At 72.3% G+C, this 56,234-nt stretch carries 51 protein-coding genes, 2 pseudogenes and 1 riboswitch (2 of these 54 only partly in view); of the genes and pseudogenes, 13 read left to right on the top strand and 40 right to left on the bottom strand.

Annotation, left to right across the window (positions count from 1 at the left end; all coding sequences use genetic code 11):
- On the bottom strand, positions 1-1,577 hold the 5' portion of the coding sequence (locus tag OG867_RS06885) for a chitinase (protein ID WP_406283624.1). 247 nt of this gene lie to the left of the window's left edge; the window shows 1,577 of its 1,824 coding nt (coding positions 1-1,577); the start codon lies at positions 1,575-1,577; its stop codon lies beyond the left edge, outside the window.
- Between the two features lie 100 nt (positions 1,578-1,677).
- Positions 1,678-2,136 (bottom strand): hypothetical protein, encoded by a 459-nt coding sequence (locus OG867_RS06890; RefSeq protein WP_406283626.1) that lies wholly within the window; start codon positions 2,134-2,136, stop codon positions 1,678-1,680.
- A gap of 167 nt (positions 2,137-2,303) precedes the next feature.
- Here OG867_RS06890 and OG867_RS06895 point away from each other — a divergent pair, with 167 nt between their 5' ends.
- Positions 2,304-2,873, top strand: coding sequence for an NADAR family protein (locus OG867_RS06895; RefSeq protein ID WP_406290803.1), 570 nt, complete (start codon positions 2,304-2,306; stop codon positions 2,871-2,873).
- A gap of 62 nt (positions 2,874-2,935) precedes the next feature.
- Here the strand turns inward: OG867_RS06895 and OG867_RS06900 are convergent, their stop codons facing one another.
- Positions 2,936-3,742 (bottom strand): DUF4190 domain-containing protein, encoded by an 807-nt coding sequence (locus OG867_RS06900; protein ID WP_406290805.1) that lies wholly within the window; start codon positions 3,740-3,742, stop codon positions 2,936-2,938.
- A 261-nt stretch (positions 3,743-4,003) separates the two neighbouring features.
- Between OG867_RS06900 and OG867_RS06905 the strand changes: the two genes are divergently transcribed.
- Together OG867_RS06905 and OG867_RS06910 are read left to right on the top strand one after the other, a co-directional pair.
- Entirely contained in the window at positions 4,004-5,038 is a 1,035-nt protein-coding gene (locus OG867_RS06905; protein WP_328902660.1) for an adenosine deaminase, read from the top strand.
- A gap of 24 nt (positions 5,039-5,062) precedes the next feature.
- The gene (locus tag OG867_RS06910) at positions 5,063-5,764 is read left to right on the top strand and encodes a glycerophosphodiester phosphodiesterase (RefSeq protein ID WP_328902659.1); all 702 of its coding nucleotides are present in this window, start codon (positions 5,063-5,065) and stop codon (positions 5,762-5,764) included.
- Positions 5,765-5,782: 18 nt separating this feature from the next.
- Here the strand turns inward: OG867_RS06910 and OG867_RS06915 are convergent, their stop codons facing one another.
- Both OG867_RS06915 and OG867_RS06920 read right to left on the bottom strand, forming a co-directional pair.
- On the bottom strand, positions 5,783-6,313 hold the full coding sequence (locus OG867_RS06915) for a hypothetical protein (protein WP_406283628.1): 531 nt from the start codon (positions 6,311-6,313) through the stop codon (positions 5,783-5,785).
- Positions 6,314-6,428: 115 nt separating this feature from the next.
- Entirely contained in the window at positions 6,429-7,868 is a 1,440-nt protein-coding gene (locus tag OG867_RS06920) for a gamma-aminobutyraldehyde dehydrogenase (protein WP_406283630.1), read from the bottom strand.
- A 351-nt stretch (positions 7,869-8,219) separates the two neighbouring features.
- Here OG867_RS06920 and OG867_RS06925 point away from each other — a divergent pair.
- From OG867_RS06925 to OG867_RS06945, 5 genes and pseudogenes are all read left to right on the top strand, one after another.
- Positions 8,220-8,873 (top strand): annotated as a pseudogene (locus OG867_RS06925) (ABC transporter ATP-binding protein); the annotation flags it as partial.
- A complete protein-coding gene (locus OG867_RS06930; RefSeq protein WP_328902655.1) occupies positions 8,855-10,036 on the top strand; it encodes a hypothetical protein in 1,182 nt (393 codons plus the stop codon). The pseudogene OG867_RS06925 and the gene OG867_RS06930, both read left to right, overlap by 19 nt.
- Before the next feature lie 98 nt (positions 10,037-10,134).
- The gene (locus tag OG867_RS06935; RefSeq protein WP_406283632.1) at positions 10,135-11,265 is read left to right on the top strand and encodes a Rossmann fold nucleotide-binding protein; all 1,131 of its coding nucleotides are present in this window, start codon (positions 10,135-10,137) and stop codon (positions 11,263-11,265) included.
- Between the two features lie 65 nt (positions 11,266-11,330).
- Entirely contained in the window at positions 11,331-12,065 is a 735-nt protein-coding gene (locus OG867_RS06940) for a MerR family transcriptional regulator (RefSeq protein ID WP_328902653.1), read from the top strand.
- Positions 12,062-12,889, top strand: coding sequence for a hypothetical protein (locus tag OG867_RS06945; RefSeq protein WP_406283635.1), 828 nt, complete (start codon positions 12,062-12,064; stop codon positions 12,887-12,889). The genes OG867_RS06940 and OG867_RS06945 overlap by 4 nt, the downstream gene beginning before the upstream one ends.
- Before the next feature lie 15 nt (positions 12,890-12,904).
- Here OG867_RS06945 and OG867_RS06950 read toward each other — a convergent pair whose 3' ends face one another.
- The 4 genes from OG867_RS06950 to rlmN all read right to left on the bottom strand — a co-directional run bounded on the left by OG867_RS06950 (position 12,905) and on the right by rlmN (position 18,107).
- Positions 12,905-13,930: an ABC transporter ATP-binding protein gene (locus OG867_RS06950; protein WP_328902651.1), complete on the bottom strand. Its 1,026-nt coding sequence runs from the start codon at positions 13,928-13,930 to the stop codon at positions 12,905-12,907.
- Between the two features lie 3 nt (positions 13,931-13,933).
- Positions 13,934-15,538 (bottom strand): ABC transporter permease, encoded by a 1,605-nt coding sequence (locus OG867_RS06955; protein WP_406283637.1) that lies wholly within the window; start codon positions 15,536-15,538, stop codon positions 13,934-13,936.
- An 86-nt stretch (positions 15,539-15,624) separates the two neighbouring features.
- Positions 15,625-16,728 (bottom strand): thiamine ABC transporter substrate binding subunit, encoded by a 1,104-nt coding sequence (locus OG867_RS06960; protein ID WP_406283639.1) that lies wholly within the window; start codon positions 16,726-16,728, stop codon positions 15,625-15,627.
- Positions 16,729-16,813: 85 nt separating this feature from the next.
- Positions 16,814-16,930, bottom strand: a riboswitch (TPP riboswitch).
- Positions 16,931-17,000: 70 nt separating this feature from the next.
- On the bottom strand, positions 17,001-18,107 hold the full coding sequence (rlmN, locus tag OG867_RS06965) for a 23S rRNA (adenine(2503)-C(2))-methyltransferase RlmN (protein ID WP_328902648.1): 1,107 nt from the start codon (positions 18,105-18,107) through the stop codon (positions 17,001-17,003).
- 118 nt (positions 18,108-18,225) lie between these two features.
- Here rlmN and OG867_RS06970 point away from each other — a divergent pair, with 118 nt between their 5' ends.
- Positions 18,226-18,753: a hypothetical protein gene (locus OG867_RS06970; protein ID WP_406283643.1), complete on the top strand. Its 528-nt coding sequence runs from the start codon at positions 18,226-18,228 to the stop codon at positions 18,751-18,753.
- 65 nt (positions 18,754-18,818) lie between these two features.
- On the opposite strand, the gene OG867_RS06975 is transcribed toward OG867_RS06970, so the two are convergent.
- From OG867_RS06975 to rpsB, 5 genes are all read right to left on the bottom strand, one after another.
- Positions 18,819-19,916 (bottom strand): phosphatidate cytidylyltransferase, encoded by a 1,098-nt coding sequence (locus OG867_RS06975; protein WP_328902646.1) that lies wholly within the window; start codon positions 19,914-19,916, stop codon positions 18,819-18,821.
- Positions 19,916-20,473, bottom strand: coding sequence for a ribosome recycling factor (gene frr / locus OG867_RS06980; protein ID WP_328902645.1), 558 nt, complete (start codon positions 20,471-20,473; stop codon positions 19,916-19,918). The genes OG867_RS06975 and frr overlap by 1 nt, the downstream gene beginning before the upstream one ends.
- Before the next feature lie 159 nt (positions 20,474-20,632).
- Complete coding sequence (gene pyrH, locus OG867_RS06985) at positions 20,633-21,409, bottom strand: UMP kinase (RefSeq protein WP_403988306.1); 777 nt, start codon at positions 21,407-21,409, stop codon at positions 20,633-20,635.
- 156 nt (positions 21,410-21,565) lie between these two features.
- Entirely contained in the window at positions 21,566-22,402 is an 837-nt protein-coding gene (gene tsf, locus OG867_RS06990; RefSeq protein WP_018102373.1) for a translation elongation factor Ts, read from the bottom strand.
- A 97-nt stretch (positions 22,403-22,499) separates the two neighbouring features.
- Positions 22,500-23,438, bottom strand: a complete 939-nt coding sequence (gene rpsB, locus OG867_RS06995) for a 30S ribosomal protein S2 (RefSeq protein ID WP_406283647.1) — start codon at positions 23,436-23,438, stop codon at positions 22,500-22,502.
- Between the two features lie 276 nt (positions 23,439-23,714).
- Here rpsB and OG867_RS07000 point away from each other — a divergent pair.
- Positions 23,715-24,290: pseudogene (locus tag OG867_RS07000) on the top strand (murein hydrolase activator EnvC family protein); the annotation flags it as partial.
- A gap of 128 nt (positions 24,291-24,418) precedes the next feature.
- Here OG867_RS07000 and OG867_RS07005 read toward each other — a convergent pair.
- The 18 genes from OG867_RS07005 to OG867_RS07090 all read right to left on the bottom strand — a co-directional run bounded on the left by OG867_RS07005 (position 24,419) and on the right by OG867_RS07090 (position 38,064).
- Positions 24,419-24,991, bottom strand: coding sequence for a TetR/AcrR family transcriptional regulator (locus tag OG867_RS07005; protein WP_406290808.1), 573 nt, complete (start codon positions 24,989-24,991; stop codon positions 24,419-24,421).
- A gap of 103 nt (positions 24,992-25,094) precedes the next feature.
- Positions 25,095-25,931: an RNA polymerase sigma factor WhiG gene (gene whiG / locus OG867_RS07010; protein WP_406283649.1), complete on the bottom strand. Its 837-nt coding sequence runs from the start codon at positions 25,929-25,931 to the stop codon at positions 25,095-25,097.
- Positions 25,932-26,126: 195 nt separating this feature from the next.
- Positions 26,127-27,392: a DNA-processing protein DprA gene (gene dprA / locus OG867_RS07015; RefSeq protein WP_406283651.1), complete on the bottom strand. Its 1,266-nt coding sequence runs from the start codon at positions 27,390-27,392 to the stop codon at positions 26,127-26,129.
- Positions 27,389-29,014, bottom strand: coding sequence for a YifB family Mg chelatase-like AAA ATPase (locus OG867_RS07020; RefSeq protein ID WP_406283653.1), 1,626 nt, complete (start codon positions 29,012-29,014; stop codon positions 27,389-27,391). Before OG867_RS07020 ends, dprA begins: the two co-directional genes overlap by 4 nt.
- Before the next feature lies 1 nt (position 29,015).
- Positions 29,016-29,375 (bottom strand): YraN family protein, encoded by a 360-nt coding sequence (locus OG867_RS07025; RefSeq protein WP_328902639.1) that lies wholly within the window; start codon positions 29,373-29,375, stop codon positions 29,016-29,018.
- Positions 29,376-29,459: 84 nt separating this feature from the next.
- Positions 29,460-29,768 (bottom strand): DUF2469 domain-containing protein, encoded by a 309-nt coding sequence (locus tag OG867_RS07030; RefSeq protein WP_043444228.1) that lies wholly within the window; start codon positions 29,766-29,768, stop codon positions 29,460-29,462.
- A gap of 64 nt (positions 29,769-29,832) precedes the next feature.
- A complete protein-coding gene (locus OG867_RS07035) occupies positions 29,833-30,321 on the bottom strand; it encodes an NUDIX hydrolase (RefSeq protein ID WP_406283655.1) in 489 nt (162 codons plus the stop codon).
- Complete coding sequence (gene lepB / locus OG867_RS07040) at positions 30,311-31,060, bottom strand: signal peptidase I (protein ID WP_406283657.1); 750 nt, start codon at positions 31,058-31,060, stop codon at positions 30,311-30,313. Before lepB (OG867_RS07040) ends, OG867_RS07035 begins: the two co-directional genes overlap by 11 nt.
- 49 nt (positions 31,061-31,109) lie before the next feature.
- Positions 31,110-31,985 carry a signal peptidase I gene (gene lepB, locus OG867_RS07045; RefSeq protein WP_406283659.1) on the bottom strand — a complete coding sequence of 292 codons (876 nt, stop codon included), beginning with the start codon at positions 31,983-31,985 and terminating at the stop codon, positions 31,110-31,112.
- Positions 31,982-32,908, bottom strand: a complete 927-nt coding sequence (gene lepB, locus OG867_RS07050) for a signal peptidase I (RefSeq protein ID WP_406290811.1) — start codon at positions 32,906-32,908, stop codon at positions 31,982-31,984. The genes lepB (OG867_RS07045) and lepB (OG867_RS07050) overlap by 4 nt, the downstream gene beginning before the upstream one ends.
- Positions 32,790-33,851: a signal peptidase I gene (gene lepB / locus OG867_RS07055; protein WP_406283661.1), complete on the bottom strand. Its 1,062-nt coding sequence runs from the start codon at positions 33,849-33,851 to the stop codon at positions 32,790-32,792. The genes lepB (OG867_RS07050) and lepB (OG867_RS07055) overlap by 119 nt, the downstream gene beginning before the upstream one ends.
- Positions 33,844-34,626 carry a signal peptidase I gene (gene lepB / locus OG867_RS07060; RefSeq protein WP_406283663.1) on the bottom strand — a complete coding sequence of 261 codons (783 nt, stop codon included), beginning with the start codon at positions 34,624-34,626 and terminating at the stop codon, positions 33,844-33,846. The genes lepB (OG867_RS07055) and lepB (OG867_RS07060) overlap by 8 nt, the downstream gene beginning before the upstream one ends.
- Positions 34,627-34,671: 45 nt before the next feature.
- Positions 34,672-35,022, bottom strand: coding sequence for a 50S ribosomal protein L19 (rplS, locus tag OG867_RS07065; RefSeq protein WP_018102387.1), 351 nt, complete (start codon positions 35,020-35,022; stop codon positions 34,672-34,674).
- 128 nt (positions 35,023-35,150) lie between these two features.
- Complete coding sequence (gene trmD / locus OG867_RS07070; RefSeq protein WP_406283666.1) at positions 35,151-35,972, bottom strand: tRNA (guanosine(37)-N1)-methyltransferase TrmD; 822 nt, start codon at positions 35,970-35,972, stop codon at positions 35,151-35,153.
- Positions 35,972-36,556 (bottom strand): ribosome maturation factor RimM, encoded by a 585-nt coding sequence (gene rimM / locus OG867_RS07075; RefSeq protein WP_406283668.1) that lies wholly within the window; start codon positions 36,554-36,556, stop codon positions 35,972-35,974. Before rimM ends, trmD begins: the two co-directional genes overlap by 1 nt.
- Before the next feature lie 80 nt (positions 36,557-36,636).
- Positions 36,637-36,876, bottom strand: a complete 240-nt coding sequence (locus OG867_RS07080) for an RNA-binding protein (protein ID WP_005311361.1) — start codon at positions 36,874-36,876, stop codon at positions 36,637-36,639.
- A 2-nt stretch (positions 36,877-36,878) separates the two neighbouring features.
- Entirely contained in the window at positions 36,879-37,313 is a 435-nt protein-coding gene (gene rpsP / locus OG867_RS07085) for a 30S ribosomal protein S16 (protein WP_328902631.1), read from the bottom strand.
- A gap of 157 nt (positions 37,314-37,470) precedes the next feature.
- A complete protein-coding gene (locus OG867_RS07090) occupies positions 37,471-38,064 on the bottom strand; it encodes a hypothetical protein (RefSeq protein WP_018521397.1) in 594 nt (197 codons plus the stop codon).
- A 514-nt stretch (positions 38,065-38,578) separates the two neighbouring features.
- Between OG867_RS07090 and OG867_RS07095 the strand changes: the two genes are divergently transcribed.
- Positions 38,579-39,424 (top strand): SAM-dependent methyltransferase, encoded by an 846-nt coding sequence (locus OG867_RS07095; protein WP_406283671.1) that lies wholly within the window; start codon positions 38,579-38,581, stop codon positions 39,422-39,424.
- A 72-nt stretch (positions 39,425-39,496) separates the two neighbouring features.
- Here OG867_RS07095 and ffh read toward each other — a convergent pair whose 3' ends face one another.
- The 5 genes from ffh to OG867_RS07120 form a co-directional block, all read right to left on the bottom strand.
- Positions 39,497-41,044: a signal recognition particle protein gene (gene ffh, locus OG867_RS07100; RefSeq protein ID WP_328902629.1), complete on the bottom strand. Its 1,548-nt coding sequence runs from the start codon at positions 41,042-41,044 to the stop codon at positions 39,497-39,499.
- A 97-nt stretch (positions 41,045-41,141) separates the two neighbouring features.
- A complete protein-coding gene (locus tag OG867_RS07105) occupies positions 41,142-43,595 on the bottom strand; it encodes a [protein-PII] uridylyltransferase (protein WP_406283673.1) in 2,454 nt (817 codons plus the stop codon).
- Positions 43,596-43,647: 52 nt separating this feature from the next.
- Positions 43,648-43,986 (bottom strand): P-II family nitrogen regulator, encoded by a 339-nt coding sequence (locus OG867_RS07110; RefSeq protein WP_018102395.1) that lies wholly within the window; start codon positions 43,984-43,986, stop codon positions 43,648-43,650.
- Positions 43,983-45,329 carry an ammonium transporter gene (locus tag OG867_RS07115; RefSeq protein ID WP_406283676.1) on the bottom strand — a complete coding sequence of 449 codons (1,347 nt, stop codon included), beginning with the start codon at positions 45,327-45,329 and terminating at the stop codon, positions 43,983-43,985. The genes OG867_RS07110 and OG867_RS07115 overlap by 4 nt, the downstream gene beginning before the upstream one ends.
- 537 nt (positions 45,330-45,866) lie before the next feature.
- Complete coding sequence (locus tag OG867_RS07120) at positions 45,867-47,339, bottom strand: hypothetical protein (RefSeq protein WP_328902626.1); 1,473 nt, start codon at positions 47,337-47,339, stop codon at positions 45,867-45,869.
- Between the two features lie 361 nt (positions 47,340-47,700).
- Here OG867_RS07120 and OG867_RS07125 point away from each other — a divergent pair, with 361 nt between their 5' ends.
- Positions 47,701-48,360 carry a bifunctional DNA primase/polymerase gene (locus OG867_RS07125; protein WP_406283678.1) on the top strand — a complete coding sequence of 220 codons (660 nt, stop codon included), beginning with the start codon at positions 47,701-47,703 and terminating at the stop codon, positions 48,358-48,360.
- A 72-nt stretch (positions 48,361-48,432) separates the two neighbouring features.
- Here OG867_RS07125 and ftsY read toward each other — a convergent pair whose 3' ends face one another.
- Positions 48,433-49,623 carry a signal recognition particle-docking protein FtsY gene (gene ftsY, locus OG867_RS07130; RefSeq protein ID WP_406283680.1) on the bottom strand — a complete coding sequence of 397 codons (1,191 nt, stop codon included), beginning with the start codon at positions 49,621-49,623 and terminating at the stop codon, positions 48,433-48,435.
- 124 nt (positions 49,624-49,747) lie between these two features.
- Between ftsY and OG867_RS07135 the strand changes: the two genes are divergently transcribed.
- Positions 49,748-51,127, top strand: coding sequence for a purine-cytosine permease family protein (locus OG867_RS07135; RefSeq protein ID WP_406283682.1), 1,380 nt, complete (start codon positions 49,748-49,750; stop codon positions 51,125-51,127).
- Here the strand turns inward: OG867_RS07135 and OG867_RS07140 are convergent.
- A complete protein-coding gene (locus OG867_RS07140) occupies positions 51,124-52,548 on the bottom strand; it encodes a sugar porter family MFS transporter (RefSeq protein ID WP_406283684.1) in 1,425 nt (474 codons plus the stop codon). The genes OG867_RS07135 and OG867_RS07140 overlap by 4 nt on opposite strands.
- A 100-nt stretch (positions 52,549-52,648) precedes the next feature.
- Positions 52,649-56,234: the 3' portion of an AAA family ATPase gene (locus OG867_RS07145; protein WP_406283686.1), read on the bottom strand. The gene runs 149 nt beyond the window's last position; only the last 3,586 of its 3,735 coding nucleotides appear in the window; its start codon lies off the right edge, out of view — the gene reads right to left on this strand; the stop codon is at positions 52,649-52,651.

The following is a 56,234-nucleotide window of genomic DNA, read 5'->3' on the forward strand; positions in this document are numbered from 1 at the left end:
ACCTTCGTCTGGTCACCGGCGACGGGGAAGCCGGCCATCAGCATGTCGGTCATCGCGATGTGGAAGTCGGCGCCGCCCATGGAGTGGTACTGGTTGTCCAGCCCCATGATGGAGCCCGAGTTGTAGTCCTGGACGTGCAGCAGGGTGAGGTCGTCGCGCAGCGCGTGGATCACCGGCAGGTAGGCACCGGCGCGCGGGTCCTGGCCGCCCCAGGGGCCGGAGCCGTAGTACTGGTACCCGAGCTGCACGAAGAAGGTCTCCGGGGCCATGGTGAGGACGAACTTCTCGCCGTACTTGGCCTTGAGGGTCTTCACCGCCGAGATCAGGTTGACGATCACCGGGGTGGTGGGGTTCCGGAAGTCGGTGTCCCCGGTGTTCAGCGAGAGCGAGTGGCCCTCGAAGTCGATGTCCAGTCCGTCGAGGCCGTACTCGTCGATGATCTTGCTCACCGAGGAGACGAACATGTCCCGGGCGGCGGCGGTGGCGAGCTGCACCTGGCCGTTCTGGCCGCCGATGGAGATCAGCACCTTCTTGCCGGCGGCCTGCTTGGCCTTGATGGCCGCCTTGAACTCGGCCTCCGACTCGACGTTCGGGCACTCGGTGACCGGGCAGAGCTTGAAGCGGATGTCCCCCGAGGTGACGGAGGTCGGCTCGCCGAAGGCCAGGTCGATGACGTCCCAGGAGTCGGGCACGTCCGCCATGCGCGTGTAGCCGGAGCCGTTGGCGAAGCTGGCGTGCAGATAGCCGACGAGCGCGTGGGCGGGCAGCTGGGTACCGGTACCGCCTTCGCTGCCCTTGCCGGTGGTCGCCGGGACCGCGGCCGACTTGGCGGACTCGCCCGCCTCGTTGACGGCGCTGACCTGGAAGCTGTACGCGGTGGAGGCGCTGAGCCCCGTCACGGTCGCCGAGGTCCCGGTGACGCTCTGGACCTTGGTTCCGCCCCGGTAGACGTTGTAGCCGGTGGCCCCGGAGGAGCCGGTCCAGGACAGGGCGACCGAGGAGGAGGTGACCGTCCCGGCCTTGAGGGCCGTGGGGGCGGAGGGGAGCACGACCGGGTCGCCGCCGGGGCCGATGAGGCTGATGTCGTCGGCGTAGTAGGCCGGGGTGCCGTACCAGCCGTGCGTGTAGACGCCGACCGAGGTGGTGGACGGCCCGGTCGTGAAGGTGGTCGTGAGTTTCTGCCAGCCGGGCGCGGACTGCGTCCAGGTGGAGACGTCCGTCGTGCCGGTGCCCGAGGCGCCGAGGTAGACGTAACTGCCCTGCACCCAGGCGCTCAGCGTGTACGTGGAGCCGGGCTTGACCTTCACGGACTGGGAGCACTGCGCGTTGTCACTGCCGGCCGGGGTGGCTTTCAGCGCCGAGGTCCCGCCGTGTACGGGGGAGCTGACGGCCGCTCCGCTGCCGCCGGAGCAGTTCCAGCCGGACAGCCCGGCCTCGAAGGTGCCGTTGCTCGCCACTTCGGCGTCGGCCGCGGCGGCGGTGGGCGCCGAGGCGGCGAGACCGCCGGCGGCGAGGAGGGCGGCCGAGAAGGCGGCCACAAGTCCGGTCATGCGGGCGGGGGGTCTTGTGCGTTCCACAACGGCCTCCGTACAGGGGGGAATTGGTGCGGCGCGGGGAATTGGTGCGGCGCACACAACATGGTCCAGACCAATCGGGTTGTCAAGACCTCTGGCAATGTCAGACTCCCTCTCCACCCATGGGGCCGGCCGCCGCCTCGTGCATCGCGAGCTCCAGGAGGGCGGCGTCGGTGAGGGTTCCCGAGCCGTCGGGCGGGACGAGCCAGCGCACCTTTCCGGCCGGGCGGCCCGGGTGCGGGACGACGATCCAGGTGCCGCGCCCGGCCCCACGGATACCCGTGCCGACCCAGCGGGCGACGGTGCCCGGCGGCACGAAGAACCCCATCCGGGACTCGCCGAAGTCCGCGAGGACCGGTCCCGGCCGGTCGATGAGCCGGGTGAGCACGTCGAGCGTGGGGTAGCCCAGCTCCCCCGGCAGGATCAGTACGTCCCAGCGCCGGCCGGCGGGCAGGAGCGCGATCCCCCGCGGATCGCGCTCCCAGTCCCACCGGCAGGCGACCGGGTCGGGCGCCGCCGACGCCAGCCACTCGACCGCTGCCCTGACCTCCGAGCCCTTCATGGCTCGCCTCCGTACTCCGTGTCGCACCGGCCGGCCGGCGGGCGCGTTCACGGGAGAGAGCGGGTTGGCGGCGATCCATGACGCGGGTTCGGCTACTCATTGGTAGTGATCTGGGTCACGCCGGACCGTTGTCAGTGGCGGGTGGCAGACTCCGGAGCATGGAACACATGGGGGACGTGCGCAGTATCGAGGACCTCGTCGAGCTGGCCGGCCGCGGCGAGAAGGTGACGTACCTGCGCTTCTGGGGGCACCGGCCGCGCCCGGACGGCAGCATCGGCGCGAGCTGCCTCAGTCAGTGGTGGCCCTCGCCGTTCACGGTCGACGGCGTGACGTACGCGTCGGCGGAGCACTGGATGATGGCCGGCAAGGCCCGGCTCTTCGGCGACGCGGAGGCGGCGGAGCGGGCGGTGGCGGCGAAGAGCCCCGCCGAGGCGAAGAAGATCGGCCGGCTGGTCCGGGGCTTCGAGGACGCCGTCTGGACGCGTGAGCGGTACGGCCTGGTGGTGACGGGCAGCGTGCAGAAGTTCGGCCAGGACCCGGAGCTGGGCGCGTTCCTGCTCCGCACCGGCGACCGGGTGCTGGTGGAGGCGAGCCCCATGGACCGGATCTGGGGCATCGGGCTCGCGGCGGACGACCCGCGCGCCCAGGACCCGGCGGAGTGGCGCGGGCTCAATCTGCTGGGGTTCGCGCTGATGGCGGCCCGGGAGGAGCTGCGGGGCGCGCCCGGGTCCGTATGAGACGGCTCGCGGGGGCGACGGAGGTGTCCCCGTCGCCCCCGCGAGCCGTGGTCCCGGTGCGCTCAGGCGCGTACGGAGAAGTGGCCCAGCGACGGAAGCTCGCGCACCTCGGCGACGAGGGAGACGGGCGCGGGCTCGTCGTCGGACCCGCTGTCCTCGTCATCGAAGTCGTCGTTGGTCACGAGCCAGATGAAGAAGCCGAGGAAGGCCGCGCTGACGACGATCCCGATGGAGCCGAGGATGATTCCGGCCAGCGCCACGCCCCCGTTGTCGGCCTCGCCCCGCTGGGCGCGGCCGCGGCCGATGATGCCGAAGATCAGCGCGAGGACGCCGAGGATGATGCCCAGGCCGTACATGCAGAAGCCGGCCGTCGCGATGATGCCGAGCACCAGGGCGGCGATGCCCATCTCGTTGGCGGGTGCCGGTCCGCCCCAGGGATTCCCGTAGCCGGGGTAGCCCGGGTAGCCGTACTGCGGCGCCTGCCCGGCGGGGTAGCCGAACTGCGGGGGCTGGGCGCCGGGGTAGCCGTATCCCGGGGCCTGCGGGCCGGGGTAGCCGTACTGCGGCTGGGCGCCCGGGAAGCCGTCCTGGGGCCCCGGTCCGGCCTGACCGGGGCCGTTCGGCCCGACGGGCGGCGGGGGCACGGCGCCGGGGGTTCCGGGGGCGGCCCATCCGGCGGGCCCGGTCTGCGGGGTGCCGAATCCGGTGGGCGGGACCGGTCCCGTGCCGATGCCCGGCATGGAGGTGACCGTCTGCTGGTCGTGCACGGCGGGCGGGCGCGGGGCGCCGGATATGCCGTCGGCCGGTATGCCGTCGGCCGGGGCGTCGGGGCCGCGGGTCCCGGCGCCGGGCTTCTTGTCCAGGGGCACGCGGCTCGCCGGGGGCGCCGGGCTGTCCGAGGGCTCGGGGCTGCCCGGAGCAGCCGGGTCGTCGCGGGGCGTGCGCCGCTCCGGCGGTGCCCAGGGATCGATCGGTGCGGCCCCGTCCGCAGGCTGATCTGTGGTGTCTGACATGGGCCTCCCCCATCGTGATGCGGTCATGCTACGGGCCCGTCCTACGATGACTCCCGTCCCCCGCCCCGGTCGCCGCACGACCGGAGCCCGTCACACTCCACGCCCACGGAGGCCCCGATGACCGACCTGCACCCCTTCATCGCGGGGCTGCCCAAGGCCGAGCTCCATGTCCACCACGTCGGTTCGGCCTCCCCCCGCATCGTCGCGGAGCTGGCCGCGCACCACCCCGACTCCAAGGTCCCCACCGCCCCCGAGGCGCTGGCCGACTATTTCACCTTCACCGACTTCGCCCACTTCATCGACGTCTACCTGTCGGTCGTGGACCTGATCCGCACCCCGGAGGACGTCCGGCTGCTGACGTACGAGGTCGCCCGCGACATGGCCCGGCAGAACATCCGGTACGCGGAGCTGACGGTCACCCCGTTCTCCTCGACCCGGCGCGGCATTCCCGAGCAGGGGTTCATGGAGGCGATCGAGGACGCCCGCAAGGCGGCCGAGCGGGAGCTCGGCGTCGTACTGCGCTGGTGCTTCGACATCCCAGGCGAGGCCGGTCTGGAGGCCGCCGAGGAGACCACCCGGCTCGCGGTGGACCTGCGGCCCGAGGGGCTGGTGTCGTTCGGCCTCGGCGGCCCGGAGATCGGCGTGGACCGCCCGCAGTTCAAGCCCTACTTCGACCGCGCGATCGCCGAGGGCCTGCACTCGGTCCCGCACGCCGGGGAGACCACGGGCCCGCAGACCGTCTGGGACGCGCTGACCGAGCTGCGCGCCGAGCGCATCGGCCACGGCACCAGCTCGGTCGCCGACCCCAAGCTGCTCGACCACCTCGCCGAGCGGCGCATCGCGCTGGAGGTCTGCCCCACGTCCAACATCGCGACCCGGGCGGTGAAGGACATCGAGCAGCACCCGGTCCGCGAGATGGTCCAGGCCGGGGTGCTGGTCACGATCAACAGCGACGACCCGCCCATGTTCGGCACCGACCTCAACAACGAGTACGCGGTGGCCGCCCGCATTCTCGGTCTGGACGAACACGGTGTGGCCGCGCTCGCGAAGAACGCCGTCGAGGCGTCCTTCCTGGACCCGGCCGGCAAGCGGACGCTGTCCGACGAGATCGACACGTACACCGCCAACTGGCTGACCCGCGCCGGACGCTGACGTGCCGGCGGTGACAATGGCCCCATGCCCACGCCCACGCCTGTCACCGCCGTCGCGCATCGCGGCGATCCGTACCGCGCCCGTGAGAACACCCTCTCCTCGATCCGCTCCGCGCTCGAACGCGGGGCGGACGCGGTGGAGATCGACGTCCGGGTCACCCGGGACGGGGTGCCGGTCCTGCTGCACGACGCCACGCTGGACCGGCTGTGGGGCCATGACCTGCGGCTGGACCGGCTCAGCCACCAGGAGCTGACCGAGCTGACGGCGGGCGGGGTGCCGACGCTGCGCGAGGCGCTGCTCGCCGTCGGCACGCACCGCGTGATGATCGACCTGCCGGGCTCCACGCCGGAGTCGGTGAAGCGCACGGTGGGTGTGGTGCGGGAGTGCGGCGCCGGCGAGCGCGTGTACTACTGCGCGGGGCCCGAGGCGATGCTGCGGGTGCGGGCGGCCGACCCGTCCGCCGAGATCGCGATGACCTGGACGACGCTCGCTCCCCCGCGTGCGGCGCTGCTCGACGCGGTCCGACCGCGCTGGCTGAACTACCGGTTCGGGCTGGTCAGCCGGGAGCTGACGGACCGCAACCACCGCGACGGGCTGCTGGTCTCGGCCTGGACCGCCGACACCGGCCGGACGATGCGCCGACTGCTCGCGCACGGCGTGGACTCGGTCACCACCAACCGGATCGACGTGCTCCGCAAGCTGCTCGACCGGCACGGGGCCGGGTGACCCGGCCCCGTAAAGCCGTCAGACGGTCACCGGCTCCGGCTCCGGCACGCGTTCCAGGGCTTCCAGGCGCTTGATCTTGCGGTGCACGATCAGCAGCGGGATCACCCCGAAGACGCCGAACGACATGTCGATGATCGACCACCAGAACGGGATGTCGCGGATCGGGCCGCAGATCAGCGCGAGCGGGATGATCCCGGCGCAGGCGATCATGCCGAACTCGATCACCCAGATGTTGCGGACCGGGTCGCGGTAGGGCCCGTAGAAGGCGACCGCGATGACCAGGTGGGCGAAGGCCAGCCAGTCGGTGCCGTACAGCACGAAGGGATACCGGGCGTCGGCCTCGTCCAGGCCGGTGCGGACTCGGGTGATCCACTCCAGCAGAGCCGGGAAGTGCTCGGGGACGGGAGAGGCCGAGGACGTCAGCAGATCCTCGGTCCAGCGCAGTTCGTGGACGAGCGGGAAGGCGGTCAGCCCGCTCAGAACCAGACAGACGATGAAGACGACCAACCACACGCGTATACGCCTTCGCAGGGCGTTTCGCTCGCTCATGTCCGCAGCGTACGCCCGCATTTACCGGCTCTTTACGCCACCCCCGGTATAGGGCCGCAAGAGCCGCGCCCCCGTGTGAACCGGCCGGTTCACACGGGGGCGCGGAGGTGGTCGCTCAGCCCTCGATGGACGTCATCACGTGCTTGATGCGCGTGTAGTCCTCGAAGCCGTAGGCCGAGAGGTCCTTGCCGTAGCCGGACTTCTTGAAACCGCCGTGCGGCATCTCGGCGACCAGCGGGATGTGGGTGTTGATCCAGACGCAGCCGAAGTCCAGGTTCTTGGACATCCGCATGGCGCGCGCGTGGTCCTTGGTCCACACCGAGGAGGCCAGGGCGTACTCGACGCCGTTCGCCCACTCCACGGCCTGCGCCTCGTCGCGGAACGACTGGACGGTGATGACCGGGCCGAAGACCTCGTGCTGGATGATCTCGTCGTCCTGCTTGAGCCCGGAGACGACGGTCGGGGCGTAGAAGTAGCCCTTGTCACCGACCCGGTGGCCGCCCGCTTCGACCCGGGCGTGGGCGGGAAGGCGCTCGATGAAGCCGCTGACCTGGGCCAGCTGGTTGGCGTTGTTGAGCGGGCCGTAGAGCACGTCCTCGTCGTCCGGCAGGCCGGTCTTCGTGTCGGCGGCGGCCTTGGCGAGCGCGGTGACGAACTCGTCGTGGATGGACTCGTGGACCAGCACGCGCGTGGCGGCCGTGCAGTCCTGGCCGGCGTTGAAGTAACCCGCGACCGAGATGTCCTCGACGGCCTTGGCGAGGTCGGTGTCCTCGAAGACGACGACGGGCGCCTTGCCGCCGAGCTCCAGGTGGACCCGTTTGACGTCCTTGGCGGCCGACTCGGCGACCTGCATGCCGGCCCGCACCGAGCCGGTGATGGAGGCCATCGCCGGGGTCCGGTGCTCGACCATCGCGCGGCCGGTGTCGCGGTCGCCGCAGATGACGTTGAAGACGCCCTTGGGCAGGATCCGCCCGATGATCTCGGCGATCAGCACGGTCGAGGCGGGCGTGGTGTCGGACGGCTTGATGACGACGGTGTTGCCCGCGGCGAGCGCCGGGGCGAACTTCCAGACGGCCATCATCATCGGGTAGTTCCACGGCGCGACCTGCGCGCAGACGCCGACCGGCTCGCGGCGCACGATGGAGGTCAGCCCCTCCATGTACTCACCGGCCGAGCGCCCCTCCAGGAGCCGGGCGGCGCCCGCGAAGAAGCGGATCTGGTCCACCATCGGCGGGATCTCTTCGGTGCGGGTCAGCCCGATCGGCTTGCCGGTGTTCTCGGACTCGGCGGCGATGAGGTCCTCGGCCCGCTCCTCGAACGCGTCCGCGATCTTGAGCAGGGCGCGCTGGCGCTCGGCCGGTGTGGCGTCGCGCCAGGCGGGGAACGCGGCCGCGGCGGCGGCCATCGCGGCGTCGACGTCGGCGGGTCCGGAGAGCGGCGAGGTCGCGTAGACCTCCTCGGTCACCGGGTTGACCACGTCGATCGTCCGCCCGTCGGCGGCGTCCCGGAACTCCCCGTTGATGTAGTTGCGCAGACGGCGTACCTCGGCGGTCACGGCCACCCCTCCTCGTGTATGTCCAATGGGTGAGACGACCAGCGTAGTCGGGCACCGGTGTGCTGTGCCGGGCAAGGGCCCGTCGTGAAATTCCCCCGGGTCCGGAGCGGCCCGGATGCGGCCGATCGAGTGGGAAGAGGCGGGCCCGGGCCGTGTGCTGTCCGTTCACCGCGATCCGAATCCTTACGGTGCCGAGTGACCGATCGGCCCTCTCTTCGTTCCCCCGTACGGGGGACGGGATATCTGATCTGAACCGAGGTGTACGCCATGGTGGCCCCGCCGGACAACGATGTGATCTGGGCGCGTTCCCTGCAGCACTCCCACAACGGCTCACCCGCGCTCGGCGGGGTCTCCCTGGGCATCCGCGACGGCGAGATCCTCGCGGTGACCGGTCCGCGCGGCAGCGGCAAGACGACTCTGCTGCACTGCCTCTCCGGCCAGCTGGTGCCCGAGCAGGGCGAGGTCTGGTTCAACAGCGTGCCCGTGCACACGATGGGGCCGAGGCTGCGCGAGCGACTGCGCCGCGACAAGTTCGGCTGGATCGCTCCCGAGCCGCAGCTCGTCCCGGAGCTGAACACCTGGGAGAACACCGCCCTGCCGCTCCTGCTGCGCGGCGCCTCGCACCGGGAGGCCAGGAAGGCCGCCATGGAGTGGCTGGAGCGCCTGGACATCGGCCCGTGCGCCAAGAAGCGCCCGCACACCCTCCAGCAGAGCCAGCGGCAGCGGATCGCCGTGGCCCGCGCGCTGGCCACCGGGCCCTCGGTGATCTTCGCCGACGAGCCGACCGCGACGCTGCACCGCACGGACCGCACGCACGTCCTGCGGACCCTGACCAGTGCCGCCCGCTCGCACGGGATCACGGTGGTGCTCGCCACGCACGACACCGAGATCGCCGCGCTCGCCGACCGTGTGGTGCCGCTGCTCGACGGGCGCCGGGTCTCCACCGTCGGCCTGCCCGCCGAAGCCGATCCGGAGGGGCGCGCGGCGTGCTCGCTCTCCGTCTAGCCCGCGGTTCCCATCCACTGGTCCTGCTGCGCCGGCTGCTGGTCGCGGCCGCCTCCGCCGGGGTCGGCTTCCTCCTGCTGTGCACCCTCGGCTACACCGCCGCGCACCCGCACTCGGCGGGGGCGGTACTGCGGCTGCTGTGGTGCTTCGTCCCGCTGGCGGCCACCGTGCAGTTCGCCGTCGCGGTGGCCCGCACGGACCCGAGCACCCGGCCGCGCGGCGGGCTGTCCGCCGTGGGCCTCGGCCCGGTGAAGCTCAGCGTGCTCGCCGCGGTCTCCACCGCCGTCTCCTGCACCCTCGGCTCCGCGGTCGCGCTGCTGTTCTTCCTGCATCTGCGCGGTGACCTGTCCGGGCTGCCGTTCGACGGTGCCGCCGCCGACCTGCTCGGCGCGGACGCGTCGCTGCCCATCGCCGCCGTGCTGGTCCTGCTGGCCCTGGTGCCGGTGGCGGCCGCGACGGGCAGTGCCCTGGCGCTGCGCGGCCGCCCCGCGGGGGCGGCGCGCGACACGGACGACGGCGGCGACCTGGTGCCCGCCGAGGAGATCCCCGCCCCCGCCGCGCCGCCGGGCGGGCTGCCCTGGGGGGTGGCCCTGACCGCCGCCGGTCTCGCCGTCGAGGCGTACGCGAGCCGGGGCACGCCCGGCAGCCCCTTCCCGCTCCCGGGCAAGCTGGACTCCACCCCGGCCTGGGTGCTCGTCGGCTGGACGCTCACGGCGATCGGCCTGGCCGCGGCGGGCCCCGGCCTGACCTATCTGTGCGGCAAGCTGCTCCAGACGGCCCGGCCCGGGGCCGTACGCCTGCTGGCCGGCCGGGTCCTGATGGACGAGGCGCGCCGGATCGGCCGCCCGCTCGGCATCGTCTGCGCGGTCCTGTCGGCGGTCATCGCCGCCTTCGCACTGTACGGGACCGGGCCCCGGCCGTTCGGACCGCTCACCGCGCTGGGAGCGGTGCTCGTCGTCGGCTGCACCACCGCGACGCTGCTGACCTCGGCCCTGGAGGCCCGCCAGGCCCGCGCCGAGACGGCCAGGGCGCTGCTGCGGCTGGGGGCCCCGGCCTCGGCGCTGCGCGCGGCGACCGCGTTGCGCGCGGTGGCGCTGCTGGTCCTCTTCGCCCCGCTCACCTGGGCGATCGCCGAACTGGCCGCGCTGCCGCTGACCCCCTGAGCGCGGCTCGACGCGACCACCGGACCGGCCGGGCCCCTTGCCCGGCCGGTTTCGCGCGTTTCCGGGTGCGTGCCCGGATCGGATGAGCGTTTCGTAGCATGAGCTGCGTGGAGAGCCCGGACGAGTACAAGAGCGGCCACGGCGACGAGATCGAGTCGGCGGCCGAGTTCGACGCGGCGGTGGCCGCCGGTTCGCTGGCCGGGCGCCGTGTGCAGTCGGTGGACCTGACGGAGCGGAGCGCGGCGCTGCTGGCCACGGACACCGCCGGCGCCGTGTTCCTCGGCTGCCCGATGGAGCCCGGCCCCGAGGAGAAGGTCCGGGCCGGCGGGGCGTTCGTCTTCCCGCCCGTCCCCGGCCTGCCCTTCGACCCGTACCGGGGCCTGCTCTACTCCCCCGACGCGCTCTACGACGGACTCGCGCGGGAGGGTTACGCGGTCACGCCGGACGCCCTCGCGTACGACTGGTTCCGGCGGACCCGGTCGGACGGCGACGCGTTCGCCTCGATGCTCCGGGCGCTCCACGACGACGCGATCTCGGACGCGCTGGCGGAGGTGCTCGCCGGGGCCCGGGTGGCCGGTGTGATGGGCGGCCACGCGACGCCCCGGGGCAGCGCCGGTTACGCGGAGGCGGCCCGGCTCGGCAGGACCCTGGCCCGCGGCGGCCTCACCGTGGCGACCGGGGGCGGCCCGGGCGCGATGGAGGCGGCCAACCTGGGGGCGTACGCGGCGCCGCACGACGACGCGATGCTGGACGAGGCGTGCGCGATGCTGGGCGCGGTGCCGTCCTTCACGCCCTCGGTCACCGACTGGGCGCGGGCGGCCTTCGCGGTCCGGGAGCGCTGGCCGGACGGCGGCCCGTCCGTGTCGATCCCCACCTGGTTCTACGGCCACGAGCCGCCGAACCCGTTCGCCGGGCACATCGCGAAGTACTTCACCAACGCGCTGCGCGAGGACGGGCTGCTGGCCCGGTCGAACGCGGGCGTGATCTTCCTCCCCGGCGCGGCCGGCACCGTCCAGGAGATCTTCGACAGCGTCACCCCGAACTACTACGAGTCACGCGGCGAACCCGTCCCGATGGTTCTGGTGGGCCACGACCACTGGACCCGCGAGGTTCCCGCCTGGCCCCTCCTGCAAACCCTGGCGTCCGGCCGGAAGATGGAGTCCCGCATCGCCTTGGTCGACACGGTGGAGGAGGCGCCCGACGCCCTTGCCCGTCTCTCGGGGGCGTGAACGCGACATTCCGTGAACGGCCCCGCGGTTGACCTTGACGCAGCGGCAAGGTTTCTACTGGCGGCATGCGAATCGGAGAGATCGCCGCGCTCGTGGGGCTGACCACCCGGGCGATCCGGCACTACCACCATGCCGGTCTGCTCCCGGAGCCGGCGCGGCGCCCCAACGGCTACCGGGCGTACAGCATCCGCGATGCCGTGCTGCTCGCCCGGGTGCGCCGGCTCACCGAGCTCGGTCTCGGTCTCGATGAGGTGCGTGACGTCCTCGCCGATGACGCCGGGCGCGAGCTGGCCGAGGTGCTGGAGGAACTCGACGCGGACCTGGCCCGCCAGGAGGCGGCGATCCGGGAGCGGCGTCGCCGCCTCGCCGCCCTGCTCGCCGAGCCGCCCGGCGCCACCGGCCCCGTCTCGCCCGCCCTCGCCGCGCTGCTGGCACAGGCCCCGGAGACCGATTCGCCGAGCGCGGCCAAGGACCGCGATTACCTCACGCTGATGGACGCACCCGGCACCGGGGCCCAGGAGATTTTCGCGTTGTTCGAAACGCTGGTCACGGACCCCGCGGTCATCGAACTGTACGAGCGCCTGGACGCGCTCGCCGAGGCCCCGGCCGACGATCCGCGGATCGCCCCGCTGGCGGCCGACCTCATGGCGGCCGTCCCCGAGGAACTGTTCGCCGCGATTCCCGAGGACGGGGTGGTCGTTACCGGGTTCAAGGAGGCGATGCTCGCCGAGTACGCCCCCGCGCAGGCGGAGGTCGTGGGCCGGCTCATGGACGCCTTCATCGCGAGGGGCCGGGGATGAGCGGCGTACGAAGGGCACGGGTCGCCGCAGCCGCCGTGCTGTCCGGGGAACTGGCCCTGGCGGTCTGCCTGCTGGCCGGGGTCCGGCCGCCCGGGTGGGCCATGGCGGGCGCCGAGGCGCTGGTGCTCGCCGTACTGCTCCTGGAGGCCCGGGTGCTGCGCTCGCTGTACGTCGCGGCACGCGCGGGCGGCGCGGACCCCCGGGCGGCGCGGCGGGCCGCCGTGGAGCAGGCGGTGCCGGTGGCGGTCCGCCGTCTGGTCCTCCACGAGTTGCGCGCCGTCGCCTCCCTGGGGCGGTGGATCCGGCGCCGGACGCACGGTGTGCGCCCCGGGGACCTCGCCGTCGCGTACACCGGACCGCAGACCGCGATGATGTACGGGCTGCTCTTCGTGATGGCCGTCGAGACGGTGGGCCTGGCCCTCCTCATCCCGTGGCCGGTGGTCCACCGGGTGTTCCTGGTGCTCGACCTGTACGGCCTTGTCCTGGTGCTGGCCCTGCACGCCGCCTGCGTCACCCGGCCGCACGTCGTGCACCCCGACGGCTCTCTGCGGATACGTTACGGAGCCCTGTTCGACCTCGTCGTGCCGCGCGACGCGGTCGCCTCGGCCCGGGTCGACCGGCGCTACCCGGAGGGCCGCCTGATCACCGTCTCCGACGACGGGGTCCTCGACCTGATCGTGGGCAGCCAGACCTCGGTGACCCTGGAGCTGAACCGGCCGCTGCCCTTCACCCGCCCGCTCGGCGCTCCGGAGGGGGCCCACACGATCCGCTTCCACGCCGACGACCCCCGCGCGCTGGTCGACGCGCTACGCCGGCCCGCCTGAGGGCGCGCGGCCCGGTCAGAACAGCGCGGGCAGCACCACGCACTCGGACGCGTCGAAGGTGACGCCCACCCGCGCACCCTCCTCCGGTGTCCCGCGCAGCGAGCACTCGGCCTCCAGCGCCGGGCCGTGCTCCGGGTGCAGGGTCACGGCGACATGGCTGCCCCGGAAGGTGCGCGCGCCCACGACGCAGCGCAGCCCCTTCTCCGGCCCGCCGATCCGTACCCCGGCCGGCCGCACCAGCAGGTCGCACGCGCCCTGCGGTGACCCCGCCGGCACCGGCACCTCGCCCCAGTCCGTGTCCGCCGCCTCGCCCTCGACGGTCGCCTCGACCACGTTGTCGAAGCCCAGGAACCGGGCCACGAAGGCGGAGGCGGGGCGCTGCCACACCTCCAGCGGGGTGCCCACCTGGGCGACGCGGCCCTCGCGCATCACGACGACCCGGTCGGCCAGCGCGAACGCCTCGCCCTGGTCGTGGGTGACGGCGAGCACGGTGGTGCCGAGGCGGCCGAAGAGGGCGCGCAGCTCCACGACGAGCCGTTCGCGCAGGCTGCGGTCCAGCTGGCCCAGGGGCTCGTCGAGCATCAGCAGCCTGGGGCTGGGGGCGAGGGCCCGGGCCAGGGCGACGCGCTGCTGCTCGCCGCCGGAGAGCGCGGCGACGGCGCGGCGTTCGGCGCCGGGGAGGCCCACGAGGTCGAGGAGTTCGGCGACGCGGCGGTCCTGTTCGCCCCGTCCGGCCCCGTGCATCCGCAGGCCGAAGGCGACGTTGGCGCCGACGTCCCGGTGCGGGAAGAGCTGGTGGTCCTGGAACATCAGGCCGAGGCCGCGCCGGTGGACCGGGATGCCGTCCTGGTCGGTGCCGTCGAGCAGGACCCGGCCGCCGTCCGGCTCCTGGAGCCCGGCGACCAGGCGCAGCAGGGTGGACTTGCCGCTGCCGCTCGGCCCGAGGACGCAGACGGTCTCGTGGTCGGCGACCTCCAGATCGACCCCGTCGAGCGCGGCCCGGTCACCGAAGCGGACGGTGGCCGATTCGAGCGTCAGCATCTTTCAGAACTCCCCGGATCGGTCGGTGCGGATGCGTTCGAGCAGCAGCAGCGACACCGCGCACACGAGCATCAGGACGGTGCTGAGGGCCATGGCCTGGCCGTAGTTGAGGTCCCCGGACCGGCCGAGCAGCCGCGCCACGGCCACCGGCAGCGTCGGGTTGTCGGGCCGCGCGATGAACACGGTCGCGCCGAACTCCCCCAGCGACACGGCGAACGCGAACCCGGCGGCGACCAGCAGCGCCCGCCGTACGAGCGGGAAGTCCACCTCGCGCCAGGCCCGCAGCGGCGAGGCCCCGAGCACCGCCGCCGCCTCGCGCAGCCGCGCGTCCACAGCTCGGAGCACCGGCAGCATGGTCCGTACGACGAAGGGCACCCCGACCAGCGCCTGGGCGAGCGGCACCAAAATCCAGGAGGTACGGAGGTCCAGCGGCGGCTTGTCCAGGGTGATCAGGAAGCCGAAGCCGACGGTGACCGCGGAGACCCCGAGCGGCAGCATCAGCAGCGCGTCGAAGCCCCGGACCAGCCGGCCCGCCCGCCGGGTGAGCGCGGCGGCTGCGAGCCCCCCGACGACAAGGGCGATCAGGGTCGCGACGAGGGCGTAGCGCAGGGAGTTCCCGATGGCCTCGACCGGCGCCACCAGGAACGTACCGCTGTTGGCGTCCGCCGAGGTCAGCGCGCGGTAGTAGGCGAACCCGGAGCCGCCCAGCGAGCGTTCCACCAGCACCGCGAGCGGCAGCAGGACCAGCACCAGCACGCTCAGCAGGACCCCGGCGAGCAGCGTCCACTGCCCGGCCCCCTGCGGCTTGCGCGCGGTCATGGCCGGGTCGACCAGCTTCAGCGCGCGCTCCCTGCGGCGTACGGTCCAGGCGTGCACGGCGAGGATCGCGCCGACGGCGGCGAACTGCACGAGCGTCAGCACGGCGGCCGTGGGCAGGGCGAGCAGCTGCGCGGTCTGCCGGTAGATCTCCACCTCCAGCGTGGAGAAGCCGGGACCTCCGAGGATCTGTACGACCCCGAAGGAGGTGAAGGTGAAGAGGAAGACCATCAGCGCGGCGGCGGCCACGGCTGGGGCGAGCGCGGGCAGCGTGACGCGCCGCCACGCGGTGAACCGGCTCGCCCCCAGCACCCGGGCGGCCTCCTCCTGGCGCGGGTCGAGCTGCGCCCAGAGCCCGCCGACGGTCCGCACGACGACCGCGTAGTTGAAGAAGACGTGCGCCAGCAGGATCGCCCACACCGTGGTGTCGAGCCGTACGCCCCACAGCTCGTCCAGCAGCCCACCGCGTCCGAGCAGCGCGAGGAACGCGGTGCCCACGACGACGGTCGGCAGCACGAACGGCACCGTGACCACGGCCCGCAGCACCTGCTTGCCGGGGAAGTCGAACCGGGCGAAGACATACGCGCCGGGCAGCGCGATCAGCAGGGTCAGCGCGGTCGAGGCGAGCGCCTGCCACAGCGTGAACCACAGGACGTCCCGGATCTCCGGCCGGGTCAGCACCTCGCCGAACCGGCCGAACTGCCAGACGCCGTCCGCCTTGAGCCCCCGGCCCACGATCGCGGCGACCGGGTAGGCGAAGAACACGGCGAAGAACGCGACGGGCACGGCCATCAGGCCGAGCCGCACCGCGGTCCCGCGCCGGGCCCGGGCGCGTGCCGACCTCCCGCGCGCGCCCGGTCCGCGTACGGGAGTCTTCGCTACTTCACTACGAGCGAGGACCATGACTGGACCCACTGCTCACGGTTCTTGGCGATGGCGTCCGGGGCGACGGTCGCCGGCTTCTCCGCGGTGGCACCGAACTCGGTGAAGAGCCCGGGCACCTTCGCGTCCTTCGCGACCGGGCTGACGAACATGGTGAGCGGCATGTCCTCCTGGAACTTCTTCCCGATCAGGAAGTCCAGCAGGGCCTTGCCGCCCGCCTCGTTCTTCGCGCCGTCCAGCAGACCCGCGAACTCGATCTGGCGGAAGCACGTCCCGGTGGCGACCCCGGTCGGCGCGGTCTTCGGCCGCGGGTCCGCGTACAGCACCTCGACGGGCGGGCTGGAGGCGTAGCTGACGACGAGCGGGCGGTCGGCCTTGGCCTTCCTGCCGCCGGCCGAGCCGGAGAACTCCTCGTTGTACGCCTGCTCCCAGCCGTCCACGACCTTGACGCCGTTGTCCTTCAGCTTCTTCCAGTAGTCCTGGTAGCCGTCCTCGCCGAAGGTGCCGACGGTGCCGAGGAGGAAGCCGAGGCCGGGCGAGGAGGTCGCGGCGTTCTCGGTGACGAGCAGGTCCTTGTACGCGGGCTTCGCCAGGTCGGCGAAGGTCTTCGGCGGCGCGAGCTTCTTGTCGGCGAAGTACTTCTTGTCGTAGTTGACGCAGATGTCGCCGGTGTCGACCGGGGTGACCCGGTGCTTGTCCGCGTCCAGCTGGACATCGGCCGGGACCCGGTCCAGGCCCTTGGCCTCGTACGGCGTGAACAGGCCGTTGTCGAGGGCGCGCGAGAGCAGGGTGTTGTCGACGCCGAAGAACACGTCGCCGCGCGGGGAACCCTTGGTCAGGATCTCCTGGTTCAGGGCGGCGCCCGCGTCCCCGCTCTTGAGGACCTTGACGGTGTAGCCGGTCTCCCGGGTGAACTCCTTCAGCACGTCCTTGGAGGCGTTGAAGGAGTCGTGGCTGACCAGGGTGACGGTCTTGGAACCGGAGCCCTTGGTCGAACCGGAACCGGACGCCGAGTCGTCGGAACTTCCGCAGCCGGCCAGCGCGGTGACGCCGAGCGCGGCGGCGACGGCCGCCACCGCGGCCTTCTGGGTGGTGCTCATGTGTGATTCCTCCTGGAGTGACCAGGAAGAGACGCGGCCCTGCCCGCACACCGGCGCGGAGCCGGAAGCGGGCAGGGCGCAACAGCTTGAGTATGGTCCGAACTTCCTACCCGGAATGACCCGGGCGAGGTTCAGAGGGTCTGCGGCCAACCTGTCCTTGGTGCCGCACTCTCAGCGCTGTGGCGCTCCCCTGTCGGAATATGCAGTTGATTTCGGCCCCAGGCTACACGGCCGTTTTCGGCCGTGACCCCGGGCACCGACGGTCGCCCGCCTCAGCGCTCGGAGGCCGCCAGCTGCCCGCAGGCGCCGTCGATCTCCTGGCCCCGGGTGTCCCGGACGGTGACCGGCACGCCGTGGTTCGCGATGGCCTCCACGAACGCCCGCTCGTCCTCGGGCCGCGAGGCGGTCCACTTGGAGCCGGGCGTCGGGTTGAGCGGGATGAGGTTGACGTGGACCCGCTTGCCCTTGAGGAGGCGGCCCAGCAGGTCTCCGCGCCACGCCTGGTCGTTGATGTCGCGGATCAGGGCGTACTCGATGGAGATGCGGCGGCCCGACTTCTCCGCGTACTCCCACGCGGCGTCCAGCACCTCGCGCACCTTCCACCGGGTGTTCACCGGCACGAGGGTGTCGCGCAGCTCGTCGTCCGGGGCGTGCAGCGAGACCGCGAGGCGGCACTTGAACCCCTCGTCGGCGAACCGCAGCATCGCGGGCACCAGGCCGACGGTGGACACGGTGATCCCGCGCTGCGAGAGGCCGAGGCCGTCGGGCTCCGGGTCGGTCAGCCGGCGGATCGCGCCGACGACGCGGTTGTAGTTGGCCAGCGGCTCGCCCATGCCCATGAACACGATGTTGGACAGCCGGGCGGGGCCGCCGGGGACCTCACCGTCGCGCAGGGCCCGCATGCCGTCCACGATCTGGTGGACGATCTCCGCGGTGGAGAGGTTCCGGTCGAGACCGGCCTGCCCGGTCGCGCAGAACGGGCAGTTCATCCCGCAGCCGGCCTGCGAGGAGATGCACATCGTGACCCGCTCCGGGTAGCGCATCAGGACGGACTCGACCAGCGTCCCGTCGTGCAGCTTCCAGAGGGTCTTACGGGTGGTGTCGTCGTCGCAGCTGACGTGCCGGACGACGGACATCAGGTCGGGGAACATCGCCTCGGCGAGCTTGTCCCGCGATCCGGCCGGGATGTTGGTCCACTCGGCCGGGTCGTGCGCGTACCGCGCGAAGTAGTGCTGCGAGAGCTGCTGGGCGCGGAACGGCTTCTCGCCGACCGCGGCGACGGCCTCCCTGCGCTCGGCGGGCGTGAGGTCGGCGAGGTGCCGCGGCGGCTTCTTGGCTCCGCGGGGCGCGACGAAAGTGAGTTCTCCGGGCTTAGGCATGGTTCCTCCAGTGTCGCAGACGCGCGGAGGTACCCCGGTGCGTCGCGGTGAGGGACGGCTCACGGGGTAACCGGAACACCACAGGGAGTTCGTAGCCGCCGCGCAGGAGGTAGGTGCCGTGCACACCGTCAAACACTGGTTCAACGACAGCCTGATCGGGCAGGGCGTGGTGGTCTTCGGACTCGGCGTGGGTCTGAACGCACTGTTACGCCACGACGAGCATCCGGCCATGTGGCTGGTCCAGGGCGCCGTCTACACCGTCGTCGTGATGGTGGCCCTGGTCCTCCAGCGGAGGCGGACGAGCCGGGTCACGGGCGCCTCCCCGAGCGCCGTCGCCGGGCTCCTGCGGAAGATCCGCCACCACGAGGTGCCGCGCGACCCGCAGGAGCGGGCCGTGCTGCGGCGACTCGTCGACGACCAGCTGGGCCGGATCGAGCGGGGCAAGCGGTGGCTGCCGTACTGGCTGGGCGCCATGGGCCTGGTCGCCATCGGTCTGCTCGTCCTGGGCGCCACCCGTGGCTCCCTCGGGTACGCCCTGCTCTTCGCCGCCTTCGTGGCGGTGTTCTGTGCCTGGATCCTGTGGATGCGCCGCCGGGCGGTGGCCCTCTACCGCGACATGCGGGTGGCGCTGCGCGAACAGGGCTGACGCCACATGGCTGAGGGGCCACCGCTCGCGAGCGGTGGCCCCTCAGCCATGTGCGGACGCCGGTCTCAGCCGGAGCCGACGAACAGCACGAGCAGCAGCCAGACCACCGGGGCGGTCGGCAGCAGGGAGTCCAGCCGGTCCATGATCCCGCCGTGGCCGGGCAGCAGCGTGCCCATGTCCTTGATCCCGAGGTCCCGCTTGATCATGGACTCGCCCAGGTCGCCCAGGGTGGCGCTGGCCGCGACCGCGAGGCCCAGCAGCAGCCCCTGCCACCAGGAACCGTCATCGATCAGGAACTGCATGCACAGCGCACCGGCCACCATGGCGAAGGTGACCGCTCCGAACAGGCCCTCGCGGGTCTTGCCGGGGCTGATGCGCGGAGCCAGCTTGTGCTTGCCGAACCGCCAGCCGACCGCGTACGCCCCCGTGTCGCTGACCACGGTCAGCAGCAGGAAGGTCAGCACCCGCTGCGGGCCGTCGTCGGCTTTCAGGAGCATGGCGACGAAGGTGGCCAGGAAGGGCACGTAGAACGCGGCGAAGATGCCCGCCGTGACGTCCCTGAGGTAGTCCTCGGGCGGCTGCGCCATCCGCCACACGAGCACCGCCAGGGCGGTCAGGGCCATGGCGATCCAGGCGCCCTCGGCCTCGCGCGCGTATCCGGCGATCACCATGGCGGCGCCGCCGACGGCGAGCGGCACGAGGGGCGCCTTGATGCCCTTGCGCTCCTCCAGCCGGGAGGTGAGCTCCCAGAGGCCGACCACGACGGCGAGCACGATGACGCCGACGAAGACGGCCTTGACGAAGAAGAGCGAGACGACGACCAGGGCGCCGAGCCCCAGACCGACCCCTATGGCGGCTCCCAGGTCCCGGCCCGCGCGCTTCTTCTGCGGAGGCGGGGGCGGGGGCGGCGGCGCGGTCGGCATGGGCTCCTGCGGCTTCTCGTCGCGGAACAGAGGGCCGCCGCTCAGGCGTCCGGCCCTCTGTTCCCGGTGATCACGGTCTTCAGCGTCTCTACCTGCGTCGGGAACGTCCGGCACGATGGGCATGGGCCGAGTCTGCTGGGCGTCGTGCACATCGTAGGCAGGACCCGCCGCAGCACCCTGCATCTCCGGCGTGACCCGGTGACCGGCGCCCTGCGGAGCGCCCCAGGAAGAGTCGTTCATCAGACTTCGAGCAGCTCGGCTTCCTTGTGCTTCAGCAGCTCGTCCACCTGCGCGACGTACTTCGCGGTGGTGTCGTCGAGCTCCTTCTCTGCGCGGCGCACCTCGTCCTCGCCGGACTCCTTGTCCTTGACCAGCTTGTCGAGCGCTTCCTTGGCCTTGCGGCGGACGGCCCGGATCGAGATCTTGGAGTCCTCGGCCTTGGCCTTCGCGACCTTGATGTAGTCGCGGCGGCGCTCCTCGGTCAGCTCGGGGAAGTTGACCCGGATGATATTGCCGTCGTTGCTCGGGTTGACGCCGAGGTCCGAGTCGCGGATGGCCTGCTCGATGTTGCGCAGCGCGGTCTTGTCGAACGGCGTCACGACGGCCATACGGGGCTCGGGCACCGAGAACGAGGCCAGCTGGTTGATCGGGGTCGGCGCACCGTAGTAGTCGGCGACGATCTTGTTGAACATCGCCGGGTGCGCACGGCCGGTGCGGATCGCGGCGAAGTCCTCTTTCGCGACGACGACGGCCTTCTCCATCTTCTCCTCGGCCTCGAGGAGGGTTTCTTCGATCACCACGTGCTCCTGCGTGTCTTGAACGGGCCCGGCGGGGGCCCGGCGGGTCCTGCGTCGCGTCCTCACCTGCACGGTGTCCGACCGGCAGGCCGTTGTCCATTGTCCGGGGCGGTCCCGCGCCCCTGTTCCACCGGGCCTCACCGGTGGACGCGCCGATGGTCAGGCGCGGGTGTCCTGGTCGCTCACGAGCGTGCCGATCTTCTCACCCTTGACGGCGCGGGCGATATTGCCTGCGGCGGTGAGCTCGAAGACGAGGATCGGCAGCGCGTTGTCACGGCAGAGCGTGATGGCGGTGGCGTCGGCGACCTTGAGGTCGCGGGCGAGCACCTCGCTGTACTCCAGCGCGTCGAACTTGACCGCGGCGGGGTTGGTCTTCGGGTCGGAGTCGTAGACCCCGTCCACGCCGTTCTTCCCCATGAGCAGCGCCTCGGCGTCGATCTCCAGGGCGCGCTGGGCGGCGGTGGTGTCGGTGGAGAAGTAGGGCATGCCCATGCCCGCGCCGAAGATCACGACGCGGCCCTTCTCCAGGTGCCGCACGGCGCGCAGCGGGATGTACGGCTCCGCGACCTGGCCCATGGTGATGGCGGTCTGGACGCGGGAGTCGATGCCCTCCTTCTCCAGGAAGTCCTGGAGGGCGAGGCAGTTCATCACGGTGCCGAGCATGCCCATGTAGTCGGAGCGCGCCCGGTCCATGCCCCGCTGCTGGAGCTCAGCGCCGCGGAAGAAGTTGCCGCCGCCGATGACGATCGCGATCTCCGCGCCGTCCCGGACGACCGCGGCGATCTCGCGGGCGATGGCGTGCACGACGTCGGGGTCGACACCGAGGCCCCCGCCGCCGGCGAACGCCTCCCCGGACAGCTTCAGCATGAAGCGTCCGCGCACCTTGCCGTCCTCGCGCTTGTCGTCGTCTTTGGCGGCGTCCGCGCCCTTGTTCATGGGGATTCTCCTCGTGCGCATACGAAGGAGGCCATTGCCGGTGGGTCTGGTGTCCCTTGCGGCAATGGCCTCCTCGTCAGATCTGCGGTCGTACGGCGGTGTGCGGCCGTCGACTGCACCAGACCCTACCGGGTCCGCCGTTTTTCGCGGACGGACTCAGATGCCGACCTTGATACGCGTGAAGCGCTTCAGGGTGACACCGGCCTCGTCCAGAACCTTCTGGACCGACTTCTTGTTGTCCAGCGCGTACGGCTGGCCGAGGAGGGTGGCCTCCTTGAAGAAGCCGTTGACGCGACCCTCGACGATCTTCGGGAGGGCGGCCTCGGGCTTGCCCTCGGCGCGGGTGGTCTCCTCGGCGACGCGACGCTCGGCCTCGACGACCTCGGCCGGGACGTCCTCGCGGGAGAGGTACTTCGGCGCGAAGGCGGCGATGTGCTGGGCGAGGCCCTTGGCCAGGTCGGCGTCGGCCTTGTCCAGCTCGACCATCACACCGATCTGCGGGGGCAGGTCGGGCATGGTGCGGTGCATGTAGACCGAGACGAAGGCACCCTGGAACTGCGCGAAGCGGTCCAGGACGATCTTCTCGCCGAGGTTGGCGTTGGCCTCGTCCACGTACGCCTGGACGGTCTTGCCGGGCTCGATCTCCGAGGCGAGCAGCGCCTCGATGTCGGCCGGGGAGGTCGCGGCGACGTGCGCGGCGAGGGCGTTGGCGACGGCCTGGAACTTGTCACCCTTGGCGACGAAGTCGGTCTCGCACTTGAGCTCGACCAGAACGCCGGAGGTCTTGTCCTCGGAGACGAGGGAGACGACCGCGCCGTTCTCGGCGGAACGGCCCTCGCGCTTGGCGACGCCCTTCTGGCCCTTGATACGCAGCGCCTCGACGGCGGCGTCGACGTTGCCGTCGGCCTCGTCAAGAGCCTTCTTGCAGTCCATCATGCCGGCGCCGGTGAGCTCGCGGAGCTTCTTGACGTCAGCGGCGGTGTAGTTCGCCATGAGTCTGTGTTCTCTCTCGAAGTCTGAAAGATCTACGGGTGGACGGCGGGGGCGGTGCCAGTGCACCGGCCCCCGCCGTCTTCAGCCGTGACGGGTGTCAGCCCTGCTCGGCGTCCGAGGCCGGGGCCTCGGCCTGCTCGGCCGGCGCCTGCTCGGCCGGGGCGTCGGCCTGCTCGGCGGCGATGGCCTCGGGCTGCGCGTCGGCAGCGGCGTCCTTCTCGGTCTCGACGGAGGACTGAACCTCGGCGTCGGCCTTCTTGTCGCCCTCGAGCAGGTCACGCTCCCACTCGGCGAGGGGCTCGCCGGCGGCCTTCTCGCCCGGCTTCGAGTCGCCGGTGGCGGCGCCGGAGCGGGCGATGAGGCCCTCGGCGACGGCGTCGGCGATCACGCGGGTGAGCAGGGTGACGGAGCGGATCGCGTCGTCGTTGCCCGGAATCTTGTAGTCGACCTCGTCGGGGTCGCAGTTGGTGTCGAGGATCGCGACGACCGGGATGTGGAGCTTGCGCGCCTCACCGACGGCGATGTGCTCCTTCTTGGTGTCGACGACCCAGACGGCGCTCGGCACCTTCTGCATCTCGCGGATACCACCGAGGGTCTTCTCCAGCTTGGCCTTCTCGCGGGAGAGGACCAGGAGCTCCTTCTTGGTGAGGCCGGAGGCGGCCACGTCCTCGAAGTCGATGAGCTCCAGCTCCTTCAGGCGCTGGAGGCGCTTGTAGACGGTGGAGAAGTTGGTGAGCATGCCACCGAGCCAGCGCTGGTTGACATACGGCATGCCCACGCGCGTCGCCTGCTCGGCGATGGCCTCCTGGGCCTGCTTCTTCGTACCCACGAACATGATGGAGCCGCCGTGCGCGACGGTCTCCTTGACGAACTCGTAGGCGCGGTCGATGTACGACAGCGACTGGAGCAGGTCGATGATGTAGATGCCGTTGCGCTCGGTGAAGATGAAGCGCTTCATCTTCGGGTTCCAGCGACGGGTCTGGTGACCGAAGTGGACGCCGCTTTCCAGCAGCTCCCGCATCGTGACGACGGCCATGGCCGTACTCCTTGAGTTTCTCGGTTGTCGCGGCAGCAGGATTGCTGTCGCGCCTGACGCCCCGGCGCGCCGTGCCGCAAGGGACCGAGGGGCGCGTCCACCTCCGCTGAACGGGTGGTGGCGGGGCGTGCGAAGTCGACCCGGTGACCCGGGTCGCCAGAAGAAGTGTACGGGACCGTCCGGGTCCCGGGTGACGGCGCTGTCCACAACCGGCCGGTAGTCCACAGATCCGGCTCAGGATCCCCACCCGGGCGGGCCCCGGGGGACGGTGGTGCCATGCGAATCACATGCGAACGGGCGCGGTGGTGGCTGCCCTGGGCCGTCGCGCTCGCCGCGCTGACGGCGTGGGGCGGATGGCCCGGCGCCGCCGTGGCGGCGGGCGGCGGGGAACGGGTCTGGCCTCTGACCGGGCATCCCTCGGTCGTACGGGGATGGGAGCCGCCCGCCGGTCCGTACGGGCCGGGCCACCGGGGCGTGGACCTGGCCGCCGCGCCGGGCACCGAGGTGCTGGCGGCCGCTGCGGGCCGGGTCTCGTTCGCGGGGGCGGTCGCCGGGCGCGGGGTGGTCTCCGTCGAGCTCGCGGGGACGGGCGATCCGCCGCTGCGGACGACGTACGAGCCGGTGCGCCCGCTGGTCGCGGAGGGCGACGAGGTCGCCGCGGGCCAGGTGGTGGCCGTGCTGGAGGCGGGGACGTTCCACTGCGCGGGAGGCTGCCTGCACTGGGGGCTGCGCCGGGGGGAGGCGTATCTGGACCCGCTGTCGCTGCTGCCGCCATCACTGCTGCGGCGCGGTCCGTCGCGCCTGCTGCCGGTGTACGGGGTGCCGCTGCCGGAGCCGCCGAAGGCCGGGGGGCCGGCCGTGCGCGGGGCCGGGGCGCCCGCCCTGCTGGTGGTGCTCGCCGTGCCGTGGCGGTGGTCGTCGCGGGCGTGGCGGCGGGGTCCGGCGCGGTGGGGTCGGCCGCGGGTGCCGTGGCGGCGGGATCAGTCGCGGGTGCCGGCGCCCCGGACACCGTCGAGGATCATGGCGACGGCGGTGTCGGCGATGACCCCGGGCTCCTCCGCCACGGTCAGCTCGATGCGCCGGACGGCGGCGTCCACGGAGCCCTGGAGCAGCATGGCCGCGAGGCGGGGCTCCGCGTGGCCGAGGTCGCCGAGCGCCTCCACGATCATGGCGATGAGCCCGCCGTGCGCGGCCCGGATCTTCTCGCGTGCGCCCGCGTCCAGTTCGCTGGCGGAGATCGCGACCACGGCCCGGTGGCGCCGGTCCCCGACCAGGTCGAGCTGGCGCCGGACGTACGCCTCGATCTTCTCCTCGGGCGTCCCCGCCCGCTCCATCGCGCCCTCCACCTCGGCCGCCCAGACGGGGAAGTCGACGGCGCAGAGCTCCTCCACGACGGCGGCGCGGGAGCGGAAGTACTCGTAGACGGAGGACCGCGCGAGGCCCGTGCGTTCGGCGAGGGCGGGGAAGGTCAGCGCTTCCGTGCCCCCTTCGGACAGCAGGGAGCGCGCTGCGTCCAGGAGGGCGCCGCGCTGCATGGTCCGGTGCTCGGCCACGGAGGCCGCTCGAATCCTGGGCACGCCTCCACTCTACGGCGACCACCGCCGAGAGGTACGCGCGCGGGCCGAGGTGATCGGTCCGGACGCCCGGCGCACCGGCTCAGCGCCCGGCGTCCGCCAGCTTCGCGCGGAGTTGGAGCACCGACTTGGTGTGGATCTGGCTGACCCGGCTCTCGGTGACCCCGAGGACGTTGCCGATCTCGGCGAGGGTCAGGCCCTCGTAGTAGTAGAGCGTGACGACCGTCTTCTCGCGGTCCGGGAGGGTGTTGATCGCCCGGGCGAGCAGCCGTCTGAGTTCCCGGTCCTCCGCCACCTCCACCGGGTCGTCGGCGGCGGTGTCCTCCAGCGTGTCCATCAGGCTCAGCCGGTCGCCGCCCTCGCCGCCCACGTGCAGCAACTCCTCCAGCGCGACCACGTTGGCCAGGGACAACTGGCTGAAGACGGCATGCAGTTCGTCCAGCGTGACGTCCATCTCCGCCGCGACCTCCGCTTCGGAGGGGGTGCGGCGCAGTTGCGCCTCCAGCGTCGCGTAGGCGCGTTCGACGGCGCGCGCCTTCTGCCGCACGGAGCGCGGGATCCAGTCCAGCGCCCGGAGTTCATCGATCATCGCGCCCCGGATGCGGGTGATCGCGTACGTCTCGAACTTGATGGCCCGTTCGACGTCGAACTTCTCGATCGCGTCGATCAGCCCGAACACCCCGGACGAGACGAAGTCCGCCTGCTCGACGTTGGACGGCAGGCCCACGCTCACCCGCCCGGCGACGTACTTGACCAGGGGCGAGTAGTGCAGGATCAGCTGCTCCCGCAGCCGCTCGTCGCCGGTCGTCTTGTACGAGCGCCACAACTCGTCGAGCGAGGACGGGGCGGGAGGGCGCACAGTGCCACGCGCAGCCGGTGGTGCTGCCGCGCGGTCAGACCCGGAGGTGTGAGGGGGCATGTGGTGCCTTGAGCCGTTCTGCCGTGAAGTGCTGGGACTTGTCTCTGGGGCGGAATCCTTGTGAGCGTAGCGTGACTGGGTTGTCGCGGTGCGCGCAGGATAGAGGATGGAGACCGGGCGCTCACCGGCCCCGGAGTCACCGCAGAAGCGTCCGCCGAGGTCATCGGCATCACCTTTTCACCCGAATGCCCCAGGTCAAGAACCGCCTCGCCGCGCGTCGTCCCGGCAAGTCGGCCTCCGCGTCAACCTCCATCCCTCACCCACGCGTTCGACGTATCCCAGTGAGAGCAGTTCGTACAGCTTGCCGAGGGCCTCGTCGGCACTGGTCCCGGCGCCCCGCGCCACCTCCCGGGCATCGACGGCGGCGCGCGCCGGCAGCGCGTCCAGCACCCGCCCGGCGACGGCGTCCAGCAGGTCCCGGGCCAGCACCGGACCGCTCCTGGACGGGGCCAAGTCCCCGATGTCGCCCACTATCTCGGCCACTTCGGCGGCGTCCGTCACCAGCACGCCCTCCCCGCGCAGGAGTTCGTGGACACCGGCCGACAGACCGCTGGTCGCCGGCCCCGGAACCCCCATGGTGAAGCGCCCCAGCCGCTGCGCGACCCGCGCCGTCACCAGCGAACCGCTGCGGTACTCCGCCTCCACGACCACCGTCCCCCGCGTCAACGCGGCGATCACCCTGTTCCGCAGGATGAACCGGCTGCGTGTCGGGTGCTCGGACGGCGGCAGCTCACCGATGACGAGCCCCTGTCCGGCCACCCGCGCGATCAACTGGGCGTGGCCCGGCGGATAGGCCACGTCCACCCCGCAGGCCAGCACCGCCATCGTCGCCCCGCCCGCCGCCAGCGCGCCCCGGTGCGCCGCGCCGTCCACCCCGAAGGCGGCGCCGGAGACCACCACCCAGCCGCGCTCGGCGAGCCCCGCGCTCAGCGTCGTCGCCATGTGGGCCCCGTACGGGGTACAGGCGCGGGCGCCGACCACGGCGACCGAGCGCAGCGCCCAGAGCCGCAGATCGGGCCCGCCCCGCACCCACAGCCCGGTCGGCCGCGCGTCACCCAGGTCGTCCAGCTGCGTCGGCCACTCGCGGTCACCGGGGCAGACGAACCGCCCGCCGACCGCGGCGACGGCGGCCAGGTCCCGCTCCGGGTCGGCCCGGGCGGCCCGGAGCCGGTAGCCCGCGAGCCGCCGCACCGTCATGCCGCGCAGCCGCTCCGCCTCCCCGGCCGGGTCCGTGATGCGCCGCCACAGCCCGACCGCGCCGCACTCCCGCAGCCACCCCCCGCCCCGCTCGTCGCCGGGCTCCAGCACCCGGGTCAGCGCCGCCCGCGCCAGCCGCTCCGCCGCGCCCGCGCCCCCGGCCGCCTCCGGGCCCACCCGGTCCGCGCCCCCGGCCGGGTCCGCCCCGCCACCCGCGCCCCGGTCCGCGCCATACGCCGGCCCGCCTCCCCCTTGCCCCGTCATGACGCCCCCGCCCCCAGCGGCACCCCGCGCGGGATCCCGCTGCGCAGCTCCAGGGCAGCCGCCACGTCCGAGGCGTCCGGGCGGGCCGCGCCGCGCAGGTCCGCGACCGTCCACGCCACCCGCAGCACCCGGTCCAGACCCCGGGCCGTGAGCAGCCCGCGCTCCATGTCCCGCTCGGCCGCCATCAGCGCGCCCGGGGCCGCGGCCAGCCGGGTCCGCAGCTCGTGTCCCGGCACCTCGCTGTTGGTCGTCCAGGGCGTGCCGGCCAGCCGCTCGGCCGCGCGCTCCCGGGCCTCCCGCACCCGGGCAGCGACGGTCTCCGTGGACTCGCCCCGGCCGCCCCGCCCCATCAGGTCCTCCCGCGTGACCGGGGCGACGGTCACCCTGAGGTCCACCCGGTCCAGCAGCGGCCCGGAAAGCCTGGCCTGATACCGCCGCACCGCCGACGGCGGGCACTCGCAGCCCTGACCGCTCAGGGTGTGCCGCCCGCAGGGGCACGGGTTGGCGGCGAGCACCATCAGGAACCGGGCCGGCAGCCGCACCACCCCCGCGCTGCGGGCCACCACGACGTGCCCGGACTCCAGGGGCTGGCGCAGCGCGTCCAGTGTCTTCACGGAGAACTCCGGCGCCTCGTCCAGGAAGAGGATTCCCCGATGGGCGAGCGAGACGGCCCCCGGCCTGGGCAGTCCGTTGCCCCCGCCGACCAGCGACTGCATGGTCGCCGAGTGGTGCGGCGCGCAGTACGGCGGCCGGGCGATCAGGGGCTCGCCCGGCGGCAGGATGCCGGCCACCGAGTGGACGGCGGTCACTTCGAGGGACTCCTGCCGGGTGAGGGGCGGCAGGATCGCGGGCATGCGCTCGGCCAGCATCGTCTTGCCGGCGCCCGGCGGACCGGTCAGCAGCAGATGGTGGCCGCCGGCCGCGGCGATCTCCAGGGCCTTGCGCGGCCGCTGCTGGCCCGCCACGTCCGCGAGGTCCGGCCGGGCCCCGTCCCCGGCCGCCGGGCCCCTGGCGAGGCCGGTGCCCAGTCCGGCGCCGGGCACCATCAGCCCGGCGAGCATCGGATCCGGGCGGCCCTCCTCCTCGGACCGCTGTTCGTCCGGCACTGGTTCGTCGCACAGCACCGCGATCAGCTGCCGCAGACTGCGCACCCCGAGCACGGAGACGCCGGGGACGAGGGCCGCCTCGCCCGCGGTCTGTTCCGGGACGACCACCTGGCGGTAACCGGCGTCGGCCGCCGCCAGGACCGCGGGGAGCACACCCCGTACCGGGCGCACCCGGCCGTCGAGCCCCAGCTCACCGATCATCACCACGTCGGCGATCGACTGGGGGTCGATCCGCTCCGCCGCGCCCAGGACCGCGCAGGCGACGGCCAGATCGAAGCCCGAGCCGCCCTTGGGCACCGAGGCCGGGGAGAGCCCCACCGTGAGCTTCTTCTGCGGCCACTCCGCCCCGGAGTTGACCACGGCCGCCCTGACCCGGTCCCGGCTCTCCACCAGGCTCTTGTCGGGCAGCCCCACCAGCGTGAACGCCGCCACGCCGGCCTCCAGGTCCGCCTGGACCTCCACCACCACACCCTCGACGCCGACCAGGGCGACCGAGCAGGCACGTGCGAACCCCATCTCAGGCCACCCCCCGCGCGTGCTCGGCCAGGGGCGCGCCGCGCTCGGGCAGCACCACCCCGACCAGGTCGATGCGCACCCCGCCCGGCGGCGGGCCGCCGTGCCGCTCCAGCCAGAGCTCGGCCAGCCGGCGCAGCCGCTCGGCCTTCGCCGGGGTGACCGCGGCCATCGGATGCTCGTACCCACCCGACCTGCGGGTCTTCACCTCGCAGATGACGAGCGCGTCCCCGTCCATCGCGACGATGTCGATCTCACCGGCGCGACAGCGCCAGTTCCGTTCCAGTACGGACATGCCGGCGTCGGCCAGCAGCCGCGCCGCCAAGTCCTCGCCGTACCGCCCGAGAGCCCCCCGTGCGTTCATATCGGCACCACCTCCGGCACCGACTCTGACGCGTCCGCCCTACTTCAGTGGATCTTGGTGGACAAGCGGGCGATTGTGGATAACTCAGCCACCCGGAAGTTCGAGATCGCTCTTGTTGAGCTCCTCGATGTTGACGTCCTTGAACGTGAGCACCCGTACCTGCTTCACGAACCGGGCGGGCCGGTACATGTCCCAGACCCAGGCGTCCGCCATGGACACCTCGAAGAACACCTCGCCCTGGACCGAGTGCACCTGCATCTCGTAGTCGTTGGTGAGGTAGAAACGCCGTTCGGTCTCGATCACGAATTTGAACAGACCGACGACATCGCGGTACTCCCGGTAGAGCTTCAGCTCCATCTCGGTCTCGTACTTCTCGAGGTCCTCGGCGCTCATTGGCATGTTCCCCTTCAGCCGTGCGTTTCCCCATTGTGCGCCGGGCTCCGGCGCCCCCGGCCGCTCAGCCGCTTCCGGGGGCCAGGTCCACCGGCGTAGGCGGAGGGCCCTCTTCGAGCAGCCTCCGGAGCAGGTCGGCGAGCCCGGTGGGGTACACCGTCTCACGGGCCGCCGACAGTTCGGCGGAGGTCCACCACCTCAGCCCCGTGACACTGCGGCGTTCCAGCCATGTGTGGCCGCTGGTGTCCGTGGCGGTCTGTGCCGTGCGGGCCAGGAAGTACCACTCCTCCTGGTCCCATCGCCGGCCGTCGAAGGTGAAGGAGCATCGTCGCCGCCAGATCACCGGGCCCAGTTCGGCCTCGGTGATCCCGGTCTCCTCGGCCAGCTCGCGCAGCGCGGCCCGCTCATGGGTCTCGTCGCCCTCCAGGCCACCACCCGGGGTGAACCACCAGGTGCGGGCCGGGTCCTCCGGTTCGAAGCCGTGCATCAGCAGAATCCGGTCGTCCGGATCGAGGAGCACCAGACGGGCGACCCTGCGCACCTCAGCGGACACCCGCGGCCGCCTCGGGCTTCGCGCTCCGCTTCGGCCGGGCGGCACGGGCCGCGAGCGGGCCGTACGCCGCCCCGCCCAGAATGAGCACGATGCCCACCGCCATCGCGGTCAGCTGGAGCCTGAGCGGTCCGGCCGACGAGACACCGCCCGGCAGCGCGGCGAACGCCTCGGGCCGGTCGATCATGGAGCCCAGCGGCCAGGCGACGGCGTCGATCCTGGACTCCACGGCGTCCAGGGGCACCGAGCCGTGCATGGCGTCCTCCAGGTGGACCCGGGAGTCCAGCGAGACCGTGCGGTCGTCGCCCAGCAGGAAGAGCCGGCCCTTCGGGACCTCGGCGGTGAAGTCCTGGGCCGAGGCGCGGCCGGACGCCCGCAGATACGGTTCGTCCATCGGTATGCCGTTGACCGTGAGGCGGCCGTCCTTGCCGCAGCAGGCGATCTTGTCGCCGCCGACCCCGACGACCCGCTTCGCCATGGGGGTGTTGCCCCACTCCGGGTCGTTGAAGACCACGACGTCGCCGCGCCGGACCTCGCCGCCGTCCACGCGCTGGGCGAGGACCTTGTCGCCCGCGTCGACCGTCGGTGACATCGACCCGGTGGGCACCGTGTACGGCTGGTAGACGAACGCGCCCCAGACGAAGCCGCCGAGGAAGAGCAGGCAGCCGAGGGCCACCGCCACCCCGGACAGCCTGCTGCCGAGCCGGCCGCGGCCGTCGTCCGTACGACCTGTTGCACCCATACCGGCGTCCCCCATCGGAGATCGACAATCGCTGATCCGCGTGGGCACCCTACCCGGCAGTACGCCCGGTGGTCAGCCTCCGCCTGCGGCGGAGCACGAACGGCACCGCGCCCGCGAGCCCGAGGACGCCCGGTGCGGCACCGGCCGCGGCGCTGATCCCGGGCTGGTCGAAGGTGTCCGGGACGGACAGCACGGACCAGCGGTTCACGGGCCACGCGACGACCACGGCCCGGCCCACGACCTGGCTCACCGGCACGAAGCCCTTGTTGGCGTCGCTGGTGTGGTAGCGGGAGTCCGCCGAGTCCTGGCGGTGGTCGCCCATCACCCAGATCTTGCCGTCCGGCACCTTGAACGGCCCGAAGGGCATGTCGTCGCAGGCGCTGTTGCCCTCGAAGATGAAGGACTTGTCGTCCAGCGCCTTGCCGTTGACCTCGACCGGGCCGCCCTTCTTGCACTCCACGGTGTCACCGGCGACCGCGATGGTCCGCTTGATCAGGTCCTTCTCCTCGGCGGACGGCATCAGTCCGACGAAGCTCAGGAACTTCTGCGCGGCGTTGGGCTTCGGGGTCGGCTCGCCTTCCAGCCACTTGTCCGGGTCGTGGAAGACGACGACCTCGCCGCGCTCCGGCTCCGAACCGAACCACGGCGTCAGCTTGTCCACCAGGACCCGGTCGCCCCGCTGCAAGGTGTTCTGCATCGAGTCCGACGGAATCGAGAACGCCTGCACCAGAAACGTCTTGATGAACAGGGCCAGGACCAGCGCGATGCCGATGAGGAGGGGCAGCTCCTTCCAGAACGGCCGGCTGTTCTTCTTCTTGCCGGCCTCCGGCTCGGTGGAAGAAGGCTCGGCGGCGGAAGATTCCGCGGCGGAAGGCTCCGCGGACCGCGCCTGTTCGGACTGTGCTCCGTCTGCCAGGTCGCTCACGCGTCGTTCCTCACTGTGCCGGCGGTCGTGGTCCGGCGCCGCCTGCGCCAGAGCACCAGGGGCACCGCCCCCGCGAGGCCGATCACCCCCGGGGCCGCCGCGGCGGCGGCGTTGATGCCGGGCTGGTCGAAGGTCTTCGGGACCGGGAGGGTCGCCCAACGGCTGACCGGCCACGCGATCACGATGGCCCGGCCGACCACCTCGTCATTGGAGACCGTGCCGTTGCCCGGCAGGTTCTGGTGGTACCGCGAGTCCAGGGAGTTCTGCCGGTGGTCGCCCATGACCCAGATCCGACCCTTGGGCACCTTGAGCGGCCCGAACGGCTCGTCGTCGCAGGCACTGTTGCCCTCGAAGATGAAGGACTTGTCGTCCAGCGCCTTGCCGTTGACCTCGACCGGGCCGCCCTTCTTGCACTCCACGGTGTCACCGCCGATCGCGATGACCCGCTTGATCAGGTCCTTCTCCTCGGCCGAGGGCATCAGGCCGATGAAGCTGAGGAACTTCTGCACCGCGTTCGGCTCGGGGGCCTGGCTGTCCTCCAGCCAGCCGCCCGGGTCGTGGAAGACGACGACCTCGCCGCGCTCCGGCTCCGAACCGAACCACGGCGTCAACTTGTCCACCAGGACCCGGTCACCCCGCTGCAAGGTGTTCTGCATCGAGTCCGACGGAATCGAGAACGCCTGCACCAGAAACGTCTTGATCAGCAGCGCCAGAACGAGGGCGACGCCGATGAGGAGCGGCAGCTCCTTCCAGAACGGGCGGGGATTCTTCTTCCGGGCCGTGCTGCCCCCGGACGCGCCGCCGTCACTGTCCGTCCCGCTCACCGTCGTCCCGTCCTCCGCCGCTCCGGCGGGCTCGGAATGTGCCGGACGGCCCGGCCGGTCCTCGGGTTCGTCGTGTCCGGATCGTGCGCCGACCGCCAAATCCCCCACATCCACTCCTTACTCCGTGCCACCGCCCGCGTCCTAGCCGACGCAGGCCCACCACTCCCATAACGAGCGGGAGTTCCGCAGGGGTCGGGAGCCGGATCAATCCGCCTGGATCACTGGACACACTATTCGACGGCCCCGAGGCAGCCCCCGTACCGGCGCGCGCGTCCGGGACCGGGGCGAAGGCCGAGCGCTGCTCCAGGCCGGCCCAGTGCCCGAAGGGCCAGACGATCCATTTGGCCCGCCCCACGACCGCGTCCTCGGAGATCGTGCCGTCCGCCGTCTTGTCCATGTGGAAGCGCGAATCGGCGGAATTGGAGCGGTGGTCGCCCATGACGAAGAGGCGGCCCGCCGGAACCTTTACCTCGAATTTGATGGTGGAGGGTGAATCCCCGGGATAGACGTACGGTTCATCGACCGCCGTGCCGTTGACGAGGAGCCTCCCGTCCGACGCGCAGCACTTCACGGTGTCGCCGCCGACGGCCACGACGCGCTTGATGAGGTCCTGCTCGTCGTCCGACGGCAGCAGCCCGACGAAGGTGAGCGCCTGCTTCACCTGCTTGACGACGACGGGTGACTCCCCGGGGCTCTCCTGGTTCGGCGGCGGCCAGTCCGAGGGGTTGCGGAACACGACGACGTCGCCGCGCTGCGGCTTCGAACCGAACCAGGGCGTCAGCTTGTCCACGAGCACCCGGTCACCGATCCGGATGGTCTGCTCCATCGACCCGGACGGGATCACGAACGCCTGTACGAGGAAGGTCTTGAGGACGAGCGCGATCAGCAGCGCCACCGTGATCAGCAGCGGGATCTCCCGCACCGCCGATCCGCGGCGCTTGCGCTTCACCTTGCGGGCCAGCTTGCGCCGCTCGGCCCGGGTGGGCAGGGAGCGCGCCCCTCCGTCCGCCGCCGGGGCGCCGTGGCGCCCGTGGCTACCCATGGGAAGGGCCGGGCGCCGGTACGGGGTCGAAGGCGGCGGTCCCCGGCAGCGAGCCCACCCGGCCCAGCGGCCAGCCGAACCAGTCGACCCGCCCGATCACCCGGTCCACCGGCACCACGCCGCCGCCCGGCTCCCCCAGGTGGTCGCGGGAGTCCCGGGAACGGGCCCGGTGGTCGCCCATCATCCACAGGGTGCCCTCCGGCACCACGATGTCGAAGGGCACCTTCGAGGGCGCGTCCCCGGGGTAGAGGTAGTCCTCGTCCAGCGGCCGGCCGTTCACCTCGATCCGGCCCCGCGCATCGCAGCAGACCACCCGGTCGCCGCCCACGCCCACCACCCGCTTCACGAAGTCGGTCTCGGCGGGCTCGGCGAGCCCGAGGGACGCCGCGGCACCGTGCAGCAGCGCGGTGACGGGGTTCTGCTCAGCCCCCTCGCGTACGAACGAGCCGGTGCCGTCGAAGACCACCACGTCACCACGGCGGGGGACGGCGCCGAAACGGTACGCCAGCTTGTTGACGAGCACCCGGTCACCCACCCGGAGCGTCTGCTCCATCGAACCGCTGGGGATCAGGAAGGGCTGCACCACGAAGGTGCTGAAGAGGAGCACGAACACCGCGCAGACCGCGCCGAGCCCGAGTGTGCCCCGCCAGGACAGCCTCCAGGACCTCGGTGCGGTGAGCCGGTCGCGGACACGCGAAGAGCGCGACCCCTCCCCCGGACCCGTATCGGGTGCGGAGGAGGAATCGCGCTCCTGGAGTTCTGCTTGCGTGTCCATCGGGGCCAGAGCTTAACCGGACACCCTGTGGACCAGGCAGTCAGCTCAGCGGTCGCGCTTCTCCTTGATCTTCGCGGCCTTGCCGCGCAGCTCACGGAGGAAGTACAGCTTGGCGCGACGGACGTCACCGCGGGTCACGAGCTCGATCTTCTCGAAGATCGGGCTGTGCACCGGGAAGGTGCGCTCGACGCCGACGCTGAAGGAGACCTTGCGGACCGTGAAGGTCTCGCTGACGCCCGCGCCCTGGCGGCGGATGACGACGCCCTTGAACTGCTGGACACGGGAGCGGTTGCCCTCGATCACGCGGACGTGAACGTTGACCGTGTCACCCGGGCGGAAGGCCGGGACGTCGGTACGCAGCGACGCGGCATTGACGTCGTCGAGCAGGGAAGCCATGTTGTCTGCTTTCTTCGCCGATGCCACAGGTCATCGACGGGAGAGTGATGAATGCTAGGGGCCGGTCGCGTCGGACGGACGTCGTGTCCCCCTGTGGCAGGGGCGCACGCCGGACGGACAGCAGCGGCCTATTCTTCCACGTCCTCGGGCCTGCGCCAAAATCGGCCACCCGGCTCCGGGGACCAGCCGAGGATGGACAGCATTTCCCGGTCCTTCTTGTCGAAGGCGGACGCCTCGCACCGCTCGATCAGATCGGGCCGGTTGGCGGCCGTACGGCGCAGCGCCTCGTCCCGCCGCCAACGCGCGATCCGCCCGTGGTGGCCGCTGAGCAGCACATCGGGGATGGACCGGCCGCGCCACTCCGGCGGCTTGGTGTAGACGGGCCCCTCCAGCAGATTGGCCATCGCGCCGGGGGCGAAGGAGTCGTCCTGGTGGGAGGCCGCGTTGCCGAGGACGCCGGGCAGCAGCCGGGCCACCGCCTCGGTGATCACCAGCACCGCGGCTTCCCCGCCGGCCAGCACGTAATCGCCGATGGACACCTCGACCACCCGCATCCGGGTGGCGTACTCCTCGGTCACGCGCCGGTCGATGCCCTCGTAGCGGGCCGGGGTGAAGACCAGCCAGGGGCACGCGGAGAGCTCGACGGCGAGCTCCTGCGTGAACGGCCGTCCGCTCGGCGTGGGCACCACGAGGACCGGGGAGTGCGCGCCGGCCTCGTAACCGTCCGCGAGGGCCTCGTCCAGGGCCTCGCCCCACGGCTCGGTCTTCATGACCATGCCGGGGCCGCCCCCGTACGGGGTGTCGTCCACGGTGTTGTGCCGGTCGTACGTCCAGTCGCGCAGGTCGCGCACATGGACGTCGAGGCGGCCGGACGTACGGGCCTTGCCGACCAGGGAGACGTTCAGCGGTTCCAGGTACTCGGGGAAGATCGTGACGACGTCGAGCCGCATCAGGCGTCCTCGGCCTTCGGCGCGGAGCCCTCGGCCTCGGACTCCGCCTCGCGCACGGACGCCACGACCGCCTCGCTCGCGTCGATCAGGCCGGGCGGCGGGGTGATCACCGCGCGCTGCTCCTCCAGATCGATCTCGGTGACGATCTCCTCCACGAACGGGATCATCACCTCGCTGCCGTCCGGCCGCTCCACGATGAAGAGGTCCTGCGAGGGCAGGTGCGTGATCTCGGTGATCCGCCCGATCCCGGTGCCGTCGGCGAGGACCACGTCCAGGTCCATCAGCTGGTGGTCGTAGAACTCCTCGGGGTCCTCAGGGAGCTCCGCCGGGTCCACGTCGGCGATCAGCAGGGTGTTGCGCAGCGCCTCGGCGGCCGTACGGTCCTTCACGCCCTCGAAGCGCAGCAACAGCCTGCCGCTGTGCACCCGGCCGGTCTCGATCGTCAGCGGGCCCGTCGTGGCGGGGTCGGTGGCCAGGACGGCGCCGGGCGCGAGCCGCAGCTCCGGCTCGTCCGTGCGCACCTCGACGGTGACCTCGCCCTTGATGCCGTGGGCGCGACCGATCCGCGCGACTACCAACTGCACCTTGTGCCTCTCCTGTCGTACGACGACGGGCCGGGGCGGGCGCTTGGCCCTCCCCGGCCCGTGCCGGTGTTCAACTTCTGTCAGCGAACCTGGTCCACATCGACAAGGTCGACGCGGATGCCACGGCCGCCGATGGCGCCCACGACGGTACGCAGCGCGCGTGCGGTACGGCCGTTGCGGCCGATCACCTTGCCGAGGTCGTCGGGGTGGACCCGGACCTCAAGCACACGGCCACGGCGCAGGTTGCGCGAGGCGACCTGCACATCATCGGGGTTGTCGACGATGCCTTTCACGAGGTGCTCGAGAGCCTCCTCGAGCATGCTCAGGCCTCGGTCGACTCGGCGGAGGCGGCAGCAGCCTCGTCCGCCTTCTTGTCGGCCTTCTTCGCCTTCGGCGTGATGGCCTCGCCCTTCGACTCCTCACCATCGTTGGAGAGGGCCTCGAACAGGGCGCGCTTGTCGGCCTTGGGCTCCGGCTGCAGCAGCGGCGCGGGGGCCGGGAGGCCCTTGTGCGCCTGCCAGTCGCCGGTGAGCTTCAGGATCGCGAGAACCGGCTCGGTCGGCTGGGCGCCGACGGACAGCCAGTACTGCGCACGCTCCGAGTTGACCTCGATGCGCGACGGGTTCTGCACCGGGTGGTACAGACCGATCTCCTCGATGGCCCGGCCGTCACGGCGGGTACGGGAGTCGGCGACGACGATGCGGTAGTGAGGCGAACGGATCTTGCCCAGACGCTTCAGCTTGATCTTGACTGCCACGGAAGTGGTGTCTCCTGGTCTATGACGTGGTTGGGCACAACGAAGATGCCACGTGGGGTTGCGGTACTCGGGTGCCCGATGGACGCGTCAGCCGGAGGAGAGAGGGGTCCTGTGCGACTGTCGAGTACAGCTAGCCATTGTGCCACACCCCATCGGCTCACCCCACCGCGACCGCGGTCTCCGGGATCCGGAACGGCTTTCCGCAGCCGCCGCAGACGATCGGCGCCTGGGCGAGGACCGAGGGGACGACGCGCACATTGCGGCCGCAGTCGCAGACGGCCTTGACCCGCACGCCCCCTCCGGAGGAGCCGTGCCGGGCGGCCGGGCCGCGGAAGGAGCGCTTGGTGTCGGCGGCGGTGGCCACGGTGTGCGCCTTGAGGGCGCGCTGCAGCCGTTCCGTCGTCGGCCGGTAGCGGCGCTTGGCCTCGGGGTTGAGCGTGACCAGCGAGAAGCCGCTGCTGGGATGGGGCTCCTCGGCATGGTCGAGGCCCAGCTCCTCGGCGATGGCCAGGAATCGTCGGTTGTGATAGCGGCCGGCGCGCGAGGTGTCGCGGACACCTCTGGCGGCGGCGATGCCGTGGACTGCCTCGTGGAGCAGTCGCTCGAAGGAGAGCTCGGCGCCACAGGCGGACGAGGACTCTCCGATCAGGGACTCGGGTGCGGCGAGATCGGGCAGCTCGGGGTGGTACCGCTGAATGTCGGCCCACGCCTGCGCCAGCTCTGCGGCAAGTACAGGTGGTGTCGTGCTCACGTCGTGACCAACGAGCGCGGGGCCCTCGGTGTTCCGATTCCGGGCCATCCCAAATATTTTGCACGTACCAGTCGGTTGACCTTCATGCGTCGCGACGAGGGCGGGTGCGCTGATCTGCGGAGAAGCCTCACAGCTCGCACCAAGCCGGTACGTAGCGGCGCGTACGCCTGCGCGCGTAGTCGCGGTACGCGCCCCCTCCGGGGGCGGACGGCAGCGGCGAGGGTCCCCGCACCGCCGTGACGTGCTCGACGTGCCCCCACCGGCGTGTCGGGTGAGACTGGACCGGCAGAGGACGGGACGGACCCTCCGGGGCGTCCCCGCCGTCCGGGTGCGCCGGTGCCGTCGTGCGCCGGACGGCAGTGCGGACAACCACGCCCCGCAGACCTCTGGACGCGGCGGCGGATGCGCAGTTCTCTGGCATACGGGGGAGCGCGCGTCACCGGACGGCACGGCCGTCCACTCGGGCACGACCGATCGGCAGAACCGGCAACCTCGGCGGATTGGGGCGCATTCCATGACACCAACGCTCGTTCGGCACCACCGGCACACGGAGTCGTCCGCCCGCGCGGACGGCGCCTCCCGCGCCCGCGACTGGGCGGAGATCCAGGAACGGATGCTGGCACCGCTGTACGAAGCGGTGTACACGCGGCTGGAGGTGGGGCCCGCCACGCGGATGCTCTCGCTCGGCTGCGGATCCGGCCTGGCGCTGCTGATGGCCGTGGGCCGGGGCGCCGCGGTCACCGGCGTGGACACCGACCCGGACCGCCTCGCCCTCGCCCGGACCCGGCTGCTGCCCGCACCGGAGGACCACACCGCACCGTCCGCCGCCCCGCTGCTCACGGAGAGCGTCGCCGAGGCGGCGGACGGCGGTCCGCACCACCTGATCATCGCGTTCACCCCGATCGGCTGCGAGGCGGGCGACGGCGAGGAGCTGGTGCGGGCGCTGGAGACCGCCGTGCCGTCGGCGGACCGGCGCGCCACGGTCGTCCTGACCGGCTGGGGCCCGCCGGAGCGGTGTGCCACGGAGTCGGTGCTCCGGGTGGCCGGGCGGCTCGCCGACGACGGGCGCGGGCCGGGCGGCGGCTGGCGCGGACCGCGCCGCGACGATCTGGAGGACGTGGCCTTCCGGTCCGGGTTGCGGCCGGACGGCTCCGGCCGGGTGGCCTGCCCGTTCGGCTACGCGGACATGGACAGCGCGGTACGCGGCCTGCTGTCGACCCGGCTGTTCGAAGCGGCGGTCCGGGCGACGGACCGGTGGCAGGTGGAGAAGGAGCTCACCGAGGCCCTGCACCCGCACCGGCGGCCGGACGGCACGGTGTGGATGTCCAACGTGTTCCGGTACCTGGTCTGCACGACGTGAACGGACGCCGTACGCCGGAGGGGCGCCCACCGCAAACGGTGAGCGCCCCTCCGGCATGACGTGACGTGAGCGTCAGCCCATGAACTTCTTGAACTCGTCGGGCAGCTCGAAGTCCTGGGCGTCCTGGCCGGCCGGGAGGCCGGGGACGCCGTTCTGCGCGGCCTCGCGGCGGGCCGCCGCGGCCTGCTCGTCGGCCTTGCGCTTCATCGGGTTGCCGCTCTTGCGCTTCCCCTTGGCCTGCTTGACCTGCTTCTTCTGGCGGCCCGGACCGCCGCCCATGCCCGGCATCCCGGGCATCCCCGGCATGCCGCCGCCCTGCGCCATCTTCGACATCATCTTGCGGGCCTCGAAGAACCGCTCGACCAGTCCCTTGACGGCGGAGACATCGGAACCGGAACCCTTGGCGATACGGGCCCGGCGCGAGCCGTTGATGATCGTCGGCTCGGCACGTTCCTTCGGGGTCATCGACTTGATGATCGCGGCCATGCGGTCGATGTCGCGCTCGTCGATGTTGTTGATCTGGTCCTTGATCTGCCCCATGCCGGGCAGCATGCCGAGCAGCTTGGAGATCGAGCCCATCTTCCTGACCTGCTCCATCTGGGCCAGGAAGTCATCGAACGTGAAGTCCTTGCCCTTGCTGGACGCCAGCTTGGAGGCCATCTTGGCGGCCTCTTCCTGGCTGAAGGTCTTCTCCGCCTGCTCGATCAGGGTGAGCAGGTCACCCATGTCGAGGATCCGGGACGCCATGCGGTCCGGGTGGAACGCGTCGAACTCGTCCAGCTTCTCGCCGTTCGACGCGAACATGATCTGCTTGCCCGTGACGTGGGCGATCGACAGGGCGGCACCACCGCGGGCGTCACCGTCGAGCTTGGAGAGCACCACGCCGTCGAAGCCGACGCCGTCGCGGAACGCCTCGGCGGTGTTGACCGCGTCCTGACCAATCATCGCGTCGACCACGAACAGGATCTCGTCCGGGCTGACGGCGTCGCGGATGTCCGCGGCCTGCCGCATCAGCTCCTGGTCGATGCCGAGGCGGCCGGCGGTGTCCACGACGACGACGTCGTACTGCTTGGACCGGGCGTACTCGATGGAGTCCTTGGCGACCTGGACCGGGTCGCCGACGCCGTTGCCCGGCTCGGGGGCGTACACCGCGACACCGGCGCGGTCGGCGACGACGCTCAGCTGGTTGACGGCGTTGGGGCGCTGGAGGTCACAGGCGACGAGCAGCGGGGAGTGGCCCTGGCCCTTGAGCCAGAGGCCGAGCTTTCCGGCGAGGGTCGTCTTACCGGCGCCCTGGAGACCGGCCAGCATGATCACGGTGGGCGGGTTCTTGGCGAACCGCAGCCGCCGGGTCTCGCCACCGAGGATGGAGATGAGCTCCTCGTTGACGATCTTGACGACCTGCTGGGCGGGATTGAGGGCCTGGGAGACCTCTACGCCGCGCGCCCGCTCCTTGACGTTGGCGATGAAGGACCGGACGACGGGCAGCGCCACGTCCGCTTCGAGCAGGGCGATACGGATCTCGCGAGCCGTGGCGTCGATGTCCGCCTCGGACAAGCGGCCCTTGCCCCGGAGGTTCTTGAAAGTCGCGGCAAGGCGGTCGGAGAGAGTATCGAACACGGCGCTCGTCGGTCCTCAGGGTCGGGGGCGGTCGGGTCAGTAGGTTCCCAGGGTATCCGGACGCCGGAGAACGCCAAGACCTCGCCCGGTCCCGGTCTCAGCCGAGCGCCTTCTCGACCTCCTGGGCCAGCTCCGCCGCCCGGGCCGCCGGCAGCGGCTCCCCGTCCGCGTCCGTGACGTAGAAGGCGTCCACCGCGTTCGCCCCCAGCGTCGACACATGCGCGCTCCGCACCCGTACCGCGCTCCGCTCCAGCGCGTGCCCGATGCGGTGCAGCAGGCCGGGGGCGTCCTGGGCGCGGACCTCGATCACCGTGGCGAGCCGGGAGCCCGCCGGGGCCACCGTCACCCGGGGCGGCGGCGCCTTCACACCGCGCCGCCGGGGGTAGGCCGCCTCCCGCTCGGCGAGGCGGGCGGGGATGTCCAGGGTGCCGTCCAGGGCGCGTACGAGGTCGGCGCGCAGCCGGTCCGCCGAGGGCAGCGAGCCGTACTCGGCGGCGACGCGCCAGCTGAGCAGCAGCAGGTCCGCGGAGTCCCCCAGCTCCGTGGGCAGTTCCACGGCGCGCAGGTCGGCGGCGCGGACGGTGAGGCGGTGCAGGGCGAGGACGCCCGCGGCGGCGGGCAGCACGCCGGGCCGGTCGCGCAGCGCGATGAGGAGTTCGACGCCCACCGGCTCCGGGCTGTCCTCCTCGTGCGGGGTCTCGGGCCGGGTGTGCAGGGCGAGGACGGGGGTGCCGGTGCGCAGCGCCTCGATCGCGAGGCGCTCCTGCTCGGCGCTGGGGGCGGCCGGCTCGGGCTCCTCGGGGGCCTCCCCCGCCAGGACCTGGGCGACGCGTTTGACGAGTTCGGTGACGAGGGAGGCGCGCCAGGCGGACCAGGCGGCGGGCCCGGTGGCGAGCGCGTCGGCCTCGGTGAGGGCGTGCAGCAGCTCCAGGGTCGCGGCGCTGCCGACGGCGTCGGCGACGGCGCGGACGGTGGCCGGGTCGTCCAGGTCGCGCCGGGTGGCGGTCTCGATGAGCAGCAGGTGATGGCGTACGAGGGTGGCGACGACGCCCACGTCGTGCTGGTCGAAGCCGATGCGGGCGGCCATGTCGCGGGCGATGACCTCCCCGGCGACGGAGTGGTCGCCGGGCCAGCCCTTGCCGATGTCGTGCAGCAGGGCGGCGACGAGGAGGAGGTCGGGGCGGCCGACGCGGCGGGTGAGCGAGGCGGCGCGGACGGCCGCCTCGACCAGGTGGCGGTCGACGGTCCAGGTGTGGACGGGGTTGCGCTGGGGGCGGCAGTGGACGCGTTCCCAGTCGGGCAGGAGGCGGGTGATCAGCCCTTCGGCCTCCAGCGCCTCCCAGACGGGGATCGTGGCCTCGCCGGCGCCGAGCAGGGTGACCAGTTCCTCGCGGGCCTCGGCCGGCCAGGGCACGGGGAGCGGCTGGGCGGTGGTGGCGAGGTGGCGTACGACGTGGCGGGAGAGCGGCAGTCCGGACTGGGCGGCCGCGGCGGCGGCGCGCAGGACGAGCACCGGGTCGCGTTCGGGCCGGGCGGTGCGGGCGAGGACGGCCTCGCCGTCGGCCTCCACGACGCCGTCGGCGAGCGGGGTCCGGTCCGGGGCGGGGGTCCGGCCGCCGCCGAGCAGGGCGCGCAGCCGGGGCCGGGCGGAGCGGGCGCGCAGGACCCGGTTGACCTCGCGCCAGGTGACGTCGGTGGCGTACGAGACGGTGCGGGCGGCTTCGTAGACCTGGCGGAGCAGGGCGTCGGCGTCGAGGAGGCCGAGGGCCTGGGCGACCTGGTCCTGTTCCTGGAGGGCGAGCCGGTCGGTTGCGCGGCCGGTGGTGAGGTGGAGGGCGTCGCGGGTGTCGAGGAGGGTGCGGCGGGCCTCGGCGAGTCCTTCGCGGGGGGCGTCGGCGACCCAGGAGGCGGCGACGGCGCGCAGGGCGGTGACGTCGCGCAGGCCGCCCCGGGCCTCCTTGAGGTCGGGTTCGAGGAGGAACCGCAGTTCGCCGTGGCGTTCGGCGCGTTCGCGGCAGAGCTCGTGGAGGTCGGGGAGGCGCTTGGGTGCCTGGTTGCGCCAGTCGGCGAGGATCGCGGTGCGCAGGGCGGCGACGAGGCCGAGGTCGCCGGCGACGGGGCGGGCGTCGAGCAGTCCGAGCTGGACCTTGAGGTCCTCGCCGGCGGTCTTCCGGGCCTCGGCGGGGGTGCGTACGGAGTGGTCGAGGGCGAGGCCCAGGTCCCAGACCGGGTACCAGATCCGGTCGGCGAGGGCGGCGACGGCCGCGGGGTCGGCGGTGCCGTCGTGCAGCAGGAGGAGGTCGAGGTCGCTGCGCGGGGAGAGTTCGCCGCGGCCGTAGCCGCCGACGGCGACGAGGGCGGCGCCCCGGACCCCGGCGTGCTGGGCGGCGCCGGTGAACAGGGCGGTGAGCCAGTCGTCGGTGAGGGCGGCGAGGGCCGCACGGCGCGGCGGCCCGGGCCGCTCCTTCTCCTGGAGAAGGCGCAGCCGGGCCGCCGCGTAGCCGCTGGGGCGCGAGTCCTCGGATTCGGTGGTCGCTTCGATGCTCGTCACCCAGCTGCCCTTTCCGTGTGCGGAACCGTGCGAAACAGTCGGCGGGGGCCGGTCAGAGGGCGTCCGGGCCGCGTTCGCCCGTACGGACCCTGACGGCCGTCTCGACGGGGACGGTCCAGACCTTGCCGTCGCCGATCTTGCCGGTGCGGGCGGCCTTGACGACGACGTCGAGGAGCTGTTCGGCGTCCTCGTCCTCGACCAGCACCTCGATGCGGATCTTGGGGACGAGGTCGACGGTGTACTCGGCGCCCCGGTAGACCTCGGTGTGCCCGCGCTGACGACCGTAGCCGCTGGCCTCGGTGACGGTGAGGCCCTGGACGCCGAACGCCTGGAGTGCTTCCTTGATCTCGTCCAGACGGTGGGGCTTCACGACTGCGGTGATGAGCTTCATGCGTCCACCTTCTTGTTCGTCGGGGCGGCCGGGCCGGGGGCGGGGGCGGTACGGGAGGCCGCGCCGCCGCCGGCGCCGCTGAAGTCGTACGCGGTCTCGGCGTGTTCGACCTGGTCGATGCCGGAGATCTCGTCGTCCTCGTCCACGCGCATCCCGAGGATCTTGTCGACCAGGAAGGCGAGGATCGCGGAGACGACGAGAGAGTACGCGAGGACCGCGAAGACGCCGACGGCCTGCTTGCCGAGCTGGTCGAGCCCGCCGCCGTAGAAGAGGCCCTTGGCATCGGACTGGACGCCACCGGTGGCGAAGAAGCCGATGAGCAGGGAGCCGATGATGCCGCCGACGAGGTGGACGCCGACGACGTCGAGGGAGTCGTCGTAGCCGAACTTGTACTTGAGGCCGACGGCCATGGCGCACAGCACACCGGCAATGGCACCGACCGCGATGGCGCCGAGCGGGCTGACCGCACCGCCGGCCGGGGTGATGGCGACGAGTCCGGCGACCGCGCCGGAGGCGGCACCGAGGGTGGTGAAGGCGCCGTGCCGGATCTTCTCGTAGGCGAGCCAGGCGAGCATCGCGGCGGCGGTGGCGACCTGGGTGTTGACGAACATGACCGCGCCCACACCGTCGTCGTTGCCGAGCCAGGAGCCGGCGTTGAAGCCGAACCAGCCGAACCAGAGGAGACCGGCGCCGAGCATGACGAGCGGCAGGCTGTGCGGCCGCATCGGGTCCTTCTTGAAGCCGACGCGCTTGCCGATCACCAGGATCACGCCGAGGGCGGCCGCACCCGCGTTGATGTGGACGGCCGTACCGCCGGCGAAGTCGATGACGCCGAGCTTGTACAGCCAGCCGCCCGCGCCCCACACCCAGTGCGCGACCGGGAAGTAGACGACGGTGACCCAGAGCGTGATGAACAGGGCCCAGGAGGTGAACTTGACCCGGTCGGCGAGGGCACCGCTTATCAGCGCGGGCGTGAGGACGGCGAACATCAGCTGGAACACGGCGAAGACGTAGACCGGGATGGTGTAGCCGTCCCAGAGTTCCGTGACGCCGATCCCGCTGAGGCCGACGTAGTCCTGGCTCCAGCCGATGACGGATCCGGCGTCGGTCCCGAAGGCGAGGCTGAAGCCGTACAGCACCCAGAGGATCGTGACGATCCCGAGGCTGATGAAGCTCATCATCAGCATGTTGAGGGTGCTCTTGACGCGGACCATGCCTCCGTAGAAGAAGGCGAGGGCCGGGGTCATGAGCATCACCAGGGCCGAGCAGATGAGCATGAAGCCGGTGTTGGCGGCAGACAGCGTCGGGGTGTCTGCGGCAAGCGTCGTGATGCCTGGGGGCATCGGCGTCTCCTCGTCGTCGGTGCGGCCGCGTGCGGGCGGTGGGGGCACAACCACTGCGGGACCACTGGGGAAAGGTGCGGGCCGGTTGGACCGGCCGGCGATTGGAGGGTGGAGGAAGGAGCGGGGCTGGGTGCGTGCAGCTGCAAGGCGGAGGATTGAGCCATGGCGGAGCCATGGTGATTGACGACAACGCCGCAGATGTGCGTGCCCAGCCCCGCGACGCCACCCTCCAATCGTCGGCCGGTCCAATGAGCCACGAGGTTCGCCCAGCGCCGTTTCGGCCGGTGCGCCGCGATGTTTCGCGGCAGTGACGAAGGGAAGCGACGTGTTACGTCCCCATGAACCGCGCGTGCCGTACCCACGCTCGCGCCCACTCTGCGGCCCGGGCCGCATACGGTGCGGTTACGACGCTCCGGCGGGGGAACGACCACACGAACCGGCCACGGCGATCACCCGTTGACCTGGCAATGGGGGGAGCCGAAGTCGGTCTGTGCTGGGTGATCGTCGTGGCCGGGGTCTGGGGCCCGAGGGACGTCGCTAGACGGTTTCCACGGTTTCGGGCAGCTGTTCGATGAGGAGTTCGGTGAGCTCGGCGACCTCGGGCACGTCCCCGAAGTCCCTGGCGGCGGTGTCGACGGTCTTGCGGAGCCGGGTGTTGACCCGCTCGGAGCGCACCTTCTTGGCCACGCGCAGCGCCTGCCCGGCGGGCACGGTGGACGCCTCGGGCTCGCCCTTGAGGAGGTGCACGGTGGCGAGGCCGATCAGATTGAGCGCGTAGGAGCGCTGGTGCTCGTCGTCCTCGCCGAAGAGCTGGACCGCCCGCCGCATGACGGGCTCGGCGAGCGAGGCGTACGTGGGGCTGCGGCCGGCCACGTAGGCGAGGTCCCGGTACGAGTGCGAGTTCTCGCCGTTGAGTTCGGCCTCGGAGAAGAAGCGGATCCAGTCGGGCTCGGGCTCGCCGTCGATGCCGGCGTCCAGGAAGGTGTCCTCGGCCATGCGGACCGCCCGCTTGCACTTGCTGGGCTGGCCCATGTTCGCGTAGGCGCGGGCCTCCATCGCGTACAGCATGGCCTGGGTGCGCGGGGTCGCGCAGTCGCGGCTGCCGTACTGGGCGAGGTGGATCAGCTCCAGGGCGTCGTCGGGGCGGCCGAGGTGGATCATCTGCCGGCTCATGCTGGACAGGACGTACGAGCCGAGCGGCTTGTCGCCGGCCTCCTTCGCGGCGTGCAGGGCGAGCACGAAGTACTTCTGGGCGGTGGGCTGGAGGCCGACGTCGTAGCTCATCCAGCCCGCCAGCTCGGCCAGTTCGGCGGCGCAGCGGAACAGGCGCGTGGCGGTGGCGGCGGGCTGGGGCTCCTGGAGCAGGTCGGTGACCTCGTGGAGCTGGCCGACGACGGCCTTGCGGCGCAGTCCGCCGCCGCACTGCGCGTCCCACTGGCGGAACATCGCGGTGGTCGACTCCAGCAGGTCCAGCTCGGGGCCGGAGAGCCGCGACGGACGACGGGCGGCGGCGGGTTCCGGTTCGGCGGCGGGGGCGGCCGCGACCGGCACCAGCCAGCGCTGCATGGGCTCGATGAGCGCGGGGCCGGCGGCGAGGGCGAGGGAGCTGCCGAGGAAGCCCCGGCGGGCGAGCATCAGGTCGCTCCGGGAGAACTCACTGAGCAGGGCGACGGTCTGCGGGCCCGCCCACGGCAGGTCCACACCGGCCACGGAGGGTGCCTGGTGCGGGGTGCGCAGCCCCAGGTCCTCGACGGCGACGACGCTGCCGAAGCGCTCCGAGAACAGCTCGGACAGGATGCGCGGGATCGGCTCGCGCGGCTGCTCGCCGTCCAGCCAGCGCCGCACCCGGGAGGTGTCGGTGCTGATGTGGTGGGCCCCCATCTGGCGCGCCCGGCGGTTCACCTGCCGCGCCAGCTCGCCCTTCGACCAGCCGCTGCGCACGAACCATGACCCCAGTTGCCCGTTCGGGCGCTTGCCGGCGTTCGTCTCGCCTGCGCCGCTGCCACTCACGGATAAGCCCCCATCCCGCCGAATACGTATCGCGCGAAGCACTACCAGAATGCCCCGAACTCATGTCGCCCGTACGGGCGTTGGACCCGATCGAACAGAAAACCGGGTTGCCTGCGGCATACCCGTGGGCGCACATACTTCCATGGTTCGTGTACCGACGGTAATCCTACGATCACGGGCCCGGCGAGGCCCTTTGCGTAATCGCCACCATTCGCCACCCCTTCGATTGAACGCCACCCCCATGGGCCGCGATTCACTTGACAGGACGATTCGCACGGGCGCGAGGAAGCGCCCGGGGGCGCGCGGGCGGTTGCACGCTCCTCTTCGTAACCACCGGCGAACCGGACCCGTTGGAGGGGGCATGGGCTTCACGATCGGAATCCGCGAGATGCGCACCGGCGCACGGCGTCGCGCCCGTGCCGCCGCCGGCGGTACGGAGGTGGCCGAGTACACCGGGCTGTGGGGCTGGGCCGTGGTGCCCGGGGCCCGCGCGGCGGGCGGCGCCTGCTCCTGCGGGGACCCCGGCTGCGCCGCCCCGGGCGCGCATCCACTGGAGTTCGCCCGTGAGGTGCCCGCCGGGGCGACGCTCGACGCGGCGGCGCACGCCTGGGCCGAGGTGCCCGGCGCCTCGATGATGCTCCCCGTGGGCCGCAGCTTCGACGTGCTCGACGTGGCGGAGGGGCCCGGGCGGCGGGCCCTGGTGCGGATGGAGCGGATGGGCCTGCCGCTGGGACCGGTCTCGGTGACCCCGCAGGGCCGGGCGCAGTTCTTCGTGGCCCCGGGCGCCGCCGCCGGGCTGCCCCGGCTGCTGTACCGGATGGGCTGGGACGACGCGGGGCTCGATCTGCGGGCACTCGGTCCGGGCGGCCACATCACCGCGCCGCCCTCGGACCGGGGCGGGCTCGGCCCGGTCCGCTGGCTGCGTGCGCCCGGGCCCGACAGCGCGACGCCGCCGGAGGCCCGGCTGCTGCTGGGCACGCTGGCGTACCTCTGTCACCGGTGGGCGGCGCCCTGCGGCTGAGCCGCGTACCTCCCGCACAGCGAGAAGCCCGGCCGCACGAAACGGCCGGGCTTCGAAGCTGTCCGATGGGGGTCAGTCCCCGATCAGCGCGTCCACGAACGCCTCCGGCTCGAACGGGGCCAGGTCGTCCGGGCCCTCGCCGAGTCCGACGAGCTTGACCGGAACGCCCAGCTCGCGCTGGACGGCGATGACGATGCCGCCCTTGGCGGTGCCGTCCAGCTTGGTGAGGACGATGCCGGTGATGGCGACCACCTCGGCGAAGACCCGCGCCTGCACGAGGCCGTTCTGTCCGGTGGTGGCGTCCAGGACGAGCAGCACCTCGTCCAGCGGGCCGTGCTTCTCCACGACGCGCTTGACCTTGCCCAGCTCGTCCATGAGCCCGGTCTTGGTGTGCAGCCGGCCGGCGGTGTCGATGAGCACCACGTCGGCGCCCTCGGCGATGCCCTCCTTGACCGCGTCGTAGGCGATGGACGCCGGGTCGCCGCCCTCCGGACCGCGCACGGTGCGGGCGCCGACACGCTCGCCCCAGGTCTGGAGCTGGTCGGCGGCGGCGGCGCGGAAGGTGTCGGCCGCGCCGAGCACCACGCTGCGGCCGTCGGCGACGAGCACCCGGGCCAGCTTGCCGGTGGTGGTGGTCTTGCCGGTGCCGTTGACGCCGACGACCATCACGACGCCGGGGGTCTCCAGACCGCCCTCCGTCTTCACCGCACGGTCGAAGTCGGTGCCGAGCAGGGTGAGCAGCTCCTCGCGGAGCAGGGTGCGCAGCTCCTCGGGGGTGCGGGTACCGAGCACCCGGACGCGCTCGCGCAGGCGCTCGACCAGCTCCTGGGTGGGGGCGACGCCGACGTCGGCGGTGAGGAGGGTGTCCTCGATCTCCTCCCAGGTGTCCTCGTCCAGATTGTCCCGGGACAGGAGCGCGAGGAGCCCCTTGCCGAGGGTGTTCTGCGAGCGGGCGAGGCGGGCGCGCAGCCGGACGAGCCGGCCGGCGGTGGGCTCGGGGACGTCGAGCGCGGGGGCTTCCGGCTCCACCGTCTCCGGCTCGGCCTCGGCGGGCGGGGCCGCGACGTCCTCGATGGTGCGGCGCGATTCCTCGCGCGGCTCTTCGGCCTCCTCGCCGACACGGGGCTCGGCGGGAGGTGTGAGGGTCGGCGTGCTCGACGGTGCCGGGGGCAGCTGCTTCTTCTTGCGGCTGCTGACCACGAGCCCGCTGATCACGCCGACCGCGACCAGGGCGATGACTACAGCAAGGATGACGAATTCCATAACCCTCCCAGTATCGGTCACCCGGGCCGGCAATCGAGGGAGGGACGGATTCGGTGCGGGATCGCGGGCCCGTGCGACCTTGCGGTCACTACGACCGTTATGCCGGAAAGGTACGATCCTGGCCGTGGAGACCCGTGGCCTGGACCCCGTGCCGGACGAGAAGCGCACCGGCCGGGTCCGGGCCCTCTTCCCCACCTGGGCCACGGCGAACATGACCGTGCTGCTCGTCACCGTGGGCGCGGGGCTCGTCGTGCTGGACGGGTTGAGCCTCTGGCAGGTGCTGGTGGCGGCCGTGGTGGCGCCCCTGATCTCGTTCGGCCTGGTCGGCTTCGTCTCGGTGGCCGGGAAGCGGGGCGGCGCCCCCGGCATGGCGCTGTCGCGGGCGGTCTTCGGCGTACGGGGCAATCTGGCGCCGGGCGCGCTGATCTGGGTGGCGCGGTGGGGCTGGGAGACGATGAACGCGGTCACCGGCGCGTACGCCCTGCTGACCGTGGGCGAGGTGCTGTTCGGGGTCCGGAGCACGCCCGCGCTGATCATGGCGACGCTGCTCGCGTTCGTGGCGGGCAGTTTTCTGCTGTCGGGGCTCGGGCTGCGGGCGCTGCGGGTGTGCTGCACCTGGTCGGCGTATCTCTTCGGCGCCTTCAGCGTCCTGGTGCTGGCGCGGTTGGCCGTGACGGTGCCGTGGCGCGCGGTGCTCGACCGGCCGCCCGGCGCGGTGTCGGCGGTGATCGCGGGCATCGGCACGCTGACGGCCGGGGGGATCAGCTGGGCGCCGTCCGGTCCGGACTTCACCCGCTATCTGCCGCGCGCCGCGAAGGGCCGGGCGATGGTCGCGGCGACGGTGGGCGGGGCGCTCGTGGTGCTGGTGCCACTCGTGGTGATGGGGGCGGTGATGGCGGTGCGGACGCCGGAGCTGGCGCTGACCCGTGATCCGGTCTCCTTCATCGGGGTCCTGCTGCCGACCTGGCTCTCCGTCCCGTATCTGGTCGTCGCGGTCACGGGCATGGTGCTGATCAACGCGCTGTCGATGTACTCGGCCGGGTTCACCGCGCAGACCCTCGGCCTCACCGTGCCGCGCGCCTGGGCCGTCGGGGTGAACGCGGCGATCAGTCTGTTCCTGGGCGCGCTCCTGATGATGGTGGCGAGCAGCTTCATCGACGCCTTCGTGTCGTTCCTGCGGCTGCTCGCGGTGACGTTCTCGGCGTGGATCGGGGTCTTCGCCACGGACATGCTGCGCGGCCGGGCCTACGACCCGGAGGCGCTCATGGACACCGGCCGGGACGGTGCGTACTGGTACACGGGCGGCATCGCGTGGCCCGCCGTGGGCGCGTGGGGCGCGGGGCTCGTGGTGGGGCTGCTGTTCACCGGCGTGGAGTGGTTCACCGGTCCGCTCGCCGGCACCTGGCCGGGCCGCAGCGGCCTGGGCTGGGCGGTCACGGCACTCGTCTCGGGCGGCCTGTACGCGATGCTGCCGCGCCCGGGCCGCCCTGACGAGACGTCTTAGCCCATCTCCTCCAGCGCCTTGCCCTTGGTCTCCTTCACGAACTTGATGACGAAGGGGATCGAGAGCGTGGCGAAGCAGGCGTAGATGATGTACGTGCCCGAGAGGTTCCAGTCCGCGAGGCTCGGGAAGCTGGCGGTGATGGCCCAGTTGGCGATCCACTGCGCGGACGCGGCGACGCCGAGCGCGGCGGCGCGGATGCGGTTGGGGAACATCTCGCCGAGGAAGACCCAGACCACCACGCCCCACGACAGGGCGAAGAAGAGCACGAAGACGTGGGCGGCGGCGAGGGCGACCGCGCCCTGGACGGTCGGGAGCTTGCCGTCGACCAGGTCGGCGGAGAAGGCCCATGCCTCGAAGGCGAGGGCGACGGCCATGCCGCAGGAGCCGACGAGGGCGAGCGGGCGGCGGCCGACGCGGTCCACCAGGACCATCGCGATGACGGTACCGATGATGTTGACGATCGACGTGGTGAACGACCAGAAGAAGGAGTCGGTCGGGTCGATGCCGACGGACTGCCACAGCGTCGCCGAGTAGTAGAACGCCACGTTGATGCCCACGAGCTGCTGGAACACCGAGAGGCCGATGCCGACCCAGACGATCGGCAGGAAGCCGAAGCGGCTGCCGAGCAGGTCCTTGAAGCTCGACTTGTGCTCGCGGCGCATCGCCGTCTCGATCTCCTGGACGCGCGCGTCCAGGTCGACGTTCTTGCCCTCGACCTCTTCCAGGATCTTCCGGGCCCGCTCCCGCTTGCCGATGGAGAGCAGGAAGCGCGGCGACTCGGGGATCGCGAAGGAGAGCAGCCCGTAGAGGATGGCGGGCACGACCATCACGCCGAGCATCCACTGCCAGGCTTCCAGGCCGCCGATCTTGCCGCGCTGGTCGCCGTCGGCGATCTGCAGGATGCCGTAGTTGACGAGCTGGGAGATGGCGATGCCGATGACGATCGCGGCCTGCTGGAAGGAACCGAGGCGGCCCCGGTAGGCGGGCGGCGAGACCTCGGCGATGTAGGCCGGGCCGATCACCGAGGCCATGCCGATCGCGAAGCCGCCGATGATGCGCCACATCGCCAGGTCCCAGAGCGCGAACGGGAGCGCGGAGCCCACGGCGCTGATGGTGAAGAGGACGGCGGCGATCTGCATGCAGCGGATGCGCCCGATGCGGTCGGCGATCCGGCCGGCCGTGGCGGCACCGATCGCGCAGCCGATGAGCGCGATGGCGATGACCTGGGCGAGCGTGCCGGAGCCGATGTCGTAACGGTGGCGGATCGCCTCGACGGCGCCGTTGATCACGGAGCTGTCGTAGCCGAACAGGAAGCCGCCCATCGCGGCCGCGGCGGTGATGAAGATGACATGGCCGAGGTGGTCCGGGTGGGCCGAACGGGCACCGGACTCCGGTCCGGATCCTGGCGACGTACTGGTCACGTAAGTCCTCCCTGGGGCGGGGCCACGGCATCGGACATGGGTAAGTGGATCTCAAGTGGCGCACATCTTCGGCCCCGCCACCACTCGGGTACCCCCGCGCTCAGCGCAGACGCTGGCTGATCACCTTCGAGACGCCGTCGCCCTGCATCGACACCCCGTACAGCGCGTCGGCGACCTCCATCGTCCGCTTCTGGTGCGTGATGACGATGAGCTGCGAGCTCTCCTGGAGCTCCTCCATGATCCGGATCAGCCGCTGGAGGTTGGTGTCGTCCAGCGCCGCCTCGACCTCGTCCATCACATAGAACGGGCTGGGCCTCGCCTTGAAGATCGAGACCAGCAACGCCACCGCCGTCAGGGACCTTTCGCCGCCGGACAGCAGGGAGAGCCGCTTGACCTTCTTGCCCGGCGGCCGGGCCTCGACATCGACCCCGGTGGTGAGCATGTGGTCGGGATCGGTCAGGATCAGCCGCCCCTCACCGCCCGGGAAGAGGCGCGAGAAGACGCCCTCGAACTCGCGCGCGGTGTCCCGGTACGCCTCGGTGAACACCTGCTCGACCCGCTCGTCGACCTCCTTGACGACCTGGAGCAGATCGGCCCGGGTCTTCTTCAGGTCCTCCAGCTGCTCGGAGAGGAACTTGTGCCGCTCCTCCAGCGCGGAGAACTCCTCAAGGGCGAGCGGATTCACCTTCCCGAGTTGCTGATACGCCCGTTCGGCCGACCGGAGCCGCTTCTCCTGCTCGGCCCTGACGAACGGCCTCGGCAGGTTACGCGGATGCTCCGGGTCCTCCGGCAGCTCCTCGCCCTCGGCGGGCGGCGACGGCGGCACCGGCTGGTCGGGGCCGTACTCCGCCACCAGACCGGCCGGCTCGACGCCCAGCTCCTCCAGCGCCCTGGTCTCCAGCTGCTCCACCCGCAGCCGCTTCTCGGCACCCAGCACCTCACCCCGGTGCACCGAGTCCGTCAGCTTGTCCAGATCCCCCTTGAGGTCCCGGCCGCGCAGCCGCTCCGCGGCCAGCTCGCGCTCCCGCTCCCCCTTGGACGCCTCGGCCGCCGCCCGCTCCCGCTCCGCCCGTACGACGGACACCTCGACGTGCGCGAGGAGCTGCCGGGCCCCCGACGCCACGGCCGCCGCCACCTCCGCCTCGTGGCGCAGCCGGGCCCGCCGCCGCTCGGCCCGGACCCGCGCCTCGCGCTCGGCGCGCGCGGCCCGGTCCAGCGAGTCGGCGCGCCCGGCGAGGGCCTTGACGCGTTCCTCGTGCGTACGGACCTGGAGGCGGGCCTCCATCTCGGTCTGGCGGGCGTTGGCACCGTCGGCCGCGAGCCGGTCGCGCACGCCGGTGTCCGGTTCGTCGTCGGCACCGTCCCCGGCCGCCTCCTCCGCGACGAGCAGCCGCTCGGCCAGCTCCTCCGCCTCCTCGGTGGCCCGCTCCAGCGCCTCCTGGGCCCGGGCGGCGGAGGCGTCCATGCGCTCGGCCTCACCGGCGGCGCCCCGCGCCTGTCCGGCGAGCCGCCCGAGCTGCTGGGCAACGCCCGCCCGCTCCCGCTCGGCGGCGCGGCGCCGCTCCCCCAACTCCTCCACCAGCGCCGCCGACCCGGTCCGCCGCCCGGCCGCGAGCCGCTGGGCCTCGGCCAGTTCGGTGCACCGCACGGCGAGCCCGGCGAGTTCGACGGCGGCCTCGTCCACGGACGCCTGTACTTCGAGGAGGCTGGGCGCCCCGGCGGAGCCGCCGTGCGCGAAGTGGGCGGAGAGCAGGTCGCCCTCGCCGGTCACCGCGGTCAGCTCGGGGTGCGCGGCGACCAGGTCCTCGGCGTCCTCCAGGGTCGCGACGACCACCATGTCCCGGACCAGCCTGCGGACGGCGGCCACCAGCTCGACGGGGCCGCTGACGAGATCGGCGACGTGGGCGGCGGAGCCGCCGGTGGGGGCGAGGGCCTGCACGGTGTGCACGGGGTCCGGCGCCCGCGTCGCCGGTACGGCCTCCGCCGCTCCCCCGTCCTCCGTGCTCCGGCCGGGAAGCGCGACATGCGGGGCGGCCCCGTGGTGCGGCGGGTGTGCCGAGGTGCCCTGGCCCGGTACGTGCCCGGCCGCGTCGCCGTCCCCGGTGGCGGCCCGCGCCGGCCCGCCCAAAAGCAGCGCCGCGCGGCCCGCGTCCTGCTTGCGCAGCAGCCGGATCGCCTCGGCCGCCGTGGCCGGGTCCGTGACCGCGACCGCGTCCGCCGCCGCGCCCAGCGCCGCCGCCACCGCGACCTCGTGGCCCGGGGCCACCGTCAGCAGTTCGGCGGCGGGCCCGAGCAGGCCGGTGAGCCGGTCGTGGGCCCCGAGCAGCGCCCCGGTGCCGTCCTTGCGCCGCAGCCCGAGGGCGAGCGCGTCGTGCCGGGCCGCGACGGCGGCGCGCTGCCGTTCGGCCGCGGTGGCCTCCTCGCGGGCCCGGGAGTGCGCCGCCTCGGCCTCCTTCAGCGCGCGGCGGGCGGCTTCGTGCTGCTCGCCGAGCTCGGTGTCCCCGGCGTCCAGGCCGTCGACCTCGGCCTTCAGCTCCTCGTACTCCTCCTGCGCGGCGACGGCCCGCTCCCGGGCCTCGTCGCGCGAGGCGGAGAGCCGGTCGATCTCCGCCTGGGCCGAAGCGGCGCGGCTGCGGGCGGCGTTGACCTGGCCGTGCAGCCGGGCGAGCCCTTCGCGGCGGTCGGCCAAGGCGCGCGCGGCGTCCTTGAGGCGGCGCTCCTCGGCCGCCAACTCGCGCTCCAGCTCCTGGCGGTGGGAGGCGGTGTCGTCCAGCGCGTGCTCGGCCGCTTCCAGGGCGGCGGTCAGCTCGGCCTCCTGCTCGCGGACGCGGGCGGCCTCGCGTTCCATGTCCTCGGGGTCGCGGCCGCGGCGCTCCTCCTCGGGCGGGGCGGTGGCGCTCTTCACCCGGGCGTCGGCCAGCGAGATCGTGCCGCGTACCCGTTCGGCGAGCTGCGAGAGCTCGTACCAGGTCTGCTGGGCGCGCTGGAGCCGGGGCGTCAGCCGCCGTACCTGGTCCTCCAGTTCGGCCTCGCGGGCGAGGGCTGCCTTGAGCTCCGCCTCGGCGGCCTCCCGGCGCTGCTTGAGCGCGGCCTCGTCGGCGATCTCGCTGCGCAGGGCGGTGCGCAGCGTCACGAGGTCGTCGGCGAGGAGGCGCAGCCGGGCGTCGCGCAGGTCGGCCTGGATGACGGCGGCGCGGCGGGCCACGGCCGCCTGCCGGCCGAGGGGTTTCAGCTGTCTGCGCAGCTCGTCGGTGAGGTCCTGGACCCTGGCGAGGTTCGCGCCCATCGCGTCCAGCTTCCGCAGCGCCTTCTCCTTGCGCTTGCGGTGCTTGAGGACGCCGGCCGCCTCCTCGATGAAGGCGCGGCGGCCCATGGGATCGGCGTGCAGGACGGAGTCCAGCTGGCCCTGGCCGACGATGACGTGCATCTCGCGGCCGATACCGGAGTCGGAGAGGAGTTCCTGGATGTCCAGGAGCCGGCAGGTGTCGCCGTTGATCTGATATTCGCTGCCGCCGTTGCGGAACATGATCCGCGTCAGGGTGACTTCGGCGTATTCGATGGGCAGGGCGCCGTCGGAATTGTCGATGGTCAGCGAGACCTCGGCCCGGCCCAGCGGCGGACGGCCGGTGGTGCCGGCGAAGATCACGTCTTCCATCTTGCCGCCGCGCAGGGATTTCGCGCCCTGT

This window comes from Streptomyces sp. NBC_00209 (assembly GCF_045206345.1).
Lineage (GTDB): Bacteria > Actinomycetota > Actinomycetes > Streptomycetales > Streptomycetaceae > Streptomyces.

Bases quoted from the DNA above. Each gene is read 5' to 3' on its own strand.
- OG867_RS06890 (WP_406283626.1), bottom strand. From the start codon at position 2,136: ATGAAGGGCTCGGAGGTCAGGGCAGCGGTCGAGTGGCTGGCGTCGGCG.
- OG867_RS06895 (WP_406290803.1), top strand. From the start codon at position 2,304: ATGGGGGACGTGCGCAGTATCGAGGACCTCGTCGAGCTGGCCGGCCGC.
- OG867_RS06905 (WP_328902660.1), top strand. From the start codon at position 4,004: ATGACCGACCTGCACCCCTTCATCGCGGGGCTGCCCAAGGCCGAGCTC.
- OG867_RS06910 (WP_328902659.1), top strand. From the start codon at position 5,063: ATGCCCACGCCCACGCCTGTCACCGCCGTCGCGCATCGCGGCGATCCG.
- OG867_RS06915 (WP_406283628.1), bottom strand. From the start codon at position 6,313: ATGAGCGAGCGAAACGCCCTGCGAAGGCGTATACGCGTGTGGTTGGTC.
- OG867_RS06935 (WP_406283632.1), top strand. From the start codon at position 10,135: ATGAGCTGCGTGGAGAGCCCGGACGAGTACAAGAGCGGCCACGGCGAC.
- OG867_RS06940 (WP_328902653.1), top strand. From the start codon at position 11,331: ATGCGAATCGGAGAGATCGCCGCGCTCGTGGGGCTGACCACCCGGGCG.
- OG867_RS06945 (WP_406283635.1), top strand. From the start codon at position 12,062: ATGAGCGGCGTACGAAGGGCACGGGTCGCCGCAGCCGCCGTGCTGTCC.
- OG867_RS06950 (WP_328902651.1), bottom strand. From the start codon at position 13,930: ATGCTGACGCTCGAATCGGCCACCGTCCGCTTCGGTGACCGGGCCGCG.
- OG867_RS06955 (WP_406283637.1), bottom strand. From the start codon at position 15,538: ATGGCCGTGCCCGTCGCGTTCTTCGCCGTGTTCTTCGCCTACCCGGTC.
- OG867_RS06960 (WP_406283639.1), bottom strand. From the start codon at position 16,728: ATGAGCACCACCCAGAAGGCCGCGGTGGCGGCCGTCGCCGCCGCGCTC.
- rlmN (WP_328902648.1), bottom strand. From the start codon at position 18,107: ATGCCTAAGCCCGGAGAACTCACTTTCGTCGCGCCCCGCGGAGCCAAG.
- OG867_RS06975 (WP_328902646.1), bottom strand. From the start codon at position 19,916: ATGAACGACTCTTCCTGGGGCGCTCCGCAGGGCGCCGGTCACCGGGTC.
- pyrH (WP_403988306.1), bottom strand. From the start codon at position 21,409: ATGAACAAGGGCGCGGACGCCGCCAAAGACGACGACAAGCGCGAGGAC.
- tsf (WP_018102373.1), bottom strand. From the start codon at position 22,402: ATGGCGAACTACACCGCCGCTGACGTCAAGAAGCTCCGCGAGCTCACC.
- rpsB (WP_406283647.1), bottom strand. From the start codon at position 23,438: ATGGCCGTCGTCACGATGCGGGAGCTGCTGGAAAGCGGCGTCCACTTC.
- whiG (WP_406283649.1), bottom strand. From the start codon at position 25,931: ATGCCCCCTCACACCTCCGGGTCTGACCGCGCGGCAGCACCACCGGCT.
- dprA (WP_406283651.1), bottom strand. From the start codon at position 27,392: ATGACGGGGCAAGGGGGAGGCGGGCCGGCGTATGGCGCGGACCGGGGC.
- OG867_RS07020 (WP_406283653.1), bottom strand. From the start codon at position 29,014: ATGGGGTTCGCACGTGCCTGCTCGGTCGCCCTGGTCGGCGTCGAGGGT.
- OG867_RS07025 (WP_328902639.1), bottom strand. From the start codon at position 29,375: ATGAACGCACGGGGGGCTCTCGGGCGGTACGGCGAGGACTTGGCGGCG.
- OG867_RS07030 (WP_043444228.1), bottom strand. From the start codon at position 29,768: ATGAGCGCCGAGGACCTCGAGAAGTACGAGACCGAGATGGAGCTGAAG.
- lepB (WP_406283657.1), bottom strand. From the start codon at position 31,060: ATGGGTGCAACAGGTCGTACGGACGACGGCCGCGGCCGGCTCGGCAGC.
- lepB (WP_406283661.1), bottom strand. From the start codon at position 33,851: ATGGGTAGCCACGGGCGCCACGGCGCCCCGGCGGCGGACGGAGGGGCG.
- lepB (WP_406283663.1), bottom strand. From the start codon at position 34,626: ATGGACACGCAAGCAGAACTCCAGGAGCGCGATTCCTCCTCCGCACCC.
- rplS (WP_018102387.1), bottom strand. From the start codon at position 35,022: ATGGCTTCCCTGCTCGACGACGTCAATGCCGCGTCGCTGCGTACCGAC.
- trmD (WP_406283666.1), bottom strand. From the start codon at position 35,972: ATGCGGCTCGACGTCGTCACGATCTTCCCCGAGTACCTGGAACCGCTG.
- OG867_RS07080 (WP_005311361.1), bottom strand. From the start codon at position 36,876: ATGCTCGAGGAGGCTCTCGAGCACCTCGTGAAAGGCATCGTCGACAAC.
- OG867_RS07095 (WP_406283671.1), top strand. From the start codon at position 38,579: ATGACACCAACGCTCGTTCGGCACCACCGGCACACGGAGTCGTCCGCC.
- OG867_RS07110 (WP_018102395.1), bottom strand. From the start codon at position 43,986: ATGAAGCTCATCACCGCAGTCGTGAAGCCCCACCGTCTGGACGAGATC.
- OG867_RS07115 (WP_406283676.1), bottom strand. From the start codon at position 45,329: ATGCCCCCAGGCATCACGACGCTTGCCGCAGACACCCCGACGCTGTCT.
- OG867_RS07125 (WP_406283678.1), top strand. From the start codon at position 47,701: ATGGGCTTCACGATCGGAATCCGCGAGATGCGCACCGGCGCACGGCGT.
- ftsY (WP_406283680.1), bottom strand. From the start codon at position 49,623: ATGGAATTCGTCATCCTTGCTGTAGTCATCGCCCTGGTCGCGGTCGGC.